Below are 55,631 nucleotides of genomic sequence, written 5' to 3'. Positions count from 1 at the left end.
GCCGAGCACGCCATGCGTATGCGTGACGACCAGCAGGACGCTGGTGACCCACGGCACGGCATGCTGGTTGAACCACTGCGCCACCTGCAGGTCGATCACCGTGATCTGGGCCATGCCCATGACCGCTTCGGCGATCTCGTGGAACACCACGATGGCCACCAGCATCAGCGCCACCCCCACCGTCATGTGCAGGCCCAGCTCGCCTTCGGGCGACAGGCGCGCCTCGACGAAGCGGCGCAGTTTGATGGTCCAGCCCGTGGTCATGCCCATGTCATTCTTCTCTTGCAAACTACTTACTCCTCAAATCAAGCGGGATGATCAAAAAAACCACACCCATAAAAAAATACTGTCTATTCATACAGTAGCTGTGTTTTCATACAGTAGTTATGCTATTCTGATGACTCGTTCAACACATCTCCCTCAAAGGAATTGTCATGGCAACATTGAATAGCGGTTTTGGCTCACGGTTCGGCCTGGAATACGCCCCAAGCTCTTTCCTCGTCCGCATGGGCAAGCGCGAAATCCTCGTCTGCCGCGACTTCCGCAAGCGCTACTACACCGTCAATCCCCTGATCGAGTGCGGTACGGGCATCGAGCCGGGCTATGTTGAAGTGCTGCTGATGCGCCGTTGGTTGCTTATTCTATCCAAGGCGCATTAAGAATGACTTTAAAACATGGTGCTCGCACCCTGTTTTAAAGTCAGCTCGCCCGGCCACGCCGGGAGCGCCTCAGTACCGGCCAGCGACACGCTGGCCGACCCCTCATTACTGTGTGCGTTCCGGTGCGGCCGGGCTGGCAGGTGTTGGCACTGGCAGCACCTTGTCAGACACATTCGCTTCGTACCACAAGGTCACGAACAGCACCATCACGACGGGACCGATGAACAGGCCCACGAGGCCCAGGGTCTCCACGCCGCCCAGAATGCCGAACAACACGGCCAGGAAGGGCAAGCGGGTGGCGTTGCCGATCATGCCGGGACGCACGAAGTGGTCGGCCACGAACAGCACCACGGTGCCCCAGACGGCCACGCCGATGGCGGCGCCGACATTGCCCTGGACGACCAGCAAGGCCGCGGCGCACAGGTAAGCGAGCGGCGCGCCAAACGGGATGATGGCCAGGATGCCGGTGGCGAACGCCCACAGGGCCGGCGACGGCAAGCTGGCGATCGCATAGGCGATGCCGATCAGCACGCCTTCGGCCAGGCCCACCAGCACCAGGCCGTTGACGGTGGCGCGGATAGCGGTCGGGATTTTTTGCGCATAGCGGCCCCAGCGTTCAGGACGCAAAAAATGACTGCCGACGGCCGTGATCTGGCGCGTCAGCGCTTCGCCATCCTTGTAAAAGAAAAACAGGCACAAGAAGGCCAGGCCGAAGTCGACCAGGCGGTGGAATACGTCCGCGCCGAGGATTTTCAGGATGTCGCGCGCGGAATGAAAGCCGCCCACGGCGCTGCCCGCAAAGAAGTGACCCAGACCATGGGGCTGGCTCAGGGTGGCCAGCCACCAGTCACCGATGGCGCTGCCCGCCAGCGGAATATGCGCCACCCAGTCCGGCACGGGCAAGCCCTCGGTATTCGCATGGACGACGAAATTGGCCAGCACGGGCACTTCGCGCGCCGCCTGCGCCACGCCAAACAGCACGGGAATGATGAAGATGCAGGCGAACGCCAGGGTCAGCACGGCTGCCGCGATGATGGTGCGCTGCCCCAGCGCCGCGCGCACGCGCAGGTACAAGGGCCAGGTGGCCACGCACAGGATGCCGGCCCACACGAGCGGCAAAAAGAAACGCTGCATGACGAAGGCCGTCACGGCGATCAGGGCCAGGGAAAAGCCTGCGCTGACGATGTCGCGCTGGGTATCGTTCATGCCACTCCATTCGTGCCTCGCACCGGGGACAGGGACGGGGGCTTGGTTACGCGCCAGTTGCGCAGGCGTAGCGTAACACGGAGGTTCGCCGATTTACACGAGTCCCAGCTCCACCGGTTTGACGCCGGCAAACACGTGCTCGAGTTGCACCGGCGTCAAACCGAAGGTGCGGCGCAGCAAGCCGCCCAGTACGGCGCGGTATTCATTGAGCACGGGCATGTCGCGGTTCTGGAACAAATTCGCCTGCGACATCGCCACCTGCTCGCCCGCCACCTGCTTGCCCTTGATCGCGCCGCCCAGCACCCAGAACACGCTGCCGTGGCCGTGGTCCGTGCCGCGGTTGCCGTTTTCGCGGAAGGTGCGGCCAAATTCGCTGACCACCACCACCACGGTATTGCGCCAGGCGCTGCCCATTTCCTGCGAAAACGCGGCCAGGCCCCGCCCCAGCTCGTCGAAGCGCCCCGCCAGGTAGCCATTGGCGCCACCCTGCCCCACATGCGTATCCCAGCCGCCCACGTCGACGAAACCGATATTGTATTTGTCCTTCATCAAGCGGGCGATGCGCTGCGCTTCCAGTTCAAAACCCTTGGTACTGATGGCGTTGCGGTTGGCCGCCTGCATCTCTCCCGTCAATTCCTTGGTCACATCGTCGCGCACGGCAAAGCCCGCGCTGACCGGTTGCTGCAAGGGCGTGCCCTTGTACATGGCGGCGATGAGCTGGCTTTGACGCGCATCGATGCCCGACTTGCCCACCGAGCGCAGCCCCATGTTCGGCACTTGCACGCCGCCCTGGAAGATCAGGGGCAGCTGGTCGGTGAAGGAAATGGCGTGCATGCCCTGATTGGCATTCAGGCTTTGCGCCAGCCGGTTCAGGAAGCCCGAGCGGAAGTCGCGCCGCCCGCCGATCTCCTGCCCCAGTTCGATGCTGTCCTGCGTATCGAAATGGCTGCGCGTCAAATCCGTCGTGCCCGCAAACGGAATGAAGGCCGCCTCGCCGCCGTTGAACATGGGGTAGATGGTCTCGCGCAAGGCTGGATGCAAGGCCCAGTCGGCGGTCAAAGCCAGCGCGCCGTTGTCCGCACCGGGTTTCGCGATGGCGATATTCGGCCGCGCCGCATAGTAAAAATCGCTGCCGACCGGCACCAGCAGGTTGTTCGCGTCATAGCCGCCGCGCAAAAAGACGAACAACAGCCGGGCATTCGTGGCCGGTGCGGCCAGCAGGCTGCCCGCATGCGACAGCAGGGGCGCGGCGGCCAGGGCTTTCAAGAGGTCACGACGGTGCATGGCGATTCCTTCAATGTCAACTTAGCGGTGCATCATTTCTGGTGATGAGAGCAAGAAGGTGTTCCATTCCTGCGGTGAAGCGGCCTGTTCCAGGGCCTGGCGCGTGGCCGGACTCAAGGTCGGCTGCAGCGACTGGAAATACAGGGCGCTGGCCAGCTGGGGAAACGCGACTTTTTCCTGCGGCTGCGGGCCCTCCGTCTTGAACAGGCCGGCGCTGCCCGAACCGATGGTGCGGGCGATATCGAAACGCGTGGTCATCTGGCCGGGGCTGGCCCAGGACGCATCCGTCATGGGATAGCCATCGGGCGTCTGGCGCCCGTACAGAGGCTGGCCCATGCGCGACAGCCAGTTCAGCATGGGGCCCGCGTTGAGGATGGGCTTATCGTCATAGCTGAGGCGCACGGCCGACACCACATAATGCATGGGGTCCTTGAATTTCTTGCCCAGCGATTGCCTGAATTCGGGACTGTTGAACATGGTCTGCAGCACGTCGGCGATCATGCCGTCGCTTTTCTGGAAGGTGGCGGCCATGCGCGCCACCAGCGGCTCTGGCGGATTGTCGCTGACGAAATACCGGGCCAGCTTGCCGCTGATGAAATGCGCGGTGGCGGGACTGCGGCTGAGGCGGTCCAGCGCTTCGTCGAGTTCGGCCAGCCCCCTGCCCTTCACCGTTTGCCCGAGGAATTGCTTGTCGCCGTAATCGTGGCGGTTCGGATTGAATTCGAACAAGCCCCGGCGCACGTATTGCGATTGCAAGGCCGGTTTCACTTTCGGCGCGTCCGGCCCCAGGTTGACGCCCACGCCGGTCAGGATGCGCGCCAGTTCCTGCACGTCCGCCTGGCTGTAGCCGCCGTTGACGCCCAGGGTGTGCAGCTCCATCAGTTCGCGCGCATAGTTTTCATTGATACGCTTGACGGCGTTGGCTTCATTATCCAGGTAGCGCAACATGGCCGGATGGTGGACGGTCGCGCCCAGCAAGTCGCGAAATTTGCCCAGGGCATGCGGCGCGATGGCGTTCGCCTCGTAATCGCCGACCATGGCGCGCAAGTTGTGCTTGCCCTGATGCACGCTGAAATGGTTGAGCCAAAACCAGCTCAACTGCTGCTGCAACTGGTTCGTCGAATACACATCCAGCAGCAGCGAACGCGTGGCCGCCTCGCGCGCCAGGCGGTTGAGTTCCTGCTGGTAATCCTTTTGCGCCTGCTGCTTGGCCATGTCGTCCATGACGGCGGCCGACTCCTTGCGCTTTTGCTCCATCGACATCACCAATTGATCGAGCGGCACCTGGCTGATCGTCATGGCGTCGATCTGCGCCTGCACGGCGGGCGGCAGGCTGGTTTTGCCTGGGTGTAACTGCGCCCGCAGGTAAGCGCTCCAGCCTTCCTTTTGCAGCTGGCGCACGCTGCCGCCATTCACGCCCCAGCTGACCCGTTCCAGCATGGCGATGCCTTGCGCGGCATTGTCGGGTGCGGCGGCGGCATGCTGCGCGGCCGGCGGCGCCGTCGCAGCGCAGCCGGCCAGCAACAGCAGGCACATCAAGGTCGTCGGCAACAGTCGGTTCGGGTTCATGGCCATCCTTCAAGCGGTTTCATGCACAATGCCTGAGGGTACGCCCAGGTTGACCCGCGCATGATTGCGATTTGCAACGAGTTGTAATCAATGCTGTCATTCTCATCATTGCGCACATTTGTCGCGCAGGAAATCGCGCAGCTGCAGCACCAGCGGCGTCACCTGGGCCCGGTGCATGCACAGCAGTTGCAGGGGCGTGGCCTCGCCCGCCACCTCGGGCAGCAGCACCTGCAGGCGGCCGGCCGCCACGTCGCCGGCAACGTCGAGCCGCGATTTATAGGCGATGCCCAGGCCCGCCACGGCCCAGCGCCGCACCAGCTCGGCATCGTCGGCGCTGCGGTTGCCGCTCACTTGCACGGTGACTTGCTCGCGCTGCGGCAGGCGATAAAAGGTCCAGCGGTCGTGCATGCCATCTTCCAGCGCGAAGCGCAGGCAATTGCGCTGCGACAAGTCTTCCAGCGCCAGCAGGGGGCCGTGCTCGCGCAGGTAAGCGGGCGAAGCCACCAGCACGCGGTCGTTGGCAGGCGCGATGGGCATGGCGACCATGCTCGAATCGTCTTGCTGCCCGTAACGCAGGGCAATATCGACTTGCTGGCGCACCATGTCGGCGACCCGGTCGCTGACGCTGAGCTGGTACTGCAACTTGGGATGGCGCAACTGGAATTCGTCCAGCCAGCCCAGCATCAGGTTGCGACCCAGGTCGGACGGCATGGCAATTTTCAAGGTACCGCCGAAACTGTCCTTGCCGGCCAGCAGCGCGTCGTGGCCCGCGCGCAGCAGGCGCAAGGCTTCGCGCGCATGTTCCAGGTATTGCGTGCCTTCCGGCGTCAGGCTCAGTGAACGCGTCGTGCGGGTCAGCAGGCGCAAGCCCAGCTCCCCTTCCAGGCGCTTGACGGCGGCGCTGGCCAGCGCGGGCGAAATGCCGATCTCGCGCGCGGCCGCCGACAGGCTGCCCCGGTCGGCCGTGCGGACAAACACCTGCAAGTCATCGAGTCGCAGCAATTTTCAGCATTCCTTTGAAAGTGTTTCGGCACACGCCCTCTTTTTCCCTGGCGAGAAAATGGCCATGATACGTCATCAAGCCTGTATGGCGTAGGTCGGATTAGGTCCGAAGGACCGTAATCCGACAACATTGTTGGCGTGGCCGATGGTGGTGTCGGATTACGCGCGGTACAGCCGCGCTAATCCGACCTACCCAACTCCATCACTGTTTTACCAAAGGAAGAATATGAAAGCCATCGCCTACCACCACAGCCTGCCCATCACGGATACCGACGCCCTGCTCGACATCGAACTGCCCACGCCCGTCGCCACGGGGCGCGACCTGCTCGTCGCCGTGCACGCCATCTCCGTCAACCCCGTCGATGCCAAGGTGCGCAAGAACCGCGCGCCGAAAGAGGGCCAGCCGGAAGTGCTGGGCTGGGATGCGGCCGGCGTCGTCACGGCCGTCGGCCCCGACGTGACCCTGTTCCAGGTGGGAGATAAAGTCTGGTACGCGGGCGCCATCAACCGCCCCGGCAGCAACAGCGAATTTCAATTAGTCGACGAGCGCATCGTCGGCCACATGCCCGCCAGCCTGGACTTTGCGCCGGCCGCCGCCCTGCCCCTCACAGCGATTACGGCCTGGGAATTGCTGTTCGACCGCCTGCAGCTCAGCCGCGACAAGCGTCTGACGGGCAAGTCGCTTCTCGTGATCGGCGCGGCCGGCGGCGTCGGCTCCGTGCTGGTGCAGCTGGCGCGGCAATTGACGGGTGTCACCATCATCGGCACGGCCTCGCGCGCGGAAACGGCCGACTGGGTGAAGGAACTGGGCGCCCACCACGTGATCGACCACAGCCTGCCGCTGGCGCAGGAAATCACGCGCCTGGGTTTACCGCCCGTCGACTATGTGATCAGCCTGAACCAGACTGACAAGCATTTCGAGCAGATCGTCGAACTGATCGCGCCGCAAGGCAAGTTCGCCCTGATCGACGACCCCGAGCACATCGACGTGCGCAAGTTCAAGGGCAAGAGCGTGTCGCTGCACTGGGAGCTGATGTTTACCCGATCGCTGTTCCAGACGGCCGACATGATCAAACAGCATGAACTGCTGGAAGAACTGGCGCAGCTGGTGGATGCCGGCGTCATCAAGACCACCCTGGCCGAGCGCTTCGGCACGATCAATGCGGCGAATTTGAAGCGCGCGCATGCCCTGCTGGAAAGCAACACAGCAAAAGGGAAAATCGTGCTGGAAAACTTTAACTAATCAGGTAATCAGGATGGCCCGGAAATCATTGACGTTGGTCAAGGTCGGGCCAGTGACCACGGAGTCTCCCAGCGCCTGGAAAAAGCCGTGGCCATCGTTGTTGTCGAGGCTGTCGCGCGGCTTGATGCCCAGCGCCCAGGCGCGCCGCAGGGTATCGGGCGCCAGAAGCGCGCCGGCGATGTCTTCCTGGCCGTCGACGCCATCCGTGTCGCCGGCCAGCGCGTCGATGCCCGCGTGGCCATCGAGCGCGATGCCCAGCGCCAGCAGGAATTCCACGTTGCGTCCGCCGCGCCCGTTGCCACGCACGGTGACCGTCGTTTCGCCGCCCGACAGCAGCACGCACGGGGCGGGAAACGGCTGGCCCCGCTGCACCGTTTGCAGCGCGATGCCGGCCATCACCTTGCCCACATCCCTCGCCTCGCCTTCCAGGCTGTCGCCTAATATATATGGCGTGACGCCGGCCGCGCGCGCCACGGCTGCCGCCGCTTCCAGCGCCATCTGCGGCGTGGCGATCAAGGTCGTGCGCGTGCGCGCCAGGCGCGGGTCACCGGGTTTCACGGATTCGCCGCGCCCGCTTTCCAGGGTTGCTCGTATGCTGTCCGGCAAGTCCATGCCGTAGCGGCGCACGATAGCCAGCGCATCGTCGCAGGTGGTGGCGTCGCTTACCGTGGGGCCGGAAGCGATATCGCCCAGCTTGTCGCCGGGCACGTCGGAAATGGCCAAAGTGATGACTTGCGCCGGATGGCAGGCGGCCGCCAGCCGGCCGCCCTTGATGGCGGACAAATGGCGGCGCACGCAATTCATTTCGCCGATGGTGGCGCCCGAGGCCAGCAGCGCGCGGTTCAAGGCTTGCTTGTCTTCCAGGCTGATGCCGTCCAGCGGCAAGGCCAGCAGCGACGAGCCGCCGCCCGAGATCAGGCACAGCACCGTATCGTCCGCCTGCAAATTACCCACCAGGTCGAGCATGCGCTGCGCGGCCGCCATGCCGGCCGCGTCCGGCACAGGGTGCGACGCTTCCACGATTTCGATGCGTTCGCACGGCACGGCATAGCCGTAGCGCGTCACCACGAGGCCAGACAACGGCCCCGGCCAGTGCTGTTCCACGGCTTGCGCCATGGCGGCCGACGCCTTGCCGGCGCCGATGACGATCAGCCGTCCCTTGGGCGCGGGCGGCAGATGGGGCGGTATGCAGTGCGACGGCTGGGCCGCTTCGATGGCGGCCTGGAACATGGCTTGCAGCAAGGCACGCGGCGCTGGGGTGGTCGTCATGGTGTTTCCTCCGGTATCCGAACCCGATCATAGCAGGGACGGCGCCGCCCGGAGGCTACAATGGCGGCTTGATCACGAACAGGAATGCAATGAGCGACGCCATCGAATGGACCAGTCTGGCCCGCACTTTCGGGCTGTTTACCGTCACGGCCGTGGCCGAACTGCTGGGCTGCTACCTGCCCATGCTGTGGCTGAGCAACAAGGGCAGCGCCTGGCTGCTGTTGCCGGCCGCCATTAGCCTCTTGATCTTCGTGTGGCTGCTGACCTTGCATCCGGCTGCCAGCGGCAGGGTGTATGCCACGTATGGCGCCATCTATATCGCCACGGCGCTGGGTTGGCTGTGGCTGGTGGACGGCATCACGCCCGCCTGGACCGACATCGCTGGCGTGGGCCTGGCCCTGGCCGGCGCCGCCGTCATTGCCATGGGGCACAAGACGGCTTGATATGCCTCAGGCACCATGCGCGCGGAAGTTCGTTTCCGCCGACCACGCCGCGCTGGCGCGGGCCAGCAACACGGCTTCGCCATCGGCCAGCCAGTCGTCCGCATCGGCAATCTTCCACATGGCTTGCAGCAGCTTGCGGCGCAAGTCGGGATCATCAATTTCATCGAGCAGGCTGTCGATCACGCCATTGGCCAGTTGCACCGCGCCATGCACGGTCGAGGTCAGCATGTCGTCGCACAGGTCTTGCAGCAACTGCTGAAAAGCGGCCGGCGCCAGGTCGATATGCTCGAGGATCTTGCTGCGGTGCATCGCTTGCAGCTCGGCACTGGCCAGGTTGCCGTCGACCACCATCATCAGGGCCAAAATACGTCCCGCTGCCTGGGGACTGTTCGCTTCATAGGTACGCATGATTTTTTACTTTCTCAGTTAATTAATTAAAAGGCGCGCCACCGCCCTGCGGGGCGCGCCGTACTGCTGTTTATTTCTTCTCGCTGCGGGTGATGAACACGCTCGCCACACAGCTCGATACGATCAGCACTGCCACCACCAGCAACGACGCTTCCACCGGCACGTGGTACCACGGCATGATCAGCATCTTGGCGCCGATGAACACCAGCACCATCGCCAGGCCATACTTGAGCATGTGGAAGCGGTCAGCCACATCCACCAGCAGGAAGTACAGGGCACGCAAGCCCATGATGGCGAACAGGTTCGACGTGAAGACGATGAACGGGTCCGTCGTGATGGCGAAAATCGCCGGGATCGAATCGACCGCGAACACCAGGTCCGTCACCTCGATCAGGATCAGCACCAGGAACAGCGGCGTGACATAACGCAAACCGCCCTTTGCCACGAAGAAACGCTCGCCATGGTCGCCATCGGCCACCCGCAAGTGGCGGCGGGCAAAGCGCAGCACCGGGTTGTTCGCCACGTCCGGTTCCGCATCGGCCGCCACCAGCATGCGCATGCCGGTAATCAACAGGAACGCGCCAAACAGGTACAGCACCCAGCTGAACTCGCTTACCACCCAGGCGCCGGCCATGATCATCACGGCACGCATGACGATCGCGCCCAGCACGCCATAAATCAACACGCGGCGCTGGTACTGGATCGGCACCTGGAAGGCGCTGAAGATCAGCAGGAAGACGAACACGTTATCGACCGACAGCGCTTTCTCGATCAGGTAGCCGGAGAAAAATTCCAGCGCCTTCTGATTGGCGATCTCGGGTCCGGCCGTGCCGTTCAGATACCACCACAGGCCGCCGTTGAACAGCAGGGCCAGGCTGACCCACACCAGCGACCACGTCGCCGCTTCCTTGACGCTGACCTTGTGCGCCTTGTTGCCGCCGAAGACGAACAAGTCCAGCGCCAGCATCACCAGAACAAAGGCGATGAAGCCGGCCCACATGGGTGCCGTTGCAATACTCTCCAGGCCGTTCATCGCTGGCCTCCGCAACTGTCTGTTTCTATCCTGATGCCCATGGCACTCTCCTTGCATGAATTGAGCAGCCATCATAGTCTGAATATAAACATCGAACAAATCGAATATAATTGACAAATACATCGAAAAACTCGATGCATTAGCTTTAGGGAAAAACATGTCGACACTCAACTTCAAGCACTTGCGCTATTTCTGGATGGTGGCCAAGACGGGCAGCATCGCGCGCGCGGCCGAGCAGCTGCACCTGACGCCGCAATCGATTTCCGGACAGCTCAGCGAATTTGCCGACACCCTGGGCGTGGAACTGTTCCGCCGCAGCGGGCGCCAGCTGGAATTGACGGACACGGGCCGGCGCATCCTCAGCCATGCCGAAAGCATTTTCAGCACGGGCGATGAATTGCTGGAAATCGTGCGCGACCAGTCGCGCACCACGACAACGACGTTTCGCGTGGGTTGCGCCGATTCCGTCTCGAAACTGATCGCCTGCCGCCTGGTCGAACCGGCGCTCAGCCTGGCCGAACCGCTGCGCATCATTTGCCGCGAAGGCCGGCTGGCCAGCCTGCTGGCGGACCTGGCCGTGCACCGCCTGGACCTGATCATCGCCGACCGCCCCATGCCGTCCCATTTGAGTGTGCGCGGCTACAACCATTTGCTGGGCGAAAGCGGCATGACCCTGTTCGGCACGCCGGAACTGGCCGCCACCCTGAGCGGCGGCTTCCCGCTATGCCTCGATGGCGCGCCGCTGCTGCTGCCGGGCGAAGACTTCGCCATCTACGGGCGCTTGCTGCAGTGGCTCGGCGACAAGCACCTGCACCCGCGCATCGTGGGCGAGTTCGACGACAGCGCCATGATGCAGGCCTTCGGCCAGTCCGGCGCGGGCCTGTTCTTTGCCCCCACCGTGATCGCACCCCAGGTGTGCGAACAGCATGCCGTGGTGGCGCTGGGCCGGGTCGACAGCCTGGTCGAGCAAGTGTATGCGATCACCACGGAACGGCGCCTGAGCCACCCCGCCACCATCGCCATCAGCCAGAGCGCGCGGCACGAGCTGTTCGTGTAGCAGTTCCACAACTGAAGGTCACAATTAAAACCCCGCAAATACATTTGAACAAATACATCTATATAATGGCAAGTCTTCCCGACGCCCTGCGCGCCCCTTCCTGGACTTGCCGCAATGAAGCACTTGCACGACATCCCCTCTGCCTTCAAGCATGAATTTGCCAACCCGCGCCTGTGGTGGTCGCGCGCCGTCGTCGTCGGCATGGCCGCCATCGCGGGGCTCGTCGTCGTGGGCTTTACCTGGCTGGCGGACGAAGCGCTGGAGCTGTTCCTGTTTTTTAACGGCAAAGCCTGGTGGTTCGCTCTGCTGTGGACACCGGCCTGCGCCGCCCTGCTGGTCTGGCTGACGCGCCGCTACGCCATCGGTGCGGCCGGTTCCGGCATCCCGCAAGTGATGGCCACCCTGGACCCGGCCGTGGCGCCCGAGCAGCGTTCGCTGTTCGTGTCCCTGAAACTGAGTGCCGCGAAAATCGTCCTGACGGCGGGCGGCTTGCTGGGGGGACTCTCGCTGGGGCGCGAAGGGCCGTCCGTGCAAATCGCCGCCGGCGTGATGCTGGCCGCGCGCCGCCTGCTGCCGCGTCATTCGCAGGTGAGCGCCCATTCCCTGCTGGTGGCCGGTGGCGCGGCCGGCATCGCGGCCGCTTTCAACACGCCGCTGGCGGGCGTCATGTTTGCCATCGAAGAATTGTCGCGTTCGCCCGAGCAGCGCAACAGCGGCCTGATCGTCGCTGGCATCGTGCTGGCCGGCATGATGGCCGTCTCGATCCACGGCAACGCCACGCATTTCGGCATCATCCATCCTGGCCCCATCGGCCTGGCGCTGGCCTTGCCGGGATTGCTCGTGACCCTGGTCGCGGGTGTGGCTGGCGGCCTGTTCGCCCGGCTGCTGCTGGCCTCCGCCCGCGGCAACCCGCTGGGGAAATTGTCCGCGTGGAGAAAGGGCCGGCCCGTGCTGTTCGCCGCCGTCTGCGGTGTGCTGGTGGCGGCCATCGGCATCGCCAGCCATGGCGCCACGTTCGGCAGCGGCACCGTGGCCACGCGCGCCATGCTGGAAGGTTCCAGCGACGCCTCGCCCGCCTTTGTCGCCTTCAAATATGTGGCCACGTGGCTGACCGTCTGGTCGGGCGTGCCGGCCGGCATCTTCGCACCGTCGCTGGCCATCGGCGCCGGCATCGGCCACGATATCGCCGTGCTGCTGCACTACCCGCACGCGCCCGCCCTGATCGCGCTGGGCATGGTGGGTTTCCTGGCCGCCGCCACGCAGGCGCCGCTGACGGCGTTTATCATTGTCATGGAAATGGTCGACGGCCACGGCATGGTGCTGAGCCTGATGGCCTGCGCCGTGGTGGCCAGCACCGTCTCGCGCGTGCTCAGCGAACCGCTGTACGGGGCGCTGGCGCAACTGCAGCTGCAACGGCTGCCGGCGCCGCCCAACTAGAAATGGCTGCAGGGGCGCAGCAAGCTGCCATCCTGCCATGCGCAGACGGTGCGCGTGCCATCCTCGGCCCAGCTGTGTTCCAGGCCGTGTTTTTGTCCGTGCAGGTAATGGAAGCGCGACTTTTCACGGCCATCCGGCCACCAGGCCTCGTACAGGCCATCGCGCTGGCCATCCAGATACGCTCCCCGCTCGGCCAGCCTGCCGTTCGGATGAAACGCCGTCACTTCACCCACCAGCACGCCATCGGCGAAATGCGCGCGGTTGCTGATCTGTCCCTGCGCGTCAAAGCTCAGGTACTCGCCATCGGCGGGCTGGCCCGCCTGGTAGCGCAATGCATGACTGAGCTGGCCATTCGGATGGTAGTGGCTATGCAAGCCTTCGTACTCGCCGTCGCGGTAAGCCTTGCGGCTTTTCACCGTGCCATCCGCATGGTAGGCGACGTTCACGCCGTCGAAATCGCCCTCCCCGTTGCGCTCTTCCAGCAGGCCCAGTTGGCCATCGGCGAAATACACGCTGCGCTGATAGGCGTAGCGCGGCGACGCCACGTCGGCACTCAGCAACCACGCATCCATGTGCAGCTTGCCTGGCGGCTGCGCGAAATGCAGCTGCCAATGCCAGGCCTGGCGGACCGCATCGTGGCGCAGCGGCGCGCGCTGCTCGTACATGGCTGCAGCGGGCGCGGCGGGCTGGTAATCCGCGTCGAAAAACTCGGAAGCCGGCGACTGTTCGGAAGGCAAGGCCGGGGTGGCCATGCAAATGGCGGAAGAACCGGCCAGGACGGCGGCCAGCAAAACGGAATTGATTATCTTCAATGCATGCTTTCATCAACGCTGCGACAGCGCCGATGATAATGGCAAGCGGGGCGCTCCAGCCACACGCTTGCCTTGGGATTACATGGTGAAAGGAAACGGCTGCATGCCCGCCTGGCGGTCGTCTGGGGCGACCACGGCCAGCAAGGCGCTCAAACCCTGGTTCAGGTGCGCCAGGTTGTCGGGGTCCAGCTGGGCCAGCGCACTGGGCAGCAAGCCGCGCGCCGGCTGCGGCGCGCCGGCGATCACGGCCTGGCCCTCCGCCGTCAGGGTGAGCGTGACCACGCGCTGGTCGGGCTGGTCGCGCGCCTTGCGTACATAGGTTTTCTTTACCAGCGCGTCGACCAGGTTGCTGGCCGTCGTCTGGTGGATAGACATCTTGCTTGCCAGTTCGCCCATGCGCAGGCCTGGGCGCTCCAGCAATTCCTGCATCACCCACAATTGCGCGCCCGATACGCCACATTGCTTTTCGATCTGCGCCGAGTGCCGCTGCGCCGCGCGCATGACGACGCGCATGTTTTGCAAGGCCAGGCCCTGTGCCCGGGCCACCGCCGAACCTTCCGCTTCCACCACCATTGCCTCCAGTTATCAGACCCGGCTGCGCGCCCGCTGGCGGGCCGGAATCCCTGCATGATACCTGCAAAGGAAGCACTCGACTAACTGCCTGTTACAGGCTGTCCATCGCGCCACGCCTGTTCCAGCACCAGCTTGCCGGCCTGGTCCCACTGGCGCTCGATGCCGTGCTTCTTGCCGTGTTCGTACGGCACGATCTGCCGCAGGCTGCCATCGCTGTACCAGGTCTGCAGCAAGCCGTGGCGCTGGCCTTCGACAAACGGCGTCACGCTGGCGCGCACGCCGTTGGCATGCCAGTCCGTCGTGTCGCCATGGTCGCGCCCCTGCGCGTCTTTTTGCCACGCAAACACGGGCCGGCCATTCGGGGCCCACGTTTGCAAGCTGAGCACGGCACCTTTCTGGTACAGCGTCTTGTTCGACACGACGCCATTGCCATGGCTTTCAAACGACCAGCCGTCGGGCTGGTCGTGCACCCACATGGTCCTGGCCAGCACGCTGCCATCCTGGGCAACCGTGACAAACTCGCCCTCGCGCTTGCCATCGACGAACTGCCCCCGCTGGAACAGCTTGCCATCGGCATAAAACGATTCCTGCACGCCATGCATCTGGCCATGGCGTCGATACGAACGGCTGCTGACGGCGCCATTCGCGGCATACGACACTTGCTCGCCATCGGCCATCTCGTCGCCGTGATACAGCGTCTTGTGCGCCAGCTGGCCATTCTCGTGATACGTTTCCGAGATGCTGTCGCGCCCGTTCGGCAAGGCGGTCACCCGCTGCTGGACCTGGCCATTCTCGAAGTACACGCTGCCGCCGAGCAGCTCCTCGCCCTGGGCATTGAAGTAGGTTTCGCGCAGCAGTTGGCCATTCTCGTGGTAGTACTTGCGAAAACGCACGAACCTGACCTGGCTCAAGTCAAGGTCGGTGGTGTAGGTTTCAAAGGCCAGCACGCCTGGCGTGTCGGGAAATTCGAGCCGCACATGCCAGGCGCCCAGCGCCTCGTCGCGCACGGGCGGCGTGCGCAGCGCATACACGGCGCGGCGCTCGTTGCTGGGCATGAAATTTTCATCCAGATACATGGTCTGCTGTTCCTCCTGTACGGTTGGCGTTGGCGCCGCTGCCAGTTCCTGTGCCGCCAGCGGCAAGGCCGCACCCAGCGCGGCGGCCAGCAGCCAGCGCAGCGTTTGTTGATTCTTCATGTTGCCCCAATGATCATGTTGCTTTGCGGCCACCATCATAAAGGCAAGCGCCGTTCGCCATGGGCACGATTGCCGCCCCATGAAAAAAGGCCGGGACGGACCTGCTGGTCCGGCTCCGGCCTGGCGGATGCGCTGGCGCGCCAGGCGCCAGGTGTCAGGCTTCAGACCACGCCATTCTTGACGGGAGACAACTGGCTCGCATGCAGCCGCGCATACGCGCCGCCCTGCTGCAGCAAGGCGGCATGGCTGCCCGACTCCACCAGGCGCCCGCCCTGCATGACGACGATGCGGTCGGCGCTTTCGATGGTCGACAAACGGTGCGCGATGACGATGGTGGTGCGGTTGCGCATCAGCACTTCCAGCGCCGCCTGCACCTGCCGCTCCGACTCCGTGTCCAGCGCGCTGGTCGCTTCGTCGAGCAACAGAATCGGCGCGTCCTTGTACAGGGCGCGCGCGATGGCCAGGCGCTGACGTTGCCCGCCCGACAGGCGCGAACCGTTCTGCCCCGCCTGCGTCGCGTAACCTTGCGGCAACTGCATGATGAAGTCGTGCGCGTAAGCGGCGCGCGCCGACGCTTCGACTCTGTCCTGGTTCGGGGCCGGGTCGCCATACGCGATATTCGCCGCCATGGTGTCGTTGAACAAAATCACATCCTGGCTGACGAGGGCGAACTGGCGCCGCAGGGCCAGCAGCGCGTAGTCGCGCAGGTCGACGCCGTCGAGCAGGATCTGGCCGCCGCTGACGTCGTAGAAGCGCGGCAGCAAACCCAGCAAGGTCGTCTTGCCGCCGCCCGAGCCGCCCACCAGGGCCACCGTTTCGCCGGCGCGGATGTCGAGCGTGATATCGCTCAAGGCCGTGGGCGCATCGGGATCATCGCTGTTGTAGCGGAAGTGGACGTTTTGCAGCGACAGATTGCCCTGCACGGCCGCCGGGGCCACTGTCCCCGGGTCCGGTTCCAGCGGCGTGTCGATCAGGCCGAAGACGGATTCGGCCGCCGCCAGGCCCCGCTGCAGTGGCTCATTGATTTTGGTTAAATTCTTGATTGGCGACTGCATCGCCATCAGCGCACCCATAAAGGCGACGAAGGCGCCCGGCGTGATGGCGCCGCTTTGCGCGCGCAGCATGGCAAAGTAAATCACGGAAGACAGGGTAATGCCGACGAGCATCATGATGAAGCCGGAATTCATGGCCGAGGTGGCGGCATGTTTGACGGCCAGCTGGCGGTTGCGCTTGACCACGTCGACGAAGCGCGCCTGTTCATAGTCTTGCCCGCCGAAGATTTTCACCACGCGCTGGCCGGCGATGCTTTCGTCCAGCACGGATGTCAGCTCGCCCACGGCTTGCTGCGAACTCTTGCTCAGGTGGCGCATGCGGCGTCCCGCCAGGGTCACGACGATGGCCACGATGGGCATCGAGGCCATGCAGAACAGGGCCAGTTTCACGTCGATGCTGAACAGCAAAATCAGATAGCCAATGGTGGCGACGGAGTCGCGCACCATCACATTGAGCACGTTCAAGCCCGCCTGCGACACCTGGCTGGCGTCGAAGGCCACGCGCGACTGCGTCAAACTGGTGGTGGTGGTATCGAAGAAGCGGCTGGGCAGGCGCATGATGGTGGCGAACATTTTTTCGCGCAAATCGGCCTGCACCCGGCTCGATAGCCATACGGAACCGTAATCGCCGGCAAAGCTCGACACCATGCGCAGCACGGCCAGCCCGAGGATGGTGGCGGGAATCACCCACAAATCGACCTGCCCAGCCTGTGCCGGCAGGAAACGGTCGACCCAGCCCTGCAGCATGCCCATCACGCCGGACACGGGCGCGACCTGCTCGCTGGCCGTCGTGCGCATGGCGTCGACGACGTTTTGCAACTGGCGGATTAACAATACATCGGTGGCGGACGCCACGCCCACGGCCAGCAAAGTGGCGGCAACGATGGCGCCATAGCGGCGAAACTGGCCGGCCAGGCGGAAGAACAGGAGGCGACTTTGCTGCATGCAGGTAAGAAAAGTAAGGGTAAAGCGTGATTCTAACCGCTGCCAGACTTACCTAAGTAGGTCGCAATAAATTATTGTGATTTCTGACTTCCATAACCGACGCTCTGCGGTGTTGCCCGCTGCTAGCAGTGCTCGCACTGCGTCGCAGCGGGCGCCTTGCAGAGCATCCGGTTCTGTTCGTCATAACTTCACAATCATTTCCCACGACCTACTTAGACGAAAGTCGCACCTTGCCGGCGCAGAACCGGCAAGGGCCATGCGCGGGAAATCAGCTCTTCGCCACTTTCCACGCGGCCGTGCCGGCCTTGCAGACTTTCAGCTTGAGGGTCTGTTCCTGGCCCTTGGCGCTCAAGCCCACCTGTACCTTGCGGCAGGTTTGCGCGTCCGTCTTTTGCGTGTCGCTGGCCGTGATCTCGGCGGCGATGCGCACGGAATTGCGCAAGCCTTCATTGCTCCATTGCACGGTTTCGCCGTCCTTCTTGTCATTGAGTACGTCGGCGACGGCTTTCACGAAGACGGGCTTGTCATTCTTGTTCAGGTAAGCCATCGGCGTATCGGCCAGGAAACCCAGGCCGACGGCGGAAGCGGAAGCGCTGAAGACGACGCTGCCGAAGATCAGGGCGGACAGCAATGTGGCGGGACGAATACGCATGGAAAACTCCTTGTGAAGTAAAAAATAGGGACAGGACAGGGAGCCGCCGGGGCGGCCCTTAGCCGGGATCGGCCGGCGAAATACCCACGGCCAGCAAGGCATCGATGCTGGGCACGAAATAGATCGCCGACGACAGCGGCGTGGAAAAATCCAGCAGCCTGTCCGTCTTGCTGACGCCATCATAGCCTACGCCATACATTTGCCGCAGCATGCCCATGGTCACCGTGATATCGCGGCAGAAACCGACAAACATGACGCGCGCCAGGGCGGCATGCAACTGCTCAGTTTTTGCCGCCGCGACGGTTTTGTCGACGACACGGCGGACGAGGTGCCACCGGTGGGCTGAACATTGGCAAGCGGGCACGCCTGCCGCATAATGCGGGCATGTTCAAACTGACTTTTCTCGGCACGTCTTCCGGCGTGCCTACACGCCACCGCAACGTCACCTCGCTGGCCCTGCAAACCACGCACAACCGCGACTGGTGGATGATCGATTGCGGCGAAGCCACGCAGCACCGGCTGCAGCGCCTGCCCTTGTCCGTGCACGACCTGGTGGGCATCTGCATCACCCACGTGCATGGCGACCACAGCTATGGGCTGCCGGGCTTGCTCGCCAGCGCCTCCATGACGGGCCGCAAGAAACCCCTGCTGCTGATCGCCCCGGCCGCCATCAAGGCCTGGATCGACGCCACCCTGCTGCACACGGAACTGTTTTTGACGTATCCGCTGATCCACATCGACGTGGACAGCGATCCCATCGTCCACCAGGAAGCGGGCTTGACCATCTCGCGCCATGCGCTGTCGCACCGTGCAGCGAGCGTCGGTTATCGTTTCGCGCTGGAAACGAGCAGATGGAAGCTGGACAAGGCCGCCCTGCAGGCAGCGGGCGCGCCACCCGGCCCGGCCTGGGGACTGTTGCAGGCGGGCCAGGATGCGATCCTCGACGATGGCACAGTCTTGCGCGCCGCCGCTTTCCGCCAGACGGAAACGCAGCGCGCCACGGTGGTGATCGGCGGCGACAACGACACGCCGGCGTTGCTGGCGGACGCCTGTGCCGGTGCGCAACTGCTCGTGCATGAAGCCACCTACACGGAAGCCATGCTGCAAAAAGTGGGTCCCGGCCCCACGCACAGTTCCGTGCAGCGCGTGGCGCAGTTTGCCGAAGCGGTCCGCCTGCCCAATCTGATTTTGACGCACTTCAGCGCCCGCTATCACAACGCGGACGGCATGGCCGAACTGGAAGCGGAAGCGCGGCTGCATTACTCGGGTGAATTGTTCCTGGCGCGCGATTTCGACAGCTATGAACTCGATGCGGCGGGCGTGCTGAGCAAACTTGAGACGCCGCGCAGCAAATGAGCGGCGCGTAGCCCAGCCGCGGACGCTATTCTGCGTCCGTCCGTTCGGCCGCTTTCCCTGCCGCCGTATTGACAGCCACCGCCGTGGCATTCACGGATGTCGTGGCGGTGGTCACGCTCTTTGTCACCATGCGCGTGTAGTCGGCCACATTCACGCCCGCTTGCGTGGTATAGCCGCTCACATGCTGGCCGACTTTCACATTCCTTGTCACCGAAAAACCCGATCTGAACATCTTGCCCAGCGATGCGATCACGATGGCCAGCAAGGGCAGCGAGGCGAATAACAGCAGCAATTCGCTGAATGGATCGCTTTTGCGTGATAGCCACGCCGTCAGGAAAAGACAGAACAGGCCATACGCGAGCGGGCTAAACAAGGGATGGTGGATTTCCGGCGCCAGCGCGGCGATAAACACGACAAGTATCAAGGCTCCCTTGAAAGCGATCGGAAGCAATACCTGCAATGCCGCCAGGACGCTGGCCAAGGCATACAGTATCAACAGGACATCGGCGATCCAGCCGACGACGGGAATGAAGGCGCACAGCATCAATATCCCGATCAGCAGCAACGATCCCGCAATGCCTTCCAGGATGGCGATACGATTGCGGTACAAATGTGCCACCAGCGATAGCAGGCAGGTCGCGGCAGCCGTAACGGCGGCCAATGGCAGCCGGTCTTCCTTGCCCGCCGCGCAATACAGCAGAATATAGGGAATCAGCAGCAGCATCAGTATCGAGAACCGGAAACCACCACCCTCTTTCAGCACAGTCATATTATCCATCTTTTATATAGTGATCGGCCCGCATACGCGAATTCGCCTTGCCGGCCTACCCCTGCCGGGCACGCCATCGCTATATTGTAAATGTAAAAATTTCCCAGTGGAAATATTTATTGAATAATCAATGAACTTGCGGAAAGTAGAATAATGCCACGGCCACAATATGAATTAATGTGGATCGGTGCCATACTGCGCCGCATACTCGGCCGCCAGCAGGCGCGCCGCCTGCTGCTGTGACGGCGTGAGGATTTCCAGCAACTGGTCGCGGTTCTTGATCGATTGCGCGCTGCCCGCCTCGTCCGGCATGGCAATCCATGCATACGCCTGCACATAATCGAGCCCGACACCCTGCCCTTGCGCGTACAGCAAGCCGTATTCGTTCTGCGCCGACAGGGAACCGGCTTCGGCCGCCTGCTTGTACCAGAGTCTTGCGGTACGCCATCGCCCTTGCGGTAAGCCTGCGCCAGGTTGAATTGCGACTGGCCATCGTCCGCCTCGGCCGCCTGGCGCCCATAGGCGAGCGATTGCGCCATGTCTTGCGCGACGCCATCGCCACTCGCATACATCAGGGCCAGGTTGGCCAGCGACGGCGGGAAGCCCGCTTGCGCCGCCGCCGTGAACAGTTCCACCGCTTTCGGCACATCTTGCGTCACGCCATGGCCCTGGTGACAGGCTGGCCAATAAATGCTGGCCGGCCGGATCGCCGGTGCGCGCAGCCGCGTCGAATTGTTTAAAGGCCTCGGCGTAATGGCCGTCGTTATAAGCGAGAATGCCCGCTTCATTCAAAGATGCTGTCGATACGCTCATGAAGATTCCTTGTCCGGGGATTTTGGGCACTGTAAGCAGCACTGTTCCGCGCAGAATGCACGATAGGAACGGTGTGGAAACGGTGTGGCGCATTGCCCAAATCCTGCGTTATGATCGTTCACCGCACGATTGCATTGCGGCAAAACGACAAGTGCCAGCCCAAGAATATCTCCATGAAACTGATTGTTTTGCTTTTATCCCTGCTTTCCACCTCGGCTGATGGCGCCACGCTGCACCTGGACAAAGCCGCGACAGGCAAAGTGCGGCAAGCGGCCAATATCCGCTATGTCAATCACGATGAAAAGCAGACTTACCAGCTGAAAATCGGCAAGCAGTGGGTCGCTGGCAGCTGCAGCAGCGGCGGCACGGGCAATTTGCATGCGCTGCTGCTGGACATGAATTTCGACGGCCATGCCGACCTGTGGGTGACCGGTTACATGGATAGCCAGGGACGCGTCCGCTGTTCCGATGTGTGGCTGTGGGATGCGCCAGCGCGGCAATACAGTTTCAACGCACCCTTGTCGGCGATTCCGAATCTGGAAATCAGCATGGCCGATCAAGCAATCGCAGGCGGCATCGCCAATTGCGGCTGCGCGGCGCAGTGCTTTTATGAAGACAGCTATGCGTGGCAAGCCAGCAAATTAATTACCATCGCCCGGCGCGAACAGGATTGCGAGCGCTATCGGGAATACCGCTTGAGTGATAAGAACGACTTGATACTCGTCAAGGATGAAATCATCGATAGCGGCAATCCCGGCCAGCAGGCCATCGAGAATAGCAAAGCCTATGACTGGCAGCGCCATGCGCACATCATGCGCAAATCCTGGGAGTAAATCCTGGGAGCCAATCCTTCACCACCATCGAACAATGAACGCAGACATGACGACACATCCAGCATCGATCACCTTCCATGCCGCCAGGGCGGACGACACCCCGGCCTTCATCGCATTGCGCGGCAAGACGCGGCAAAATGCCGTGTCCGCGGAGCGTCTGGCAGAAGTGGGCATCACGGCCGAGTCCTGGGCCGAGATGATGCGCTCAGGCAGCCTGCCCGGCCAGGTCTGCCACCACGACGGCCAGCTGGCCGGCTACTGCTTTGGCGCGCGCGACACGGGCGAAATCATCGTCCTGGCACTGCTGCCGGCATTCGAAGGACTGGGCATCGGCAAGACCTTGCTGGAATTGGTGATGACGGAACTGCGCGCGCAGGGCCATCAGCGGCTGTTCCTCGGCTGCTCCAGCGATCCCGCTTCGCGCTCCTACGGCTTTTACCGCTACCTGGGCTGGACCGCGACGGGAGAGACCGACAAGTATGGCGACGATGTACTGGAGTTTCGCCTGACGGCCTAGCGCCTAGCCCGGCCTAGCCCGGCACGCGGCTGGCATCCCACACGCGCATCACCTGCGTGATGGCAGGGTCAAACACGGCGTAGCCCACGCCATCGCGGGCCTGGATCGCCACGCCCGATAAAAAACTGTCAAACACGGCCGCCAGCGCTAGCCCATCCGTCTGCGCGGACAACTCTCCGCTGGCCATCCCCCGCTCGACGCAATGCACGAAGCCGGCGCGCGTGCGCGCGCGCGAAGCGGTGAGGGGTGCGGCCACGGCCGCATGCTCGGCCGTCGGCGCGCTCATGCAGCCGAGCGCCACCATGCAGCCCGGCGGATGCCCCGGCTCGGACTGCATCGCCGCCGACTGGCGCAAGGCCTGCTCGACAGCGGCGCGCGGCGCCAGGCCATCGTCCCACAAACACGCCGTCACGCGCGCAAAGGTGTCCAGATAGCATTGTGCGGCCTCGCGGAACAGCGCTTCCTTCGAGCCGAACGCCGCATAAAAGCTGGGCGCGGAAATGCCGCCGCCCAGGCTCGCCTTGAGCTGGCTCAAGGACGTCGATTCATATCCCTGCTGCCAGAATAAAAACATGGCCTGCTCGACCGCTGCCTGCCGGTCGAACGTGCGCGGCCGTCCCATTTGCGCCATTGCTTGCTCCTTCTCATCTACTCACCACGACTTACATACTACTCGATACAGAAGTCATTGACAACGGAGCGCGCCATCGCCTATATTTGTACCGATTGATATATATGTATCGCCACGACGGTCAGGGCACTCCTGCGCCTGATCTCTTTACAAGGATGTTTGCCGTGAATCACGCCACACTCACTACCGGAACCAGCGCTGCGCTGGCCGACCGCCTCCCCGTCGCCGGCCTGCTGGCCCTGGCCATGACGGGTTTTATCTGCATCGTCACGGAAACCCTGCCCGCCGGCTTGCTGCCGCAGATCAGCGCGGGCCTGGGCATCAGCGCCGCGCTGGCCGGGCAAATGGTCACGGCCTATGCGCTCGGTTCCCTGCTGGCAGCCATTCCACTCACCATCGCCACGCGCGGCTGGCGCCGCCGCAACGTGCTGCTGCTGACCATCATCGGCTTTCTCGTGTTCAATACCGTCACGGCCCTGTCGTCGCACTACGGGCTGACCCTGGCGGCCCGCTTCTTTGCCGGCATGGCGGCCGGACTGGCGTGGAGCTTGCTGGCCGGCTACGCGCGGCGCATGGTGGCGCCGCAGCAGCAAGGCCGCGCCCTGGCGCTGGCCATGGTGGGCGCGCCCGTCGCCCTGTCGCTGGGCGTACCGCTGGGCACCCTGCTCGGTTCATTGGTCGGCTGGCGCGCCGCGTTCTGGATCATTTCCGCCCTGACATTAGTCCTGATCGCCTGGGTGCTGGCGAAGGTGCCGGATTACCCGGGGCAGTCCGTCCATGAACGCCTGCCCCTGCGCCGCGTCTTCACGACGCCGGGCGTGCGGCCCGTGCTGGCCGTCGTCATCGCCTGGATGCTGGCGCACAATATTCTCTACACCTACATCGCCCCGTTTGTGGCCCCTGCCGGATTGACGGGACGCATCGACCTGGTCCTGCTCGTCTTCGGCGCCGCCGCCATGGCCGGCATCTGGATCACGGGCAAGCTGGTCGAGCGCCACCTGCGCGCCAGCGTGCTGGCCAGCCTGGCCGTGTTTGCCGCGACGGCCCTGGTGCTGGGCATCGCCTCGCACCTCCCTGCCGTCGTCTACCTGGGCATGGCCGTCTGGGGCTTGTCCTTCGGCGGCGCGGCAACGCTGTTACAGACAGCGCTGGCCGACACGGCCGGCAGCGGCGCCGACGTGGCCTTGTCGATGAATGTGGTGGCGTGGAATGGGGCGATTGCAGCCGCGGGCGTGGTGGGTGGCGCCCTGCTGGAAACCTGGGGCGCGGGCGCCTTTCCCTGGGCCATGGTGGCGTTGCTGGTGCTGGCTTTCACGGTCGCCTGGTCGGCCAGCGCACATGGTTTCCGGCCCGGCCGACGCAGCGGCAGTGCGCCCGTGGCCGGGCACTGAGGCGACCGTTTAATCAGCCGCCGGCACCGTCACGATGCGCGGCACGTGCCCCGTATGCACCAGGAAACTGGCCAAGGTGGCATGCGACAGCGCCACGGTGGCCGTGTTGCGCAGCGGATGGGCTTGCATAGAATCAGCTTCCCATACGGCCTGGTCCAGCACCAGTTCCACCGCGTGCGCGCCGTCGTGGATCAGCGCAAACAGGCTGACGGAGCCTGGGGTGATGCCCAAGTGCTGCAGCAAGCGCTCGGGCGAGGCCATGCTCAACTTGCTGGCCGTCAGCAAGCGCCCCAGTGCAGCCAGGTCGATGCGTTTGTCGAACGGCACGATGACGAGAAAATGCCGCCGGCCCTTCTCGTCGCGCACGAACAGGTTTTTCACCATCAGGCCGGACATGGCCGGCACGTGGTTCAGTGCTTCATCGATGGTGTGCACGGCCGGGTGTTCGACCAAGGTGGAGTCACCGGCACTGCTTGCCAGCCAGCGGGACAGGATTTCTTGCATGGTGATGTTCTCAGCGCGGGCGCGTGTGCGATGGGCAATTGTAGCGGCGCGCCGCGTGGTGCGCTTGCCTTAAGGCTTGCGTTCGTCCTCTTTCTTGTCAGCGGCCGCCAGCCCCCAGTCATTCCAGCCTTCGCCAAACAGCTCGATGGGATGCTGCGTGCGCTCGGAACCATTGCCGCAACGCATGGCGTCCGGCGGGCAATACTTGTCGCACCCCCAGCAGATGCGTTCGGGATTCTTGGGGTTCAAGGGAAAAGGCTTGGCCATGGCGTGGGGATGCAGTCGGTTGAGGTCTCTTCGACGACTCTAGACCTGGCGCGGGGGGCGGTCAAACGAATTTCGGTGGGGAATTTGCTTAAGTCAAGTTTGCGAAGATTGCTGTCGCGACAGCTTGCAGCCCTACCTTCACCCAGGAGACCAGCGAATGTCATTGCCTCTCATAACTGGTCACCGCATCATTAGCATTACTCTTGATGACCTTCATCATCTTGGTGTTGCCTTGGTATTTCATCTCAAGAATTCTCAGCTGATTTTTCGCCGCCTTGCAGTATTTATGTATGTTCTTGAGAATTTCATCCTGCTGCCGTTTAGGTAGCTCCCCATCAAACTCTCCCGCCAAGTGCTCACATGCTTCTGCGTTATAAATAAACCTGTTGACATCCTTGGGGAGTAGCTCGGCTGAAAAGGCCAAAGGAAAAACAAAGTAAACAGCTGCCATCATAAAAACAAATCGCATGATTTTCCTTTAATAGCCATTATTCGACCAATGTGGCCGGTCGCTTCCAGGTCCGCTGTATTTCTTTACCCCATATGTTGCAGCGATCGCATTTACCACTGAGTTCGTCGTCCATCGCGCCCCCGTCATGATATATCCTCAATTTAATGCATGCTAGCGGGAATGGTTTTGACACGAGACAAGAGGTATGGGGGAGCGGTATCAACTGCATTTAATCGCTTTATCGCGTAGAAATGGACATTTCCAGCACGATACGCGCGACATTGACACGGCCATCCGCGGCCGGCTGTTCCTTCAGTTCATCCAGCGCATACACCATCGTCACCGTGGCGCCGGGCACGAACAGCGCGAGGTCCTGCTTGCGGTGCGTATAGATGCTTTCGTCGACTGTCGAACCGTCAGCCAGGCGCAGGGTAAAGCTGTTGACCTGATCGCCACGGCGGCTGTCCTGGCCCGCGAAATACGTGCGTTCGATGCTGCCCGTCACCGTTTGCGTCTGGATGCGGCCGGCTTTGATGCTGTCCCACCATGCGTCCGAGGCAAACAGGCCGTGCCTGCCTTTCAGTCCCATGAGGGGCTTGGCGCTGTCGAGGGTGAGCGATTGCGTCCTGGTGACGCGAGCGGGGTCTTGTGCCAGGGCTTCGGTGAGGGTGTAGACAGGTATCATAAGGGTGCAAGAGTTATTGTAAGCGCTCACTCAATGTTTGCGCCGAATGACGTATGCATTGCCGGCGAGTTCAAAACCGAGCGTGGGATAGTAGGACATGGCATCGGGAGCGGAGAGCAATATCAGGGACACTTCATCGCCGATGATGGCCTGGGTACGCTTGACCAGCTCCTTGCCGATACCCAGGCCCTGGTAGTGCTTGTCGACGGCCAGGTCCGAGAGATAGCAGCAATACGCATGGTCGGTCAGCGACCGGGCCAGTCCCACAAGCTCGCCATCCACCCATGCCGACAGCAACAGGCAAGGCGCGGCAAACATGCGCGCGATTCTCGGGAGCTCGCCGGTGGGCCGCTTGATGCCGGAGTGATCGAACACGCGAACGACGTCCACCGGATCAAGCGGAAAGTTATGACGATATTCGACAGTGATGTTTTTCATTGGTTCATGAGTGTAAGGAGATCGCGCATGGGAAACCGCTTCTGCCAGATAATGGCGCAATAAGCGGTTCTGTCTTGCGGGCAGGGGCTGGCGCGTCATGAGGCTCCAGTCGCGCCATCGACAAGATGCATGCCCGCATTTAACGCTCATCAAGACCGAGGCGGCCAGGTCACGCAGCAGGCACGCTGAAACTTATCTGATAAAAAACAAACTTGGCAAGGATTATAAATATGTTGCTACCGTTACGATTGAATAAACGCGTGTGCACCACCATTGCTAGCTCTTTTTTTCTTGTTGCGGGTGCCTCATCGGCGTTTGCCAGCACGCTTGACGAGGATAGGACACGCGGTGACATACATGGATTGTTTGAGATAAGGGAGGCCGCGGTACAGTTCATCGCAGCAGAGAATCTGAAAAATGGAACAAAGTGGCAGGCCATGGAGCCGAACCGGAAGATTCTGGTTGCCAAATGTGCGGTGTCTCTGCGCGTGAAATGGGTTCCGAAGAGCCATGGCCTGTCTGGACCGAATGTTGCTGTAAGTTGCGACCAGACCGTCAAGCCCACGATACAAAAGAAATGGACAGTGTTCGTCCCCATCAACAAGGGGCCGATGGCGCATACATGAGCACATCGGGGTCATTCCATGGCATTGCACACGAACGGAGGTGCTGGATGTCATAGAAGCTGGCTCAAGCGAGGAGATAAGCGGAACCACGCGACGCGGCCTTATCGCTGGCACCACAATTTCGCTCCTGAATCCCTAAAATGGTGCAACCGAACAACGGCAGATATAATCATCGACTCAGATTTTATTGATACAAGACTACATGAAAATCAAAATATCATTCATCGCCTCGCTAGGAATGCTATCGCTAATTCAGGCATCACCATCCTTCGCGGATAATATCAACGGGAAAAATCTATATATACAGCGATGCTCCATGTGCCATGGAACAGATATCAATGGAACCGGCCCACTGGCGAATAAAAGCAATCCTTCCACGCCTGACCTCACAACCTCCGCCTTCAAAAAACGTCTGAAAGATTATCCGGGCGTTATTGTTTCATCAGTCATACTTCGCCCGAATGGCGACTTGATTCCAAAAACTTTGCGAGAAAATGGCGTAAAAATATCGCCGTACGCATGGAAGGTTCAGGATTTTCGCGACTTGAATCAATACATGAGTGGTGTGATTTTGAAGAATCGATGACTTTTCAGACGAGATCAGTCGCGAAGTTGCAGTTGGAGAATTCGGAGCAGGCTGGGCCGGCAGGCCCGGCGCTTCAGATCTCACACGCAGGATACGGCGGCATTCAACGAACATCGATATTCTTCGAAATATCAACAGTGCGATAAAAAAGCCAGTCAACTGACTGGCTTTTTTTGATTTATGTTGGACTTTCTTGAAACTGTTTTGCATTGTCACAAATTTCATACCATGCAGGCTTGGAGCCAACATACACATGAAATTGTATTCTTACCTCAGGGTCATCATCCAGGCAGTTAACGGATATTGGAAATGAATCATTCTCTGAACCAATTTCCCCCAACGAAGTTCCGCAATTCTTGCAAAAAGTTCTTGCATATGTAAACGGAGGCTCTGGTTCATATCGTTGAATAAATTCTCGCCCCTCCAGCAAGGTAAAAGAATTTTTATCAACAAAGGCCAAGGCACTCGCTCCGGCCTTCCGACAACGAGAGCAGTGGCACATGCCCATCATGCTTGGAGGGGATGCCAATTCAAACTTTACCGAACCACAGCAACAACTGCCTTTGATCATGAGGTGTCCTTTTTGAAAGTTGACACTGTATTTTTACACAGTACTTCTGGACAGACAAGATCCACATGGAAGAATTTTTCAGAAGTTAAAGCAGAAAGCACCGTGCGGGCGAGAGAGAGCAAAGGGCCAGATACCGATCAGATACTGACAAAAACTGACAGTCGACCCACGTAAGATCGGCAAATCAAAAACTAAAAGGTTACAGGGATAAATTCACCATGACTACTTTTACGCATTCTTCAGGCCAGCACTTATCCGTTGATGATGCCGAAATATATTTTGAAATCATCGGCAATCCGATCGGGAGTCCATTGCTGTTACTGCACGGCGGCTTAGGCAACCTGACAGACTTCAATGGCATTGTCGCTCAACTTGCAAGTGAATTTAGATTGATTGGCGTTGATTTTCGTGGACAAGGCAAGTCGACGCTCGGAAAATCCCGCCTGACCTATCAACGATATCAAGCAGATGTTGAAGCTATTCTGGCGCACTTGAACATCGATTGTTTTTCCATACTGGGCTTTAGTGACGGTGGCATCACTGCCTTGCGCATGGCCGCTGAAACCCCAGCGCGGATCAAGGGACTGGTGGCGGTGGCGGCTCAAAGTCAAATGGAAGCGGACGACCCGATCCTTCCCATGTTAAGTGGCGTGACGGCAGATTTCTGGGAGACAAAATTTCCCGATGCAGTCTCCTACTACAGAGAGAACAATCCAGAACCAGACTTTGATACGTTGATCAAATCGGTTGTATCGCTCTGGACAGATATCAAACACAGCGCTTACCCTGGCAATCTGATCAAGCAGATCACGGCAAAAACGTTGCTGGTGCGGGGCGACGAAGATCATCTTTGTTCGTTAAAGTGCATCGCTGAACTACGAGATAAAATAAAAGGTTGTGCCTTCCTGAACATCCCATATGCAGGGCACGAGGCATACAAAGATGCTCCTGTTTTATTCATGGAGGTGGTGCACGATTTTCTTGTCCATCAGATTACCAAGACATGTTAGTTGTTTAGTTTCGTGCGATCATATTCCTCGTCGCAGCATGGCCCTGTTCCGGGCCAAAGCTGTGCTTGACGAGTTGATCGGCGGTTTGCCACCGAGATCGTCCCACCGGTTACAGCACATCGCATAAACTTCAGTCCATGAGCTCACGCATTCATCCCCAAGCCCGCACCACCCCGAAGATCCGGCAGGAAATCAAGGACTCCGGACTGTCCGACCGCGAAGCCGCCAAAGTCTTCAATATCACTCGTGCCACGGCTGCCAAGTGGCTCAAGCGGGACGATGTGCAAGACCGTTCGCACCGGGCCCATACGCTGCATACCACGCTGAGCGCGACGCAGGAGGCCATCGTGCTGTCACTGCGCCAGTCGCTCTACCTGCCGCTCGACGACTTGCTGTACATTACCCGGCAATACATCAATCCCGACGTCTCCCGCTCGGGCATTGCGCGTTTGCTCAAGCGCGAAGGCATGGCCCGCCTGGAAGATGTGATTCCCAAGGCCGAGGGAGAAACGATCTCGGCCAAGAAGACCTTCAAGGACTACGAACCCGGCTTTGTTCACGTCGACATCAAATACTTGCCGCAGATGCCAGACGAAACCTCGCGCCGCTATCTGTTCGTGGCCATCGACCGCGCCACGCGTTGGGTGTTCCTGCATATCTACGGTGACATGACAGACAAAAGCAGCGTCGACTTCCTGCGCCGGCTCAAGCTGGCCTCGCCGATCAAGATCATTAAACTGCTGACCGACAACGGCTCGCAATTCACCGACCGCTTCACAACAAAGGACAGGAAGCCCAGTGGCCAGCACGCCTTCGATAAAGTCTGCACCACCATGGGCATCGAACACCGCCTGGCACCGCCCCGGCATCCGCAAACGAATAGCATGGTCGAACGATTCAACGGCCGTATCAGCGAGCTATTGCAGCAGACCCGATTCGATAGTCGGGCTGATCTGGAGACTACCTTGCTCAACTATTTAAAGCTTTACAACCACCACATTCCACAACGGGCCATCGGTGCCAAAACACCCATCCAGGCGCTCAAAGAATGGCAGCAAAAGAAACCGGAGCTATTCGTCAAGCGCGTTTATGATCAAACGGGACTGGACAGCTAGACCCCTCCGGGCCTCGCTAGTGATTAGTACAGAGAACTGGCGTTATATTCTGACGTATAACCACCAGCATGGACGTTAGACTACTTCGGTACGACTAGGTCCGAAGGAAGCCTAGTTGTATTTGGAAACATCTTCTTTCGTTGTACGACGATTAAACGTTAGGCCATATTCCTTGTTGACGTCGCCGGGGTGTGCGTCAATTACGGCCCGCACGCGATTTGCCTTGTTCTCTACGTCAAAGCATTTGTCATCACCCTTGGCACAGATTACGCGGATGATGCGTGTAAAGCGCTGCTGCGCATAGTTCATATCCGGCCCGGTCTCCGTAACCATATCAACCAGCGTGCCTTTCGGAATCTGGGCAAACTCGATACTGTCAGGGACTCCAGCATTGGCCATTACCGAATTCCAGCCGGACGAGATATGCACGCGTGCCATACGCATACCGAAATCGCGTTGGTCGTCATAGTGCACGGCGGTAATCCATGCCTTATCGGTTGGGCGGAAGTCCGTAGTATCCACCAAGTTGGCGACGACCACGCCGCGCCAAATTTGGCCCTGCCACGGTTCGACGGACAGGTGATTGGTCGTGCTGCAGCCCATCATCGCGACGGCAAACAGGCCTGCGGCCAGAAATTTCAGTGAGTTCATTGCTTTTTTCATCTTATGTCCTTTATGAAAACAATTGTAACGCCAAGCAACTTTTCCTGCTGAATCAATTGCATGGTGTTTTCATGGATTGGATGCTTTAGGCGGTATTAGGGCCGCCTTACGATATCGGGCGCCGGCCAAGCGAGCAGCACCGCAACGCGCCTGAACACCCAGCGAAGTTCCGCGGGCTCACCCCAGCCTAGGGCCGACACCCTTACAAATGATTTCAGCAAGATGTCTACGGGGCGCTCTGCTCTGTGCGCACGTGATTTCGCCTCGATGCACTCTCGACCAAGATACTTGGCCAACTCCTCACAGACGCCCCAGTCGGCCCAGCGCTCTAGGTTTGAAGTGCCGTGCTCACATGGGAAATCGGCAGGCACATCGTTGTAGTCGATACCGAGGCTGCGGTGCTCATTCATCATATGCTCCATTTACGGAATAGTGAATACAATACTGTATAAAAATACAGTTGCCAACGGAGCAACACTCCTGCGAACTCGTTCTTTTCAGCCTTTAAATACGGTTGACCACGTCTGCGGGGCAATACGAGAATATACTTGCCTTTTGGATAAATTTCGACGTAAGGGCAACAGTGATGATGAAACGAAGGTTGAAGGTTTTTGTACAAAATCTCGGACATGACATTGAAGATGAGAAAGCTGCCGAGCAATTTCTCGACGAATCGTTGCCGCTCATCGGTCTCGTCGTAATGTATTTCAATGCCCTCGAAAAGTCCTTGGACTTGTTCATCTGCGATATCATTTCCGACCGCACCGAAGAGCCTGGCCTCATCGTTCTGCACGGCTCCCCTTACTCCTCCAAAGTCGACCTTTTCAAACGCCTCTCCGAGTCATTTAACGGGGCTTTCAGCCCCGAGGCACCAGCATATAAGGGCTTGATTGACGGGTTACTTGAGGTTGGAAGACTCAGGAACTTGGTCGTGCATGCGGACTGGCGAAGCACGGACGAGGAGGGCTACACGTTCGTGCGTATCAAAATTCAAGATAGAACGCTTCATCAAGAGTATGCGCAGCTGACATCCGACGCACTGGAAAAGGTTCTGACGCGAATTGTCGAAGTGAATCATCAACTTTCAGACTACTCGGAACAGCGAGGCAACCTCCTGAGCTACGGTCACTACGACACTACGCAGTTAGAGAGGCCAGAAATGGAATAGCCGGCACTTTTTTGTTTTCAACGTTGAAGGTGCGGCCGAAAACCTGGTATTCGACAGAGTTTCAACGTTGAAACTGCGAACTGCTAGTCAAAATATTGGCGATTGCTATACGAAGCACGGGGTTCGTTGGCCGGCAACTGTTGGGCGGACGCTACCGGTCACGCCCCGGGTTCTACGCTAGCGGCATATGTTTGCCAACTATCACGGCGCGAGGGTCAGGTCCGCCATTCGGACACAAACTGATGCGTTGACCGTCGTTACAGGCTGGATCAGTTGAAAAGCTGATTAGAACCACGAACGCGCGCCCACGGCGCGCGGAGCTGCCGCGCGGCGGCAGCGGTTGGAGGATTCGGGGCGGGCTGGGCCGGTAGGCCCAGCCCTTCGAATCTCACACGCAGGGCGCGCAGGCGCCCTGCTCGCTTCCGCCAGGCAATAAAAAACCGCCCGAAGGCGGTTTCTTTATTTCCTGGCGGAAGCGGTGAGATTCGAACTCACGAACAGTGTAACCCGTCGCTAGTTTTCAAGACTAGTGCCTTCAACCACTCGGCCACGCTTCCTGATGGCAGCATTATACATAAAGCTCAGTGGCTTACCAATGGCTAGTACTGTCGTGGTCTTATTTTCCCAGCGGCCGGGGCCGGGGGCGATACCTGCGCAGACACCAAAGCAGAAGCCTTACAGCCCCCAGTTTTCCCGCAGCGCCCTCTCGAACGCCACCGCTGGCAACGGGCGCGAGAACAGATAGCCCTGCACTTCGTCGCAGCCGGAGCTCTTCAAAAACGCCAGTTGCTCCGCCGTTTCCACGCCTTCCGCGATCACTTTATGGTGCAGCTGCTGGGCGATGCTGATGATGGTGCTGGCGATGGCGCAGTCGCTGGCGTCTGTCGGGATGCCGGTGGTAAACGAGCGGTCGATTTTTAAGGTGTCGATGGGGAAACGCTTGAGGTAGGACAAGCTTGAATAACCGGTGCCGAAGTCGTCCAGCGACAGGGCCACGCCCAGCGCCGTGATGCGGTCCATGATGCCGATCACGCGCTCGATGTTGTGCATCAGCGTGCTTTCCGTGATTTCCAGTTCCAGCCAGGCCGCTTCCAGACCGTAGCGGGCCAGGGTGGCCGCTACCCTGACGGGCAGGGCCGAGGTGAATTCGCGCGCGGAGACGTTGACGGCCAGGCGGATCGGCGGCAGGCCCGCCAGTTTCCACGCCTGCGCCTGGGCGCAGGCCGCTTCCAGCACCCATTCGCCCACTTGCACCACCAGGCCCGTCGATTCGGCCAGGGGGATGAACTCGGCGGGCGGGATCATGCCGTGTTGCGGGTGGTGCCAGCGCACCAGCGCTTCGGCGCCGATGATGCGGCCGCTGCCCAGCGCGTATTTCGGCTGGTAGTGCAGCAACAGTTGCTGTTCCGATAACGCCTGGCGCAAGCCTGTTTCCAGGCGCATGCGTGCCTGCATGCCCAGGTTCATGTCGTGGCTGTAGAAGGCCACGCTTTCCGCTTCGCCGCCACTGTCCTGCTTGGCGCGGTACATGGCGATGTCGGCCAGGCGCAGCAGGGTTTCCGCGTCCTGCCCGTCTTGCGGATACACGCTGATGCCGATGCTGGCGCCCACGCGCAAGTCGTGGCCTTCGATCAGGAACGGTTGCACCAGGGAAGCGAGCAGCTTTTGCGCCACCATGCTGGCCTCGAAGTGCTGGCCGATGTCGAACAGGCCCACGGCGAACTCGTCGCCGCCCAGGCGCGCCACCAGGTCCTGGTCGCGCAATACCTTGCGAAAACGCAAGGAAACCTGGCGCAGCAGTTCATCGCCGATGCGCCGGCCCAGGGTGTCGTTGATCAGTTTAAAACGGTTCAGGTCGATGAACAGCACGCAGCCGAGCATTTTGCTGCGCTGCGCCACGGAGAGGGCCTGGTCGACCAGCTTGGCCAGCAGGGTGCGGTTAGGCAGGCTGGTCAGCGGGTCGTAATACGCCAGGTGGTGCAGCCGCTCCTCGGCCAGCTTGCGCTCCGTGATGTCCGTCAGGTAGGCGATGAGTCCGATGGGCTTGTCGTCCATGTCCTGCAGCGGCGACAAGGACAGGCTGGCCCAGAAGATTTCGCCCGACTTCTTTCGGCGGCGCACCTCCATCAGGCGCCCTCCCTGTTCCAGGAAGGCGTCGTGGAAGCCCGTATCTTCATCATCGTACAGGAACAGGATGTTGCGCCCCACGGCTTCCACCGAGGTGTAGCCGAACAGGCGTTCGGCGCCCTTGTTCCAGCTGGTGATGTAGCCCGTCAAGTCCATCGTCAGTACGGATTCGTGCAACTGGTCGAGGATTTGCGTCTGCTGCGCCAGCAAGGCTTCGACTTGCGCAAACGCATGGGTCGAGCGTTGCGCCAGCGAATGCACCTGCAGCACGCCGGCCGTCAGCGAGGCCAGGCTGGCCAGCTGGCGACGGTCGGCGTCGTTGTACAGGCTGCGCCCCGCCACGCTGTAGTGGCCGAAGCAGTGGCCGTCAAAACTGATTTCCTGCAGCAAGGCAGGCGTGTCGCTGGAAAAAATCGCGGACGATGCAGCGGCGTCCATGCTGCCCGCAGGCAGAAACTGGCCATGCGGACTGGCCATCACGGCGCTGGCGATACGGCCCAGCTCAGCCACCAGCGCGGGACCGCGCAAACGCACGACGGCATCGCACAGGGCGGCGCTGTCACCGAGGTAATCCGACACCGGCAGCAAGGTCATGCTAGAGGTTCCGGCTGACCTGGATGGCCCATTGGTAGGCCTGTAGCAGGCTGCGCCAATAGGTTTCTCCATCGATGCCGGCACGGCGCAAGCCTTCGGGCGGCGGCATGGCGCTTTCAACCAGCGCCAGCAAGGTACCCAGCTCGCCATTGCGTTCCAGCAAGGCATCGTTGACTTCGGGCGCCAGGTTCAGGGTGGCGATGATCTCTTCCATCGGCATGCCCAGCAGGACGTCAAGCAGGGAAAACACGCCCGTCATGAAGGCCAGGTCTTGCGCATCGCGGTCGCCGCCGCGCAGCTGGCACAGCGCTTCCATCTGCGCCGCGCGCACGGCCGCCAGCGGCAGCAGCGCGTGGATCTTGCCATCGTCTTGCTGGCGCGCATACAGCAGCAGTTGCAGCCAGCGCTGCAGCTGGCGTCGGCCCAGCAGGGTGATGGCCTGGCTGAAGCTGGTAATCGGCGCCGTGAAACCGAAGGCGGCCGAATTGACCAGTTTTAACAGATGATAGCTGAGCGACGGGTCCTGTTTGAGCGGCACTTCCAGCTCGTGCGCGTCGGCATCGCGGGCCAGCAGGCCCAGCAGCGCCAGCAAGCGCCGACGCGAGGTGGCGTCTTCCGGCTCGCTTTGCTGGCGCGCATGCTGCAAGGCGTAGTCACCGGCAAACCAGCTCACACCGATTTCTTGCAATGCGGCAAGCTGGCCCGCGTCGCCGATGTTGTAGGCCAGGTGCGGCCCCGGCAAGGGCAGCAGCTGATGCAGGGCCGGGCGTGCGCCCGCCGCGTCAAAACTCAGCGCGCGCGCGTCGACCTGCGCCGCCACCACGGGACCGGCATCGGCGCCATCGAGCAGGATGCGATAGCCGGCGTCGCGCCATTGCTGGCATTTTTTCTGGATTTGCTTGTCGCCGGCAAGCTGCGCCGGCAAACGGAAGATGGTGCGTTGCGGCACCAGTTGCGCCAGCACGGCCTCGTCCACACCATGCGGGTCGGCCAGGGGAATGATGCAGTCGAGCGGCGCCAGGAAGGCATACGCATCGGCAGCGGCCAGCGCCGCCAGCAGCGGCGCCGTCGAGGCCTGCGGTACATGCAAGGTGACAGCGACCCACTCGTTATGAGCATTGGCCACTGCTTGTAATCCCACCAACGGAAACAGGTTTGATTCAGACGCTGACATCGGTATCTCAGTGTGGGTAGGGCGCCATAGTAAATAAACTGACCAGCATTGGCAACCCTGGCCCGACAGGGATGCCATTTCGACAGCGAGAATCATTCTATCCGAATCTCACCCGCGAAACAGTTTAATTTTGGCAATAAATATTCAAAAAAAACATTCCCCCGGGAGACCGGCCTGTCATGCGGGTTTGAAAAAAACACCATGACGCCAGCGCCGTTCAGGCACCGCCGCCATGCGCATGCTCGACCGCATATTTGATCAATTCGGCCTGCCCTTCGATGCCCAGCTTGCGCTTGATGTTCAGCCGGTGCGTCTCCACCGTGCGCACGCTCAAGTCCAGGTCGCGGGCGATCTGCTTGTTCGACTGGCCCGCCGCGATATGTTGCAGCACTTGCTGCTCGCGCGTGGTGAGGAAGGAATCGTGCACTTGCGGGCGCGATAACTGCCGCGCCAGGGCCGCACTGTAATAGATGCCGCCGGACATCACCGTCTCGATGGCGAAGACGATATCTTTCCCTGGAGCATCTTTGAGCACATAACCGCGCGCGCCGGCGGCGATGGCTTGCGATACATATTCGAGCTTGTCGTGCATGGACAGGATCAGCACGGCAATCTGCGGAAACGCCTGCTTGAACAGCGCCGTCGCTTCGATGCCGTTGATGCCGCGCATATTGATATCCATCAACACGAGGTCCACCTGGTGCGCACGCGCCTGGGCCAGCGCTTCGTCGGCGCCGCCCGCTTCGGCCACCACGTCGAAATGCGCCACCGCTTCCAGGCGAGCGCGCAAGCCGTCGCGCACGAGGGGATGGTCGTCCACCAGCAGGATGTTGATCTTCTCGGTCATGTTTCGGTATCTTCTCGGTATCTATTCATCAGTATTTCGGTGGAAGGACGAGCCGCGCCAGCACCACGGTGCCGGCCGCAGACGAGGTGATGTGCAGGCCGCCGCCGATGGCTTCCATGCGTTCCGTCATGTTGCGCAGGCCGATGCCGCGCTGCGGATGCAGGGCGATGCCGTCGAAGTCGAAGCCGCCGCCATTATCCTGGATGCGCAATTCCACCGCCTTGCCCGCCTCGCGCAGGCTCACTTCCACGCCGCGGGCGTGGGCATGGCGCTCGCAATTGGTCAGCGCTTCCTGGGCGATGCGGAACAAGACGGTATTGACCATGTCGGGCAAGCTCTCGCCCGCCGCCGCCGGGCTGGCCGTGAAACTGGCTTGCGCGCTGCTGCTGTCGTTAAATTCATGCACCAGGTGGTCGAGCGCGGCGGCCAGGCCCAGGTCATCTAAAATGGCAGGGCGCAGGTTGTGCGAAATGCGCCGCACCTCGCCGAGCACCTTGTTCAGCTGCTCGGCGGCCCGCTCGAACGTGGCGGGCGCCTTTTCTTTCTGCTCGGCATTGCCGGCCAGGCGCGCGATGCCCGCCTCGATTTGCAGCTTGATCGACACCAGCCACTGGCTGATGCCGTCATGCAAGTCGCGCGACAGCCGCGCCCGCTCCTCCTCCTGCGATTCGACCACGCGCTGCGCCAGCACTTTCAGCTTGGCGTCGGCCACGCGCAATTCGCGCAAGTTCAGCACCAGGCCGCAGGCGGCCACCAGCAGGGAACCAAGGATGGCGATGGCGGCGATCAGCTCCATGGTCGAGCGGATATTGCGCGACTGCTGCGCGTCGACCTTGGCCAGCGCCTGGTCCACGTCATCCATATAGATGCCGGTACCCATCATCCAGCCCCATTCCGGCATCAATATCACATAGCCGAGCTTGGGCGCGGACTTGTTGGTCGAGGGCTTGATCCAGTTGTAGCGCTCGAAACCGCCGCCGCTCCTGGCGCGCTGCATCAGGCGCTGGATGGTCAGGTTGCCGTCCGCGTCGCGCAACTCCCACAGATTCTGCCCCACCAGCTCCGGCTGGCGCGGATGCATCAGCGACCTGCCCTGCAAATCATAGATGAAGAAATAGCCATCGTCGCCATAGCTGAGGGCGGACAGGATGCGCTTGGCTTCCTCTTGCGTGGCGGCATCCTTGCGCCCTGACTGGACCAGCTGCGCGATGGAATGGCTGGCCAGGGTCACGTAATGCTTGAGTTCGGCTTCCTTGCTGGCCAGATAGGCTTGCTGGATGGTGGCGCGCTGCTGCTCGGCCAGGGTAATCGCCTGGTGCCGCACGGCAAACGCGATGGCGCACAGGGCGAGGATGAGCGGCGTGATGGCCAGGAAGATGACTTTCTGTCTGAGTTTCATGGCCTGGCGCGCTCCGGCGGCGTCGATGCTGGTGGGAATACGTGATTTTACGTCGCGGCGCGGCGATCATTCTGCGTAGTAATACTGAGCGTTACTGCGTAGTCGTGCGCTTGCGGCAATTATACGATTCCTGAATACTTGCCATAAGCTGCAAATACACCAAAAGTCACATCAAACTGGCGACGACCAGGACCCGCAACACACATCATCGCACGGCACAGCGCCCGTCAATCTCTGGAGGAAGCATGAACCGCATTTTCAAACAGCTCGGCTGGGCAGCGCTTGCGCTTGCCGGCGCCGGATCCCTGGGCGTCGTCGCCCTGCAACGTGGCGAACCGATCAGCGCAATCTGGATCGTCATCGCCGCCGTCTGCGTCTACCTGATCGCCTACCGTTTCTACAGCCTGTTCATCGCCGACAAGGTGCTGGGTCTGGACGCACGCCGCATGACGCCGGCCTTCAAGCACAACGATGGCCTCGACCATGTGCCGACCAACAAGTATGTGCTGTTCGGCCACCATTTCGCCGCGATTGCCGGCGCCGGTCCCCTGGTCGGCCCCGTGCTGGCCGCGCAGATGGGCTATTTGCCGGGCATGCTGTGGATCTTGGCGGGCGTCGTGTTCGCGGGCGCCGTGCAGGATTTCATCGTGCTGTTCATTTCCATGCGCCGCGACGGCCGCTCGCTGGGCGACCTGATCAAGGCTGAACTGGGCGAAATTCCCGGCATGATTGCGCTCCTGGGCTGCTTCATGATCATGGTCATCATCCTGGCCGTGCTAGCCCTGATCGTCGTCAAGGCGCTGACCGGCTCCCCATGGGGCAGCTTCACCGTGATGGCGACGATTCCCATCGCCCTGTTCATGGGCGTGTACTCGCGCTTCATCCGCGTGGGCCGCATCGGCGAGATTTCCATCATCGGCTTCGTGCTGCTGATGCTGGCCATCATCGGCGGCCAATACGTGCAGGAACACGCGGTGCTCGGTCCGATGTTCACGTTCACGGGCACGGAACTGACGTGGATGCTGATCGGCTACGGCTTCATCGCTTCCGTGCTGCCCGTGTGGCTGCTGCTGGCGCCGCGCGACTACCTGTCGACTTTCCTGAAAATCGGCACCATCCTGGGCCTGGCCATCGGCATCATCGTCGTCGCGCCTTACCTGAAAATGCCGGCCATGACCAAGTTCATCGACGGCTCCGGCCCCGTCTGGTCGGGCAATCTGTTCCCCTTCCTGTTCATCACGATCGCTTGCGGCGCCGTCTCCGGCTTCCACGCGCTGATTTCCTCGGGCACCACGCCGAAGATGATTGAAAACGAAAGCCACGCCCGCTTCATCGGCTATGGCGCCATGCTGATGGAATCGTTTGTGGCCATCATGGCCCTGGTGGCCGCCTCGACCATCGAGCCGGGCATCTATTTCGCCATGAACAGCCCGGCCGCCCTGATCGGCACTACAGCCGAGTCCGCCGCACAGGCGATCTCGCAATGGGGCTTCTATGTGACGCCGGAAATGCTGACGCAGACGGCCAAGGACGTCGGCGAGCACAGCATCATCTCGCGCGCCGGCGGCGCACCGACCCTGGCGGTCGGCATGGCGCAGATTCTCTCCGGCGCCATCGGCGGCAAGGCCATGATGGCCTTCTGGTATCACTTCGCCATCCTGTTCGAAGCGCTGTTCATCCTGACGGCCGTCGATGCGGGCACGCGTGCGGGCCGCTTCATGCTGCAAGACTTGCTGGGCAGCTTCGTGCCAGCGCTGAAACAGACGGAAAACGTCATCGCCAACCTGCTGGCCACGGGCCTGTGCGTGGCGGCCTGGGGCTACTTCCTGTACCAGGGCGTGGTCGATCCGTTGGGCGGCATCAACACCTTGTGGCCGCTGTTCGGCATCGCCAACCAGATGCTGGCGGCCATCGCGCTGATCCTCGGCACCTGCGTGCTGTTCAAGATGAAAAAAGGCCGCTATGCGTGGGTGACGATTACGCCGACCATCTGGCTGCTGCTGTGCACGTTGACGGCGGGCTGGCAAAAGATTTTCGACGCCAACCCGCGCGTCGGCTTCCTGGCGCATGCCAAGAAATACTCGGCGGCATTGGATGAAGGCACCCTGCTGGCGCCGGCCAAGTCGGTGGCGCAGATGCAGCAGATCATCTTCAACGATTACCTGGACGCCGGCCTGGCCGCCTTCTTCGTCATCGTCGTGATCAGCGTGCTGTTCTTCGGCATCCGCACCATCCTGAAGGCGCGCGCCGACAGCCAGCCGAGCACCAAGGAAACGCCGTTCCAGGCCTTGCCCACGGTGCAATGATGATCGACGAAATCATCAAGGCTGGACGGTATCTGGGGCAAAGCATGCGGCTCATGTGCGGCTTGCCCGAGTACGACACCTATGTGGCGCACCGGGAAGTGACCCATCCCGGCGAGCCGATGATGACGTATGAAGAGTTCTTCCGCGAACGGCAGGAAGCCCGCTACGGCGGAGCCGGCAAGCGCGGCGGCTGCTGTTAGGCTGACACCGGACCCAAGCTGCTGCGCGTCGGCATAGGTAGCCTGCGATGCTCACCGTACTAGAGTACGGTTGCGCTTCTCGGCCACCTCTGCCTTCCGCTCGCGACGCTTGGGTCCGGTGTTGTGACTCAGTATGAAGGGCGGTCTTGTTGGACCGCCCTATTTGTTTCATCTCGTGTAAGTTCCCCTCCCCTTTCTTCCATTAGACCCACATCAATATCTGGGTGTGTCTTCGCGTCTATATTTTTCCAATAGGAATTAAATAACAGTCAACGGACGACCGGGGAAGCAGCGAATTCATGTTCAATTTCCAACGCTCCAGCATCAGCCAGAAGCTGACCATGATCTCGGTACTGTCGTCGGGCTGTGCGCTGCTGCTGGTGTTCGTGGCGTTTGCGCTGACATCCGTGCTCAACCACAAGAACGATGAAGGCAAGCAATTGCTGTCGCTGGCGGGCGTGATCGGTGCGGCCAGCGCGGTGCCCTTGCTGGTGGGCAAATCGGCACAGCCACAGGCGGAGCAGGTGCTGGCCGCGCTGGCCGCGCGTGACGAGGTGGCCCAGGCGGCCCTGTTCGACCGGGGCGGGCGCCTGTTCGCCCTGTACCGCGCGCCGCAGCATGCGGACGGCCTGGCGGCGCCGGAAGACATGGATCCGGCCCTGCTGGCCGACATGGCCGTGCAGCCCGTCACGCAAGGCGCGGGCACGACCCTGGCGCCCGCCATGCGTTTGTACCGTCCCGTCTACCGGCCGGACGAGCCGCAGCAAATCATCGGCGCCGTGCTGATCGAGGCGGACCTGAACCACATGTGGCGCGACATCGGCCGCCACGTGGGCGCCATCGGCGGCGCCACCGTGCTGTCCTTCCTGATCGCCGTCTTCCTCGCGCGGCGCTTCAAGAGCGTGATCGCCGAACCGATCACCAAGCTGATCGATACGGCGCAAAAAGTGTCGAGCAGCCAGACCTACAGCCACCGCATCGCGCACCAGCGCAGCGACGAGCTGGGCGTGCTGATCGACAGTTTCAACGATATGCTGGCGCAGATCGACAGCCGCGACAGCACCCTGGCCAATTACCGCGACCAGCTCGAACGCCAGGTGGGCGTGCGCACGGCGCAGCTGGAAAAGGCCAAGGATGCGGCCGAGGCGGCCAGCCAGGCGAAAAGCGCGTTTCTTGCCACCATGAGCCATGAAATCCGCACACCGATGAATGGCGTGCTGGGCATGACGGAACTGCTGCTGGCCAGCCCTTTGAGCCCGCAGCAGCGCCACTACACGAGCATGGTGCAGCGCTCTGGGCAAAATTTGCTGGTGATCATCAACGACATCCTCGATTTCTCCAAGATCGAGGCGGGCAAGCTGAGTGTGGAATACATCCGCTTCAATTTCCGCGAATTGCTCGACGACATAGAACACGTGTTCGCGCCGCAGGCGGAAGCAAAAAACATCAGCCTGGAATTCGATATCGCGTTTGACATTCCCATCGCCATCTGCGGCGACCCGAACCGTTTGCGCCAGATCATCGTCAATCTGCTGGGCAATGCCATCAAGTTCACGGAAACGGGCAAGGTCACCGTGAAAGTGACCGTGTGCAGCGAAGACGCGCCCAGCGTGGGCTTGCGCTTCGAGGTGCACGACACGGGTATCGGCGTGTCGAGCGAGGCGCAGACGCGCATCTTCGAATCGTTCTCGCAGGCCGATGGTTCGACCACGCGCAAGCACGGCGGCACGGGCCTGGGCTTGACGATCTCGAAACAGCTGGTGGAGCTGATGGGCGGCACTATCGGCGTCGATAATGCTTTAACGCAAGGATCGATCTTCTGGTTCGAAGTAAATTTCGATAAGCGGCGGGTCGACAACGATGACCCATCCTTCAACCTGAAAACCACACGAGGGTTACGCGCCTTGATCGTCGATCACACCCCCGCCACGCGCGCCGTGCTGGAGCGGCAGCTGGCCAGCTGGCACATCGTCAGCGACAGCGCCGGCACGGCCAGCGACTGCCTGGGCAAGCTGCGCGCGGCCGCGCAGGCGGGCACGCCGTATGCCGTGGCCCTGCTCGACATGGAATTGCCGCGCACCAGCGGCCTGGCCCTGGCCGCCACCATCAAGAGCGACCCGCTGCTGGCCGACCTCAAATTACTGCTGCTGAGCACGGAACAGGCGGCGGCCGATCCCGTGCAGCGGCGCGAGGCGGGCGTGGCCTTCCAGCTGATCAAGCCGGCCCGCGAATGCGACCTGTTCGACTGCATCGTCACGCCGCCGCGCGCCAGCGAGGGCATGCGCATCCATCCGCCGCACGCGGCCCGTCAGGTGGGCCGGCGCCAGCGCCGCCGCGTGCTGCTGGCCGAGGACAATCCCGTCAACGTGGAAGTGGCGCTGGCCATGCTCGACAGCCTGGGCCTGGACGTGGTGTGTGCGCACAACGGCGAAGAAGCCTTGCAGGCGGCGCAGGCCGAGGATTTCGATCTGATCCTGATGGACTGCCAGATGCCCGTGATGGACGGCTTTGCCGCCACGGCGGAAATCCGCCGCCATGAACAGCAGTGCGGCCACGCGCGCGTGCTGCCGATCGTCGCCATCACGGCCAATGCGCTGCAGGGTGACCGCGAAGCGTGCCTGGCGGCCGGCATGGACGATTACCTGAGTAAACCTTTTACGCAGCAGGACCTGGGCCACACGATTGCGCGCTGGATCACCCTGCCGCGCGCGGCCACCGTGCACCACAGCGAGGCGCCGCAGGCGCAAACACCGCCAGCGCCTGTGGACGTGCCGCCCGAACCGCCGCCCGAGGTAACGCCGCCAGCGAGCCAGCCGCTGAACCGGCAGGCGCTGGAAAACATCCGCGCCCTGTCGCGCACCGATGGCGATGCGCTATTGGAGCGCGTCATCCTGGCGTTTACCAGCGAGACGCCGCGCCAGTTGAGCGCCATGCGCGCAGCGATTGCCGGCGCGGATGCGGAAGCGCTGCGCAAGGTGGCGCACAGCCTCAAGTCGGGCAGCGCCAACGTGGGCGCCGACGGCCTGGCGCAGCTGTGCAAGGAGATGGAAAAACTGGGCCGCACCGGCAGTACCGAGGGCGCGGCTCCCCTGCTGCAGCAGATGCAGCAAGCCTTCCTGGCCGTACGCGAATCGCTGAACGCCATCCTCGTGAAGGAACACTGACATGACAGCGCCCCTCCCTCCTCCACGCGGCCTGGTGCTGGTGGCCGACGACGATCCCGTGATGCGCTTGCTGATGCGGCAAATGCTCACCCAGGTAGGCCTGGACGTGATCGAGGCCGAAGACGGCGTGCAGGCGCTGGCCAGCTACAAGCACAGCGGGCCGGACCTGGTCATGCTCGACGTCGACATGCCGGCCCTGGACGGCTTTGCCGTGTGCCGCGAAATCCGCCGCCAGGAAGTGGGCGGCACCGTGCCCATCATCATGGTCACGGGCGGCGACGAGCTGGAAGCGGTCACGCACGCCTACGAGGTGGGCGCCACCGACTTCATTTCCAAGCCCATCAACTGGCCCATCCTCGGTCACCGCGTGCTGTACGTGCTGCGCGCCAGCGACGCCATCGCCCGCCTGCGCATCGCCGACGCGCACAACCGCGCCGTGCTGGCCGCCATCCCCGACACCTTCTTTCGCCTCAATCGCGAAGGCTTTTACCTCGACTATGAACAGGGGCACGACGCCAGCGCGGGCTTTTCCCTCAGCGACTGCGTGGGCAGCCATATCGGCGACGTGCTGCCGCCCGAAATCGCCGCGCGCCTGCTGGACAAGGCGCGCGCCGTGCTGACCACGCAGCATATCGGCTCGGTCGACTACACGCTCACGCACGAGGACAGCACGCGCCATTTCGAGGCGCGCCTGGTGGCGACGGGCGCCGACGAGGTGCTGGGCCTGGTACGCGACATCAGCGAGCGCAAGCGCACGGAAGAGCAGATCCGCCGCCTCGCCTATTGCGACAGCCTGACGGGCATCCCCAACCGCCAGGCCTTCCTGGAAACGCTGGAACGCGAACTGCTGCGCTCGAAAGAACACGACAAGAAATTCGCCGTGCTGTTCATGGACCTCGATGCCTTCAAGCGCATCAACGACACCCTGGGCCACGACGTGGGCGACCATCTGCTCAAGGTGGTGTCCGAGCGCCTGCGCGAAACCATCCGCCCCAGCGACCTGGTGCTGCGCGCCGAACACGAGTTTGAGGCCAGCTTCGGCGGCAGCAACCTGGCGCGCCTGGGCGGCGACGAATTCACGATTTTGATTCCCGACCTGGAACGGGTGGAAGATGCGCTGAACGTGGCGCACCGGGTCAAGGAAGCCATGCGCCGGCCCTTCATGATCGAGGCGCACGAGATTTTCGTCACGGCCAGCATCGGCATTTCGCTGTATCCGGAAGATGGCGAGGACTGCAATTCGCTGTTGAAATATGCGGACACGGCCATGTACCACGCGAAGAACTGCGGCAAGAACAACGCCAAGCTGTACAGCTCATCGCTGACGATGGAAATCATGAGCCACGTCAAGATGGAAGTGGGTCTGCGCAAAGCCTTGCAAAACAACGAGCTGTACCTGCTGTACCAGCCGCAGATCGACGTGCCCAGCACGCAGATCGTCGGCGTGGAAGCGCTGATCCGCTGGCGCCATCCCGAGCGGGGCATCATTTCACCCACGGAATTCATCCCGCTGGCCGAAGAGACGGGGCTGATCGTGCCCATCGGCGAATGGGTGCTGCGCACGGCGTGCAACCAGGCCAAGGCCTGGCAAAACGATGGCGGACGCGCCATCCGCATGGCCGTCAACCTGTCGGCCAAGCAATTCAAGGATGAAAACCTGATGCAGATCGTGCTCTCGGCCCTGGCCGATACGGGCCTCGATGCGCGCCTGCTGGAACTCGAATTGACGGAGGGCACCCTGATGGACGATGCGCGCGCCACCATGGTGACCTTGGAGCAATTGCGCGGCATCGGCGTGTACCTGTCGATCGACGACTTCGGCACGGGATATTCTTCAATGAATTACTTGAAACGCTTCGACGTGCGGGCCTTGAAGATCGACAAGAGCTTTATCGCCGGCTTGCCGCAGGATACGGAAAACGCGGCCATCACGCGCGCCATCATCGCCATGGCGCATGGCTTGAAAATGGTGGTGGTGGCCGAGGGCGTGGAGACGGACGAGCAGCTGGTGATGCTGGAAGAATACGGCTGCGACATGGCGCAAGGCTATTTCCTGGGCCACCCGTCGCCGCATGACACGATCACGGCCATGCTGGCCAAGCAGGCGGGCCAGCTGGCCAGCCTGGAAACTAGAGCACTTCGAAGGCAAGGATTTGCGTGACTTGCTGCGGATTAAAATTATCGTCGGAAATCATCACCAGGCTGCGGCGGCCGTTTTCCAGGCGCGGGCCCCAGCTGATGCCTTCGATATTGTCGATTCTTGCCAGGCCGATCTTTTCCAGGTCCAGCAGCAGGCGCTTGCGCGCCGGCACATAAGCCGCGCCCGCCAGCGCCGGGATGGACTGGATGTCGCTGGCGCCAGCCGTGTCCATCGCATAGATGCGCACGTGATTCCTGTAGATGCCGTCGGCGTTTGCCACGCCGGCCCGTTCCACCACCAGCACCTGATGGTCGTTGACGGCGAGGATTTCCGACACGCCATTGTCCGCCTCGCGCCCCGGTGCGGGCCGCGACGCCACCGGCTCGATCGGATACGCATACTGGCGCAGCACGGTGCCGGCGCGGTCCAGGCGCGTGATGCGCACCACGGAACCAATCTCGGGCGTGGCCAGCGGGCCATCCTGGTACAGCGCCGCTTCCATGCCCAGCCACAGGCTCTTGCCATCCGAGGAAAACGACAGTGCCTCGAAGCTCATGTTGTTGCGCGAGCCAATTTCTTCCTGCGAGACCTTGAACATGGCCGGCGTGGGCAAGGTGGCCAGGTAGTGGCCGCGGCTATCGGCGTGGCGCACGAACGGGTGCAGACCCACCTTGCGGTTGCCTTCGCTGCCGTACCACAGGCTGCCGTCCTGCGGATCGACACGGATGGTTTCGATGTCGGGCACCTGCTCGCCACGATCGAGCCTGGCATGCGCCAGGTTCGGATAGCGGCTGCCGTCGGGCTGCGTGAAGAAATGCACGCTGTTCAATGTCACGCCCGTAAATGCATGACTGTCGTAGCTGAGCGTGGCGCGGTAGAAGCGGGCCGGATTGATTTCCGAGCGGTCATCGCTTTCCATCACCCAGCTCTTGTTGGTGGCATCGTAGTCGATGCCGGACAAGCCGCCCACGGTGGTGCCTTCGAACGCCTGTTTCAAGGCGATGCGCTGCTCGCCGATCAGGCGCAGGCCGGCAATCGGCGCGTCGTGCGGGAAGCTGGCGCAGGCGGAGAGGAGGATGGCGGCGGACGCCAGGGCAAGCGCGGTACGGAAAAATCGATGCATGACAGGTATCAGTGAATTGCGTAGGTCGGCTTAGCGCGAAGCGCGTAAGCCGACAACATTGTTGGCTTGGTTGGTGGTGGTGTCGGTAACGTGGCGTGGTGGTGTCGGATTACGCGGCTACGCCGCTAATCCGACCTACCCGACCTACCCGACATTCATCTATCTGCTGCTGCCTATACCACCCCATCGGCCTTGAGCCGCGCGATAGCGGCCGCGTCATAGCCGAGCGACGCCAGCACCTCGTCGTTGTGCTGGCCCAGGGTCGGCCCCAGCCACTGCGTCTTGCCCGGCGTGGCGGACAGTTTCGGGCTGATGGCGGGCAATTTGACGGGCGTGCCGTCGGCGAAATGGTGTTGTTCGAACATGTCGCGGGCGAGAAACTGCGGATCGCTCAGCATGTCTCGCACGGAGTAAATTTTTCCGGACGGCACGTCGGCCGCCTTCAGCACGGCCAGCGCGCTGTCGATCGTGTGCGTGGCGCACCAGGCGCCGATCGCGTCGTCGATTTCCTGCGTGCGCGCGACGCGGCCGTCGTTGCGCGCCAGCTGCGGGTCGCCCGCCATGTCGATGCGGCCCATGGCCAGCATCAAGCGCTTGAAGATGGCGTCGCCGTTGCCGGCAATCACAATGTTTTCGCCGTCGCCCGTGGTGTAGGTATTCGAGGGCACGATGCCGGGCAAGGAACCGCCCGTGCGCTCGCGCACCACGCCCGCCTGGTCGTATTCGGGCACCAGGGACTCCATCAGGTTGAACACGGATTCATACAGGGCCACGTCGACCATCTGCCCTTCCCCGGAGGCCACCCCGCCGGTCACGTCGCGGTGGCGCAGCGCCATCATGGCGCCGATCACGCCATGCAGGGCCGCCACCGAGTCGCCGATCGACACGCCCACGCGCACAGGTGGTCGGTCGGCAAAGCCGGACACATAGCGCAGGCCGCCCATCGATTCGCCGATGGCGCCGAAACCGGGCAAATCCTTCATCGGCCCCGTCTGGCCAAAGCCGGACAGGCGCACCATGATCAGGGACGGCTTGATCTGCTTGAGCTGCTCGTAGCCAAGATCCCACTTTTCCAGCACGCCAGGGCGGTAATTCTCGACGATGATGTCCGCTTCGAGGGCCAGCTGGCGCGCGATGGCGCGGCCTTCGGGCGTCTTCAGGTTCAAGGTCAGACTTTTCTTGTTGCGTGCCTGCACCGACCACCACAGCGACGTGCCATCTTTCAGCACGCGCCAGGTACGGATGGGGTCGCCACCATCGGGCGATTCGATCTTGATCACGTCGGCGCCGAATTCGGCCAGCATGCGGGCGCAGAACGGCCCCGCGATCAGGGTGCCCAGTTCCAGCACTTTAATGCCCGCCAAAGGACCAGCCGACGTTTTCTCTTGCATGATTTAGGTTGCCCTGCGGTCGAGCATCGCGCGGGCAATCGTGCCCGCGTCGACGTATTCCAGTTCGCCGCCCACGGGCACGCCGCGGGCCAGGCGGCTCACGCGCAAGCCCCGCGCCTTCAGCATTTCGCTGATGTAGTGGGCCGTCGCTTCGCCTTCATTCGTGAAATTGGTGGCCAGCACCACTTCACCGACTACGCCATCGTTGGCGCGACCCAGTAATTTTTCGAGGTGGATGTCTTTCGGGCCGATGCCGTCGAGCGGAGAGAGCCGCCCCATGAGCACGAAATACAGGCCCTTGTAGGTGAGCGTCTGCTCGATCATCAGCTGGTCGGCGGGCGTTTCCACCACGCACAGCAAGCGCTTGTCGCGCTCTTCGTCGAGACAGGTCTCGCACACTTCGTGTTCGGTAAAGGTATTGCACAGGCCGCAGTGATGCACGGCATCGACGGCCTGGAACAGGGCGCGCGACAGCATGGCCGCGCCTTCCCTATCGTGCTGCAACAAATGAAATGCCATCCGCTGCGCCGACTTGGGGCCGACGCCGGGCAGGCGCCGCAGCGCCTCGGTCAAAAATTCAAGCGACTTGGACATGGATCAACCCTGCCCCGTGCCACAGATCGAGCGCATGCGGGATTGCATCAGAATGGCATTTTGAAGCCGGCTGGCAAGTTCATGCCGCCGGTCAAGCCTGCCATTTTTTCCGCGGACGTCGCTTCCGCCTTGCGCACGGCGTCGTTGAAGGCGGCAGCGACCAGGTCTTCCAGCATGTCCTTGTCGTCGGCCAGCAGCGACGGGTCGATGGAGACGCGCTTGACGTCGTTCTTGCACGTCATGACGATTTTCACCAGGCCGGCGCCGGACTGGCCTTCCACTTCCACCAGCGCCAGTTGTTCCTGGGCCTTTTTCATGTTGTCTTGCATTGTTTGCGCCTGCTTCATCAGGCCAGCCAGTTGATTTTTCATCATGAGAATGCTCCGTTAATTCAGTTTGTGAGTGTGGTAATCATCAATGCAGGGTCGGCGCGGCGGAGCCGGCCGGTGCAGGGGTAATCGTTCCCGGCACGACAAAAGCGTCGAATGCACGCTTCATGTCGAGCACGAAGGGATCGCTGGCGATGGTTTCTTCCGCTTGCAGCTGGCACGCCTCGCGGTGTGCCTGCGCTTCCGCGCTGGCCGTGTACCAGACGGCGCCCAGTTCCGTGTCGACCGCGACCTTGCGGCCGAAGCGCTCGGTCAGCGCGGCCGCCAGTTTTTCCACGTTGGCCGGGCTGCGCCACGTATCGATCGGCACGCGCAGGCGGAACGTGGTGCTGTGGCCATCGTGCAGGCATTCGATCAGCTCGGCCTGCACGGCCAGCTGCTGGGCCACGCCGCGCAAGGGCAGCACGGCGGCGACGGCCGGCCAGTTGCCATCCCAGTCCAGGCCAGGCACGGGCGTGATCACGTACGGCCCGCTGGGCGCGGCTTGCTTGGCGGCGCGCTGCGGCATGACGACGGCGGGCTGCTCGGCACTTTGCGCGGCGGGCGCCGACACGGCGGCCGAGGCGCTGTCGTCGGAAAATTCGGTGACCCACGGCGGCAAGTCGTCATCGGCGGGCGCCTGCTGTGGCGCTGCCTGGCGTGCCGGCTGTACGGGCGCGGGTGCGGGCGCTTCCATCACGGCGACGGGCGGCGCATCGTCCCACGGCGCAGGCGCTTTCGCGGCGGCCGGTGGTGGCGATGCAGCCTGGACCGGTGCGGCCGGCGCGGCGACGGCAGCGACAGGCTCCGCTGCCGGTGCCGCCGGCTTGGGTGCCGATGTCGGCGCCGATGGCGCGCTGCCCGGACGGCCTTTCGAGGCGGCGCGGGCCGCTTCCAGCGCCGCATTGATGGCGGCACGCGCGGAACTGATGGGCGCGCCCGAGGCTGCCGGCGCTGCCGGGGCAGCCGGCGGCGGCGCGGGGGCGGCTACTGGTGCCGGCGCCGGTGCAGCTGCGCGTGGCGGCGGCGCTTCGCTGCGCGCCATGCTGGCGGCAGCGGCGGCCACGACGGCGGGCGGGGTCACGGTTGCATGGCTGGCAACGCTGTTGGTGGCGGCGCGGGAGGCCGGTGCGGATGCGCCAGCGGCGGCGCGCGCGGCGGCGACAGCGGCGGGACGGTGGCCCGTTGCAGCGGCTGGTGCCGCCGCCGGCACGCCATCGGCGCCGCCTATGCCAGGCCGAAAGGCCAGCATGCGCAGCAAGGTCATGGTAAAGCCCGCGTACTCGTCGGGCGCCAGGCCCAGTTCATTGCGGCCATGCACGGCGATCTGGTAAAACAGTTGCACTTCTTCCGCGTCAAACGCGGCAGACAGGCGCACGATATCCGCGTATTCCGGCAAATCCTGCGGCAAGGCGGCGGGCACGGTTTGCGCCAGCGCAATGCGGTGCAACAAAGTGCCCAGATCCTGCAGCGCGCCGTTATACGACAGGCTGCGCGAAGCCATCTCGTCGGCCACGGCCAGCAAGTCGGCGCCGTCCTGCTGCGCCAGCGCGTCGAGCAGGCGCACCAGATACGACTGGTCGAGCGCGCCCAGCATGCCCTGCACGGCGTCAAGCGTCACTGCGCCGGCCGCATACGCGATGGCCTGGTCCGTCAGCGACAGCGCATCGCGCATGGAACCGTGGGCGCCCTGGGCCAGCAGGCGCAAGGCCGGCTGTTCGAAATCGATGCCTTCCTGGCCCAGGATATTGTCCAGGTGACTGATGATGTGGCCGGGCGGCATCTGCTTGAGGTTGAACTGCAGGCAGCGCGACAGCACGGTCACGGGAATCTTTTGCGGGTCCGTCGTGGCCAGGATGAACTTGACGTGTTCAGGCGGCTCTTCCAGCGTCTTCAGCATGGAATTGAACGCGTGGTTGGTCAGCATGTGCACCTCATCGATCATGTAGACCTTGAAGCGCGCATTGCTGGGCGCGTAGACCGCCTGTTCCAGCAGCTGCGCCATTTCATCGACGCCGCGGTTCGACGCCGCATCCATCTCTATATAGTCGACAAAGCGTCCCGCGTCGATCGCCGTGCACGCTTCGCACACGCCGCAAGGCTGGGCCGTGATGCCGCCCGTGCCATCGGGGCCGATGCAATTGAGCGACTTGGCCAGGATACGCGACAGGGTCGTCTTGCCGACGCCGCGCGTGCCCGTGAACAGGTAGGCGTGATGCAATCGGCCGCTGTGCAAGGCATGCGTGAGCGCGCGCACGACGTGCTCCTGGCCGACGAGCGTCTCGAAATTCTTGGGGCGGTATTTACGGGCGAGGACTTGATAGGACATGCTGAGATTTTACCATGCGATTTTGCGGGTGATCCTGCGCGGCGGGCGCAAGCCTCATGGCCGGGCCACATTCAAATATGGCAAACGCGGCAAAGCAGCAATTGTATAACATGGAGAGTGGCATTCTGGAAAATCAGGCAAGCATGCGGACTGGCAAAACACAGCGCCGCAAAACAAAAAAGCCGCCAACGGCAGCTTTACTGTTTGTTTCCCGAAGGAGGCGAGCCTGATCTGCGGCACTCATGGATAATAGCCGTGGCTGCTTCGTTCCCGACCTGACCAGGTTAGCCATGCCACGATGCGCAGGGGCCCGCCAGGGACAATTATAACCGGTCTGCGCAAGATTGGGAAATTGCCGTGTCAATGCTGCGTACGTCGGCGTACGTCGGCGTACGTCGGCGTAGGTCGGCGTAGGTCGGCTTAGGCCGCAGGCCGTAAGCCGACACTGCTGAGTACGCGGCCGACACTGCTGAATACGCAGATCGTGAACATGCAAGCACCGCAACGTCGGGTTACGCGCAAGCGCTAACCCGATCTACAGCCCCAGCTCTTGCCAGATACCATCCACCCTGGCCTTCACTTCCGGCGTCATGGCAATCGTCGTGCCCCACTCGCGCGTCGTTTCGCCCGGCCATTTATTCGTCGCGTCGATGCCCATCTTGCTGCCCAGGCCGCTGATGGGCGAGGCGAAATCCAGGTAGTCGATCGGCGTGTTGTCGACCAGGGTGGTGTCGCGAATGGGGTCGACGCGCGTGGTGATGGCCCAGATCACCTCTTTCCAGTCGCGGATATTGACGTCTTCGTCGACCACCACGATGAATTTGGTATACATGAACTGGCGCAGGAAGCTCCACACGCCGAACATCACGCGCTTGGCGTGGCCAGCGTACTGCTTCTTGATCTGCACCACGGCCATGCGGTAGCTGCAGCCTTCGGGCGGCAGATAGAAATCCGTGATTTCGCTGAACTGCTTTTGCAGCAAAGGTACGAACACTTCGTTCAGCGCCAGCCCCAGCACGGCCGGCTCGTCAGGCGGCTTGCCCGTGTACGTGGAGTGGTAGATCGGGTCGCGGCGCATGGTGATGCGGTCGATGGTAAACACGGGGAAACTGTCCTGCTCATTATAGTAGCCCGTGTGGTCGCCATACGGCCCTTCCAGCGCGTGCTCGTAGCCGCTCGGATGGTTTTCATCCGGGTAGATATGGCCTTCGAGCACGATTTCGGCCGAGGCGGGCACGCGCAGCTCGCTGCCAATCGCTTTTACCAATTCGGTGCGGCTGCCGCGCAGCAAGCCGGCGAACTGGTATTCCGACAGACTGTCCGGCACCGGCGTGACGGCCCCTAATATAGTAGCGGGATCGGCGCCGAGCGCGACGGCGATCGGATACGGCTTGCCCTTGCTTTGAATCGCATGCTCGCGGAAGTCCAGCGCCCCGCCCCGGTGCGCCAGCCAGCGCATGATGACCTTGTTGCGTCCCAGTACTTGCTGACGATAGATGCCCAGGTTTTGCCGCTTCTTGTTCGGCCCCTTGGTGATCACCAGGCCCCAGGTGATCAGGGGCGCGATATCGCCGGGCCAGCAATGCTGGATGGGCAGGCGCGCCAGATCGACGTCATTGCCTTCCCAGACGATTTCCTGGCACTTCGCGCCGCGCAACTCTTTCGGCGACATGTCCCACACGGATTTCACCAGCGAACCGAGGCCCAGCAAGTCCTTGAAATCCTTCGGCGGTTCCGGCTCTTTCAGGCGCGCCAGCACATGGCCGATCTTGCGCAACTCGCTGACGTCTTCCGCGCCCATGCCCAGCGCCACGCGGCGCGTGGTGCCGAACAGATTGCCCAGCACCGGCATGTCGTATCCCGTCGGATTGTTGAACAGCAAGGCCGGTCCGCCAGCGCGCAAGGTGCGGTCGCACACCTCCGTCATCTCCAAAATCGGCGAAATGGGGGTCGAAATAGGCTTAAGTTCACCCATTTGTTGCAGCTGAGAAATAAAATCTCGCAAATCTGAATATTTCATGTGTTTTTAATTTTTTTTGACGTCGGACGCCGTTGCTGAAGGATCTATGCCAAGTAATTGATTTTATTGGCTTTTGGCACAATGCAAGACAAAAAGTAAGACATAAAAGTAATAAAGAATCGATTCGTTAGTATTGACTTGATATAAAACGGCTTCTACAATTCGCCCAACTTGAAAGAGCACGCCGGCCCAGGGCTTGATTTTAGCGTTTCTCTTTCATTCACGGAGTCGGGGCTCCACATGACATTTTAAGGAGTGTTTTCAAAAGGCGTCTGCCTTACCCCCGGTAAAAGTTGTATTGCGACTGATCCAATACCAGCATGGGACCGATCAGCTCAAGCAAGCAATGACGGCGTTTCTCGCACGCATCCATACGCGGCGGAAACGATGATATTTCTGATGCACGGCATTGGCAGTACCCACAACACCGCGAGACCGCGGAGGGGCTGCCTGTTGACGCGACATTTCGGGGAACTCTATGACTCATCGTAGCACTGAAGCAGCATTGCCTGCTTCAACCGTGGCTGGCCAGCCAGCGTTGGCGCGTTTGCGCGCCCGCGCACAAGCCATTTCCGCACGTGGCGTATTGACCACGGCGCAACACACACTGACAGTCTTCGGCATTTCCGCCCTGGCACTGATCGCCCTGCTGATGTTCCGCCCGGACCTGGGCAAGCAACTGACGCACAGCCTGTTCCCGCTGCCGATGGCAGAGGCGCAAGCCGTTGAAGCGCCGGCCCTGTCGGCACTCATGGAAGCGCCTGCTTCCGTGCAAATGGCCGCCGCCAACGAGGCACCGTTGAGCAAGGAAGAAAAAGCCTTGCTGGGCACGCAAAAGCAGCAGCAATGGGTCACCAACTGGCTCTCCAAGCGCTACCGCGTGGCCAACGATGCGACCAACATGCTCGTCTCGACGGCGTACCTGACGGCCCGCGAAATCAAGCTGGACCCGCTGCTGATCCTGGCCGTGATGGCCATCGAATCGGGCTTGAACCCGTTCGCGGAAAGCCCGGTCGGCGCACAAGGCTTGATGCAAGTCATGTCGAAAGTGCACCATGAGCGCTTCCAGGAAATGGGCGGCGTGCAAGCAGCCCTGAACCCGGTGGCCAACATCCGCGTCGGCTCCCTGATCCTGAAAGACTACGTCACGCGTGGCGGTTCCGTCGAAGCGGGCTTGAAAACCTATGTCGGCGCCGCCAACTTCGCCACCGACTCGGGCTACGGCTCGCGCGTGCTGGCCGAATACCGCCGCCTCAAGCAAGTATCGGCTGGTCAGCGCGTGCCGACCTCGACGCCGGTGATGGCATCGAACACGCCAGCGCCAGCGAAGGCGCCTGCAGCGGAAAGCGGCAGCATCACCATCAAGATTGCACCACATAACGAGATCGCCGGCCTGTGACCCTTTAAAAGCCCTCACAGGGGTATCCAAAAAGCAGCACCCAAAAATAGCACCCAATGAAAAAGCCACCGCACGCAAGTGCCGGTGGCTTTTTTGTTGCCCTTGACCCATCCTGGAATAAGTTGACACTTTTTCGATGCAGAGAAGGAGTGTCAAATGGAACAAGGGTTTAGGCGCAGCCAGCGCGATTACAGTCTGGCTTTTAAATTGAGCGTTGTCGAG

The 55,631-nt window shown here is 61.8% G+C and carries 53 protein-coding genes, 1 tRNA gene, 1 other RNA gene and 1 pseudogene (1 of these 56 running past the window's edge); 19 read left to right on the top strand and 37 right to left on the bottom strand.

Annotated elements, in window-relative coordinates; genetic code table 11:
- Window positions 1–288 carry the 5' portion of a phosphatase PAP2 family protein gene (locus ACP7DW_RS24290; protein ID WP_426057009.1) on the bottom strand. Its footprint begins 465 nt before the window's first position, so 288 of the gene's 753 nt are visible here — the first part of the coding sequence; its start codon is at window positions 286–288; the stop codon falls past the left edge of the window.
- A gap of 146 nt (window positions 289–434) precedes the next feature.
- Here ACP7DW_RS24290 and ACP7DW_RS24285 point away from each other — a divergent pair, with 146 nt between their 5' ends.
- On the top strand, window positions 435–659 hold the full coding sequence (locus ACP7DW_RS24285) for a hypothetical protein (protein WP_010396348.1): 225 nt from the start codon (window positions 435–437) through the stop codon (window positions 657–659).
- A 105-nt stretch (window positions 660–764) separates the two neighbouring features.
- Here ACP7DW_RS24285 and ACP7DW_RS24280 read toward each other — a convergent pair whose 3' ends face one another.
- The 4 genes from ACP7DW_RS24280 to ACP7DW_RS24265 all read right to left on the bottom strand — a co-directional run bounded on the left by ACP7DW_RS24280 (window position 765) and on the right by ACP7DW_RS24265 (window position 5,720).
- Entirely contained in the window at window positions 765–1,865 is a 1,101-nt protein-coding gene (locus tag ACP7DW_RS24280; RefSeq protein ID WP_426057010.1) for an AI-2E family transporter, read from the bottom strand.
- A gap of 93 nt (window positions 1,866–1,958) precedes the next feature.
- Complete coding sequence (locus tag ACP7DW_RS24275) at window positions 1,959–3,149, bottom strand: DUF1501 domain-containing protein (RefSeq protein WP_426057011.1); 1,191 nt, start codon at window positions 3,147–3,149, stop codon at window positions 1,959–1,961.
- Window positions 3,150–3,170: 21 nt separating this feature from the next.
- On the bottom strand, window positions 3,171–4,718 hold the full coding sequence (locus ACP7DW_RS24270) for a DUF1800 domain-containing protein (protein ID WP_426057012.1): 1,548 nt from the start codon (window positions 4,716–4,718) through the stop codon (window positions 3,171–3,173).
- A 105-nt stretch (window positions 4,719–4,823) separates the two neighbouring features.
- Window positions 4,824–5,720 (bottom strand): LysR substrate-binding domain-containing protein, encoded by an 897-nt coding sequence (locus ACP7DW_RS24265; protein ID WP_426057013.1) that lies wholly within the window; start codon window positions 5,718–5,720, stop codon window positions 4,824–4,826.
- A gap of 226 nt (window positions 5,721–5,946) precedes the next feature.
- On the opposite strand from ACP7DW_RS24265, the gene ACP7DW_RS24260 reads away from it, so the two are divergent.
- On the top strand, window positions 5,947–6,963 hold the full coding sequence (locus tag ACP7DW_RS24260) for a zinc-binding alcohol dehydrogenase family protein (protein WP_426057014.1): 1,017 nt from the start codon (window positions 5,947–5,949) through the stop codon (window positions 6,961–6,963).
- On the opposite strand, the gene ACP7DW_RS24255 is transcribed toward ACP7DW_RS24260, so the two are convergent.
- Window positions 6,964–8,232: a glycerate kinase type-2 family protein gene (locus tag ACP7DW_RS24255; RefSeq protein WP_426057015.1), complete on the bottom strand. Its 1,269-nt coding sequence runs from the start codon at window positions 8,230–8,232 to the stop codon at window positions 6,964–6,966. It lies immediately after the preceding gene.
- Window positions 8,233–8,321: 89 nt separating this feature from the next.
- Between ACP7DW_RS24255 and ACP7DW_RS24250 the strand changes: the two genes are divergently transcribed.
- Window positions 8,322–8,675 (top strand): YnfA family protein, encoded by a 354-nt coding sequence (locus ACP7DW_RS24250; RefSeq protein ID WP_219135713.1) that lies wholly within the window; start codon window positions 8,322–8,324, stop codon window positions 8,673–8,675.
- 6 nt (window positions 8,676–8,681) lie between these two features.
- Here the strand turns inward: ACP7DW_RS24250 and ACP7DW_RS24245 are convergent, their stop codons facing one another.
- Window positions 8,682–9,083 carry a TerB family tellurite resistance protein gene (locus ACP7DW_RS24245; protein ID WP_100876195.1) on the bottom strand — a complete coding sequence of 134 codons (402 nt, stop codon included), beginning with the start codon at window positions 9,081–9,083 and terminating at the stop codon, window positions 8,682–8,684.
- Window positions 9,084–9,153: 70 nt separating this feature from the next.
- Window positions 9,154–10,116 carry a TerC family protein gene (locus ACP7DW_RS24240; RefSeq protein WP_426057016.1) on the bottom strand — a complete coding sequence of 321 codons (963 nt, stop codon included), beginning with the start codon at window positions 10,114–10,116 and terminating at the stop codon, window positions 9,154–9,156.
- Window positions 10,117–10,273: 157 nt separating this feature from the next.
- Between ACP7DW_RS24240 and nhaR the strand changes: the two genes are divergently transcribed.
- Together nhaR and ACP7DW_RS24230 are read left to right on the top strand one after the other, a co-directional pair.
- Complete coding sequence (gene nhaR, locus ACP7DW_RS24235; protein ID WP_426057017.1) at window positions 10,274–11,173, top strand: transcriptional activator NhaR; 900 nt, start codon at window positions 10,274–10,276, stop codon at window positions 11,171–11,173.
- A gap of 114 nt (window positions 11,174–11,287) precedes the next feature.
- Entirely contained in the window at window positions 11,288–12,610 is a 1,323-nt protein-coding gene (locus ACP7DW_RS24230; RefSeq protein ID WP_426057018.1) for a chloride channel protein, read from the top strand.
- Here the strand turns inward: ACP7DW_RS24230 and ACP7DW_RS24225 are convergent.
- From ACP7DW_RS24225 to ACP7DW_RS24200, 6 genes are all read right to left on the bottom strand, one after another.
- On the bottom strand, window positions 12,607–13,422 hold the full coding sequence (locus ACP7DW_RS24225) for a toxin-antitoxin system YwqK family antitoxin (protein ID WP_426057019.1): 816 nt from the start codon (window positions 13,420–13,422) through the stop codon (window positions 12,607–12,609). The genes ACP7DW_RS24230 and ACP7DW_RS24225 overlap by 4 nt on opposite strands.
- 78 nt (window positions 13,423–13,500) lie before the next feature.
- On the bottom strand, window positions 13,501–13,995 hold the full coding sequence (locus ACP7DW_RS24220; protein ID WP_426057020.1) for a MarR family winged helix-turn-helix transcriptional regulator: 495 nt from the start codon (window positions 13,993–13,995) through the stop codon (window positions 13,501–13,503).
- Window positions 13,996–14,075: 80 nt separating this feature from the next.
- On the bottom strand, window positions 14,076–15,191 hold the full coding sequence (locus ACP7DW_RS24215) for a toxin-antitoxin system YwqK family antitoxin (protein ID WP_426057021.1): 1,116 nt from the start codon (window positions 15,189–15,191) through the stop codon (window positions 14,076–14,078).
- 161 nt (window positions 15,192–15,352) lie between these two features.
- Entirely contained in the window at window positions 15,353–17,188 is a 1,836-nt protein-coding gene (gene msbA, locus ACP7DW_RS24210) for a lipid A export permease/ATP-binding protein MsbA (RefSeq protein ID WP_426057022.1), read from the bottom strand.
- 268 nt (window positions 17,189–17,456) lie between these two features.
- The gene (locus ACP7DW_RS24205) at window positions 17,457–17,840 is read right to left on the bottom strand and encodes a hypothetical protein (RefSeq protein WP_141172319.1); all 384 of its coding nucleotides are present in this window, start codon (window positions 17,838–17,840) and stop codon (window positions 17,457–17,459) included.
- A 58-nt stretch (window positions 17,841–17,898) separates the two neighbouring features.
- Window positions 17,899–18,093 carry a hypothetical protein gene (locus ACP7DW_RS24200; RefSeq protein ID WP_426057023.1) on the bottom strand — a complete coding sequence of 65 codons (195 nt, stop codon included), beginning with the start codon at window positions 18,091–18,093 and terminating at the stop codon, window positions 17,899–17,901.
- 131 nt (window positions 18,094–18,224) lie between these two features.
- Here ACP7DW_RS24200 and ACP7DW_RS24195 point away from each other — a divergent pair, with 131 nt between their 5' ends.
- Window positions 18,225–19,196, top strand: coding sequence for a ribonuclease Z (locus ACP7DW_RS24195; RefSeq protein ID WP_426057024.1), 972 nt, complete (start codon window positions 18,225–18,227; stop codon window positions 19,194–19,196).
- Between the two features lie 25 nt (window positions 19,197–19,221).
- Here the strand turns inward: ACP7DW_RS24195 and ACP7DW_RS24190 are convergent, their stop codons facing one another.
- The 3 genes and pseudogenes from ACP7DW_RS24190 to ACP7DW_RS24180 form a co-directional block, all read right to left on the bottom strand.
- On the bottom strand, window positions 19,222–19,965 hold the full coding sequence (locus ACP7DW_RS24190) for a hypothetical protein (RefSeq protein WP_426057025.1): 744 nt from the start codon (window positions 19,963–19,965) through the stop codon (window positions 19,222–19,224).
- A gap of 174 nt (window positions 19,966–20,139) precedes the next feature.
- Entirely contained in the window at window positions 20,140–20,340 is a 201-nt protein-coding gene (locus ACP7DW_RS24185; protein WP_426057058.1) for a hypothetical protein, read from the bottom strand.
- A 56-nt stretch (window positions 20,341–20,396) separates the two neighbouring features.
- Window positions 20,397–20,753: pseudogene (locus ACP7DW_RS24180) on the bottom strand (tetratricopeptide repeat protein); the annotation flags it as partial.
- Between the two features lie 198 nt (window positions 20,754–20,951).
- Here ACP7DW_RS24180 and ACP7DW_RS24175 point away from each other — a divergent pair.
- Complete coding sequence (locus ACP7DW_RS24175) at window positions 20,952–21,611, top strand: XAC2610-related protein (protein WP_426057026.1); 660 nt, start codon at window positions 20,952–20,954, stop codon at window positions 21,609–21,611.
- Between the two features lie 46 nt (window positions 21,612–21,657).
- A complete protein-coding gene (locus ACP7DW_RS24170) occupies window positions 21,658–22,128 on the top strand; it encodes a GNAT family N-acetyltransferase (protein ID WP_426057027.1) in 471 nt (156 codons plus the stop codon).
- Window positions 22,129–22,141: 13 nt separating this feature from the next.
- On the opposite strand, the gene ACP7DW_RS24165 is transcribed toward ACP7DW_RS24170, so the two are convergent.
- Window positions 22,142–22,759: a TetR/AcrR family transcriptional regulator gene (locus tag ACP7DW_RS24165; protein ID WP_426057028.1), complete on the bottom strand. Its 618-nt coding sequence runs from the start codon at window positions 22,757–22,759 to the stop codon at window positions 22,142–22,144.
- Between the two features lie 245 nt (window positions 22,760–23,004).
- On the opposite strand from ACP7DW_RS24165, the gene ACP7DW_RS24160 reads away from it, so the two are divergent.
- A complete protein-coding gene (locus ACP7DW_RS24160) occupies window positions 23,005–24,150 on the top strand; it encodes an MFS transporter (RefSeq protein ID WP_426057057.1) in 1,146 nt (381 codons plus the stop codon).
- 9 nt (window positions 24,151–24,159) lie between these two features.
- On the opposite strand, the gene ACP7DW_RS24155 is transcribed toward ACP7DW_RS24160, so the two are convergent.
- From ACP7DW_RS24155 to ACP7DW_RS24135, 5 genes are all read right to left on the bottom strand, one after another.
- On the bottom strand, window positions 24,160–24,654 hold the full coding sequence (locus ACP7DW_RS24155; RefSeq protein ID WP_426057029.1) for a prolyl-tRNA synthetase associated domain-containing protein: 495 nt from the start codon (window positions 24,652–24,654) through the stop codon (window positions 24,160–24,162).
- A gap of 69 nt (window positions 24,655–24,723) precedes the next feature.
- Window positions 24,724–24,921: a DUF3079 domain-containing protein gene (locus tag ACP7DW_RS24150; RefSeq protein WP_426057030.1), complete on the bottom strand. Its 198-nt coding sequence runs from the start codon at window positions 24,919–24,921 to the stop codon at window positions 24,724–24,726.
- Window positions 24,922–25,081: 160 nt separating this feature from the next.
- Window positions 25,082–25,390: a hypothetical protein gene (locus tag ACP7DW_RS24145; protein WP_426057031.1), complete on the bottom strand. Its 309-nt coding sequence runs from the start codon at window positions 25,388–25,390 to the stop codon at window positions 25,082–25,084.
- A gap of 220 nt (window positions 25,391–25,610) precedes the next feature.
- Window positions 25,611–26,057, bottom strand: a complete 447-nt coding sequence (locus tag ACP7DW_RS24140) for a hypothetical protein (protein WP_426057032.1) — start codon at window positions 26,055–26,057, stop codon at window positions 25,611–25,613.
- 30 nt (window positions 26,058–26,087) lie between these two features.
- Window positions 26,088–26,594, bottom strand: coding sequence for a GNAT family N-acetyltransferase (locus ACP7DW_RS24135; RefSeq protein ID WP_426057033.1), 507 nt, complete (start codon window positions 26,592–26,594; stop codon window positions 26,088–26,090).
- 131 nt (window positions 26,595–26,725) lie between these two features.
- Between ACP7DW_RS24135 and ACP7DW_RS24130 the strand changes: the two genes are divergently transcribed.
- Window positions 26,726–27,121: a hypothetical protein gene (locus ACP7DW_RS24130; protein ID WP_426057034.1), complete on the top strand. Its 396-nt coding sequence runs from the start codon at window positions 26,726–26,728 to the stop codon at window positions 27,119–27,121.
- A gap of 202 nt (window positions 27,122–27,323) precedes the next feature.
- Entirely contained in the window at window positions 27,324–27,707 is a 384-nt protein-coding gene (locus ACP7DW_RS24125) for a c-type cytochrome (RefSeq protein ID WP_426057035.1), read from the top strand.
- Between the two features lie 178 nt (window positions 27,708–27,885).
- On the opposite strand, the gene ACP7DW_RS24120 is transcribed toward ACP7DW_RS24125, so the two are convergent.
- Window positions 27,886–28,278, bottom strand: a complete 393-nt coding sequence (locus ACP7DW_RS24120; RefSeq protein WP_426057036.1) for a GFA family protein — start codon at window positions 28,276–28,278, stop codon at window positions 27,886–27,888.
- 218 nt (window positions 28,279–28,496) lie between these two features.
- On the opposite strand from ACP7DW_RS24120, the gene ACP7DW_RS24115 reads away from it, so the two are divergent.
- Together ACP7DW_RS24115 and ACP7DW_RS24110 are read left to right on the top strand one after the other, a co-directional pair.
- Complete coding sequence (locus ACP7DW_RS24115) at window positions 28,497–29,288, top strand: alpha/beta fold hydrolase (RefSeq protein ID WP_426057037.1); 792 nt, start codon at window positions 28,497–28,499, stop codon at window positions 29,286–29,288.
- A 137-nt stretch (window positions 29,289–29,425) separates the two neighbouring features.
- A complete protein-coding gene (locus ACP7DW_RS24110; protein WP_426057038.1) occupies window positions 29,426–30,403 on the top strand; it encodes an IS481 family transposase in 978 nt (325 codons plus the stop codon).
- A gap of 111 nt (window positions 30,404–30,514) precedes the next feature.
- Here ACP7DW_RS24110 and ACP7DW_RS24105 read toward each other — a convergent pair whose 3' ends face one another.
- Complete coding sequence (locus ACP7DW_RS24105) at window positions 30,515–31,066, bottom strand: hypothetical protein (protein WP_426057039.1); 552 nt, start codon at window positions 31,064–31,066, stop codon at window positions 30,515–30,517.
- Window positions 31,067–31,652: 586 nt separating this feature from the next.
- On the opposite strand from ACP7DW_RS24105, the gene ACP7DW_RS24100 reads away from it, so the two are divergent.
- Complete coding sequence (locus ACP7DW_RS24100; protein WP_426057040.1) at window positions 31,653–32,234, top strand: hypothetical protein; 582 nt, start codon at window positions 31,653–31,655, stop codon at window positions 32,232–32,234.
- 467 nt (window positions 32,235–32,701) lie between these two features.
- Here the strand turns inward: ACP7DW_RS24100 and ACP7DW_RS24095 are convergent.
- The 5 genes from ACP7DW_RS24095 to ACP7DW_RS24075 form a co-directional block, all read right to left on the bottom strand.
- Window positions 32,702–32,791: transfer RNA gene (locus ACP7DW_RS24095), tRNA-Ser, on the bottom strand.
- Window positions 32,792–32,909: 118 nt separating this feature from the next.
- Window positions 32,910–34,955 (bottom strand): putative bifunctional diguanylate cyclase/phosphodiesterase, encoded by a 2,046-nt coding sequence (locus ACP7DW_RS24090; RefSeq protein ID WP_426057041.1) that lies wholly within the window; start codon window positions 34,953–34,955, stop codon window positions 32,910–32,912.
- A gap of 1 nt (window position 34,956) precedes the next feature.
- Window positions 34,957–36,081 (bottom strand): EAL and HDOD domain-containing protein, encoded by a 1,125-nt coding sequence (locus ACP7DW_RS24085; protein ID WP_426057042.1) that lies wholly within the window; start codon window positions 36,079–36,081, stop codon window positions 34,957–34,959.
- A 265-nt stretch (window positions 36,082–36,346) separates the two neighbouring features.
- The gene (locus ACP7DW_RS24080) at window positions 36,347–36,976 is read right to left on the bottom strand and encodes a response regulator transcription factor (protein ID WP_426057043.1); all 630 of its coding nucleotides are present in this window, start codon (window positions 36,974–36,976) and stop codon (window positions 36,347–36,349) included.
- A gap of 28 nt (window positions 36,977–37,004) precedes the next feature.
- Window positions 37,005–38,375: a cache domain-containing protein gene (locus tag ACP7DW_RS24075; RefSeq protein ID WP_426057044.1), complete on the bottom strand. Its 1,371-nt coding sequence runs from the start codon at window positions 38,373–38,375 to the stop codon at window positions 37,005–37,007.
- Between the two features lie 245 nt (window positions 38,376–38,620).
- On the opposite strand from ACP7DW_RS24075, the gene ACP7DW_RS24070 reads away from it, so the two are divergent.
- From ACP7DW_RS24070 to ACP7DW_RS24055, 4 genes are all read left to right on the top strand, one after another.
- A complete protein-coding gene (locus ACP7DW_RS24070; RefSeq protein ID WP_426057045.1) occupies window positions 38,621–40,681 on the top strand; it encodes a carbon starvation CstA family protein in 2,061 nt (686 codons plus the stop codon).
- Complete coding sequence (locus tag ACP7DW_RS24065) at window positions 40,681–40,881, top strand: YbdD/YjiX family protein (protein ID WP_010396213.1); 201 nt, start codon at window positions 40,681–40,683, stop codon at window positions 40,879–40,881. The genes ACP7DW_RS24070 and ACP7DW_RS24065 overlap by 1 nt, the downstream gene beginning before the upstream one ends.
- 299 nt (window positions 40,882–41,180) lie before the next feature.
- On the top strand, window positions 41,181–44,045 hold the full coding sequence (locus tag ACP7DW_RS24060) for a response regulator (protein WP_426057046.1): 2,865 nt from the start codon (window positions 41,181–41,183) through the stop codon (window positions 44,043–44,045).
- Window position 44,046: 1 nt separating this feature from the next.
- Complete coding sequence (locus tag ACP7DW_RS24055; RefSeq protein WP_426057047.1) at window positions 44,047–46,206, top strand: putative bifunctional diguanylate cyclase/phosphodiesterase; 2,160 nt, start codon at window positions 44,047–44,049, stop codon at window positions 46,204–46,206.
- On the opposite strand, the gene ACP7DW_RS24050 is transcribed toward ACP7DW_RS24055, so the two are convergent.
- The 7 genes from ACP7DW_RS24050 to ubiD all read right to left on the bottom strand — a co-directional run bounded on the left by ACP7DW_RS24050 (window position 46,175) and on the right by ubiD (window position 54,010).
- Window positions 46,175–47,308 carry an esterase-like activity of phytase family protein gene (locus ACP7DW_RS24050; protein ID WP_426057048.1) on the bottom strand — a complete coding sequence of 378 codons (1,134 nt, stop codon included), beginning with the start codon at window positions 47,306–47,308 and terminating at the stop codon, window positions 46,175–46,177. The two genes, ACP7DW_RS24055 and ACP7DW_RS24050, sit on opposite strands and share 32 nt — an antisense overlap.
- Window positions 47,309–47,481: 173 nt before the next feature.
- On the bottom strand, window positions 47,482–48,699 hold the full coding sequence (locus ACP7DW_RS24045; RefSeq protein WP_426057049.1) for a CaiB/BaiF CoA transferase family protein: 1,218 nt from the start codon (window positions 48,697–48,699) through the stop codon (window positions 47,482–47,484).
- Window positions 48,700–48,702: 3 nt separating this feature from the next.
- Complete coding sequence (gene recR / locus ACP7DW_RS24040) at window positions 48,703–49,293, bottom strand: recombination mediator RecR (protein WP_071078710.1); 591 nt, start codon at window positions 49,291–49,293, stop codon at window positions 48,703–48,705.
- Between the two features lie 47 nt (window positions 49,294–49,340).
- On the bottom strand, window positions 49,341–49,667 hold the full coding sequence (locus ACP7DW_RS24035) for a YbaB/EbfC family nucleoid-associated protein (RefSeq protein WP_096234483.1): 327 nt from the start codon (window positions 49,665–49,667) through the stop codon (window positions 49,341–49,343).
- 40 nt (window positions 49,668–49,707) lie between these two features.
- Entirely contained in the window at window positions 49,708–51,990 is a 2,283-nt protein-coding gene (locus ACP7DW_RS24030) for a DNA polymerase III subunit gamma/tau (protein WP_426057050.1), read from the bottom strand.
- Window positions 51,991–52,206: 216 nt separating this feature from the next.
- An RNA gene (gene ffs / locus ACP7DW_RS24025) (signal recognition particle sRNA small type) lies at window positions 52,207–52,305 on the bottom strand.
- Between the two features lie 220 nt (window positions 52,306–52,525).
- Window positions 52,526–54,010 carry a 4-hydroxy-3-polyprenylbenzoate decarboxylase gene (gene ubiD / locus ACP7DW_RS24020; RefSeq protein WP_426057051.1) on the bottom strand — a complete coding sequence of 495 codons (1,485 nt, stop codon included), beginning with the start codon at window positions 54,008–54,010 and terminating at the stop codon, window positions 52,526–52,528.
- A gap of 478 nt (window positions 54,011–54,488) precedes the next feature.
- Between ubiD and ACP7DW_RS24015 the strand changes: the two genes are divergently transcribed.
- Window positions 54,489–55,409, top strand: a complete 921-nt coding sequence (locus ACP7DW_RS24015; RefSeq protein ID WP_426057052.1) for a transglycosylase SLT domain-containing protein — start codon at window positions 54,489–54,491, stop codon at window positions 55,407–55,409.
- Window positions 55,410–55,631: the final 222 nt, after the last annotated feature.

Origin of the sequence: Janthinobacterium sp. PSRC1-1, assembly GCF_049897525.1 — a bacterium.
Classification (GTDB): Bacteria; Pseudomonadota; Gammaproteobacteria; order Burkholderiales; family Burkholderiaceae_D; genus Janthinobacterium; species Janthinobacterium tructae.
The sequence above is the reverse complement of the archived record's forward strand: the minus strand, read 5'-3'. Positions and strand labels throughout refer to the sequence as shown.

Bases quoted from the DNA above. Each gene is read 5' to 3' on its own strand.
- ACP7DW_RS24285 (WP_010396348.1), top strand. From the start codon at position 435: ATGGCAACATTGAATAGCGGTTTTGGCTCACGGTTCGGCCTGGAATAC.
- ACP7DW_RS24280 (WP_426057010.1), bottom strand. From the start codon at position 1,865: ATGAACGATACCCAGCGCGACATCGTCAGCGCAGGCTTTTCCCTGGCC.
- ACP7DW_RS24275 (WP_426057011.1), bottom strand. From the start codon at position 3,149: ATGCACCGTCGTGACCTCTTGAAAGCCCTGGCCGCCGCGCCCCTGCTG.
- ACP7DW_RS24270 (WP_426057012.1), bottom strand. From the start codon at position 4,718: ATGAACCCGAACCGACTGTTGCCGACGACCTTGATGTGCCTGCTGTTG.
- ACP7DW_RS24260 (WP_426057014.1), top strand. From the start codon at position 5,947: ATGAAAGCCATCGCCTACCACCACAGCCTGCCCATCACGGATACCGAC.
- ACP7DW_RS24255 (WP_426057015.1), bottom strand. From the start codon at position 8,232: ATGACGACCACCCCAGCGCCGCGTGCCTTGCTGCAAGCCATGTTCCAG.
- ACP7DW_RS24250 (WP_219135713.1), top strand. From the start codon at position 8,322: ATGAGCGACGCCATCGAATGGACCAGTCTGGCCCGCACTTTCGGGCTG.
- ACP7DW_RS24245 (WP_100876195.1), bottom strand. From the start codon at position 9,083: ATGCGTACCTATGAAGCGAACAGTCCCCAGGCAGCGGGACGTATTTTG.
- ACP7DW_RS24240 (WP_426057016.1), bottom strand. From the start codon at position 10,116: ATGAACGGCCTGGAGAGTATTGCAACGGCACCCATGTGGGCCGGCTTC.
- nhaR (WP_426057017.1), top strand. From the start codon at position 10,274: ATGTCGACACTCAACTTCAAGCACTTGCGCTATTTCTGGATGGTGGCC.
- ACP7DW_RS24230 (WP_426057018.1), top strand. From the start codon at position 11,288: ATGAAGCACTTGCACGACATCCCCTCTGCCTTCAAGCATGAATTTGCC.
- ACP7DW_RS24220 (WP_426057020.1), bottom strand. From the start codon at position 13,995: ATGGTGGTGGAAGCGGAAGGTTCGGCGGTGGCCCGGGCACAGGGCCTG.
- ACP7DW_RS24215 (WP_426057021.1), bottom strand. From the start codon at position 15,191: ATGAAGAATCAACAAACGCTGCGCTGGCTGCTGGCCGCCGCGCTGGGT.
- msbA (WP_426057022.1), bottom strand. From the start codon at position 17,188: ATGCAGCAAAGTCGCCTCCTGTTCTTCCGCCTGGCCGGCCAGTTTCGC.
- ACP7DW_RS24205 (WP_141172319.1), bottom strand. From the start codon at position 17,840: ATGCGTATTCGTCCCGCCACATTGCTGTCCGCCCTGATCTTCGGCAGC.
- ACP7DW_RS24200 (WP_426057023.1), bottom strand. From the start codon at position 18,093: ATGTTTGTCGGTTTCTGCCGCGATATCACGGTGACCATGGGCATGCTG.
- ACP7DW_RS24195 (WP_426057024.1), top strand. From the start codon at position 18,225: ATGTTCAAACTGACTTTTCTCGGCACGTCTTCCGGCGTGCCTACACGC.
- ACP7DW_RS24190 (WP_426057025.1), bottom strand. From the start codon at position 19,965: ATGACTGTGCTGAAAGAGGGTGGTGGTTTCCGGTTCTCGATACTGATG.
- ACP7DW_RS24175 (WP_426057026.1), top strand. From the start codon at position 20,952: ATGAAACTGATTGTTTTGCTTTTATCCCTGCTTTCCACCTCGGCTGAT.
- ACP7DW_RS24170 (WP_426057027.1), top strand. From the start codon at position 21,658: ATGACGACACATCCAGCATCGATCACCTTCCATGCCGCCAGGGCGGAC.
- ACP7DW_RS24165 (WP_426057028.1), bottom strand. From the start codon at position 22,759: ATGGCGCAAATGGGACGGCCGCGCACGTTCGACCGGCAGGCAGCGGTC.
- ACP7DW_RS24160 (WP_426057057.1), top strand. From the start codon at position 23,005: ATGACGGGTTTTATCTGCATCGTCACGGAAACCCTGCCCGCCGGCTTG.
- ACP7DW_RS24155 (WP_426057029.1), bottom strand. From the start codon at position 24,654: ATGCAAGAAATCCTGTCCCGCTGGCTGGCAAGCAGTGCCGGTGACTCC.
- ACP7DW_RS24150 (WP_426057030.1), bottom strand. From the start codon at position 24,921: ATGGCCAAGCCTTTTCCCTTGAACCCCAAGAATCCCGAACGCATCTGC.
- ACP7DW_RS24145 (WP_426057031.1), bottom strand. From the start codon at position 25,390: ATGCGATTTGTTTTTATGATGGCAGCTGTTTACTTTGTTTTTCCTTTG.
- ACP7DW_RS24140 (WP_426057032.1), bottom strand. From the start codon at position 26,057: ATGATACCTGTCTACACCCTCACCGAAGCCCTGGCACAAGACCCCGCT.
- ACP7DW_RS24135 (WP_426057033.1), bottom strand. From the start codon at position 26,594: ATGACGCGCCAGCCCCTGCCCGCAAGACAGAACCGCTTATTGCGCCAT.
- ACP7DW_RS24130 (WP_426057034.1), top strand. From the start codon at position 26,726: ATGTTGCTACCGTTACGATTGAATAAACGCGTGTGCACCACCATTGCT.
- ACP7DW_RS24125 (WP_426057035.1), top strand. From the start codon at position 27,324: ATGAAAATCAAAATATCATTCATCGCCTCGCTAGGAATGCTATCGCTA.
- ACP7DW_RS24120 (WP_426057036.1), bottom strand. From the start codon at position 28,278: ATGATCAAAGGCAGTTGTTGCTGTGGTTCGGTAAAGTTTGAATTGGCA.
- ACP7DW_RS24115 (WP_426057037.1), top strand. From the start codon at position 28,497: ATGACTACTTTTACGCATTCTTCAGGCCAGCACTTATCCGTTGATGAT.
- ACP7DW_RS24110 (WP_426057038.1), top strand. From the start codon at position 29,426: ATGAGCTCACGCATTCATCCCCAAGCCCGCACCACCCCGAAGATCCGG.
- ACP7DW_RS24105 (WP_426057039.1), bottom strand. From the start codon at position 31,066: ATGAAAAAAGCAATGAACTCACTGAAATTTCTGGCCGCAGGCCTGTTT.
- ACP7DW_RS24100 (WP_426057040.1), top strand. From the start codon at position 31,653: ATGATGAAACGAAGGTTGAAGGTTTTTGTACAAAATCTCGGACATGAC.
- ACP7DW_RS24090 (WP_426057041.1), bottom strand. From the start codon at position 34,955: ATGACCTTGCTGCCGGTGTCGGATTACCTCGGTGACAGCGCCGCCCTG.
- ACP7DW_RS24080 (WP_426057043.1), bottom strand. From the start codon at position 36,976: ATGACCGAGAAGATCAACATCCTGCTGGTGGACGACCATCCCCTCGTG.
- ACP7DW_RS24075 (WP_426057044.1), bottom strand. From the start codon at position 38,375: ATGAAACTCAGACAGAAAGTCATCTTCCTGGCCATCACGCCGCTCATC.
- ACP7DW_RS24070 (WP_426057045.1), top strand. From the start codon at position 38,621: ATGAACCGCATTTTCAAACAGCTCGGCTGGGCAGCGCTTGCGCTTGCC.
- ACP7DW_RS24065 (WP_010396213.1), top strand. From the start codon at position 40,681: ATGATCGACGAAATCATCAAGGCTGGACGGTATCTGGGGCAAAGCATG.
- ACP7DW_RS24060 (WP_426057046.1), top strand. From the start codon at position 41,181: ATGTTCAATTTCCAACGCTCCAGCATCAGCCAGAAGCTGACCATGATC.
- ACP7DW_RS24055 (WP_426057047.1), top strand. From the start codon at position 44,047: ATGACAGCGCCCCTCCCTCCTCCACGCGGCCTGGTGCTGGTGGCCGAC.
- ACP7DW_RS24050 (WP_426057048.1), bottom strand. From the start codon at position 47,308: ATGCATCGATTTTTCCGTACCGCGCTTGCCCTGGCGTCCGCCGCCATC.
- ACP7DW_RS24045 (WP_426057049.1), bottom strand. From the start codon at position 48,699: ATGCAAGAGAAAACGTCGGCTGGTCCTTTGGCGGGCATTAAAGTGCTG.
- recR (WP_071078710.1), bottom strand. From the start codon at position 49,293: ATGTCCAAGTCGCTTGAATTTTTGACCGAGGCGCTGCGGCGCCTGCCC.
- ACP7DW_RS24035 (WP_096234483.1), bottom strand. From the start codon at position 49,667: ATGATGAAAAATCAACTGGCTGGCCTGATGAAGCAGGCGCAAACAATG.
- ACP7DW_RS24030 (WP_426057050.1), bottom strand. From the start codon at position 51,990: ATGTCCTATCAAGTCCTCGCCCGTAAATACCGCCCCAAGAATTTCGAG.
- ubiD (WP_426057051.1), bottom strand. From the start codon at position 54,010: ATGAAATATTCAGATTTGCGAGATTTTATTTCTCAGCTGCAACAAATG.
- ACP7DW_RS24015 (WP_426057052.1), top strand. From the start codon at position 54,489: ATGACTCATCGTAGCACTGAAGCAGCATTGCCTGCTTCAACCGTGGCT.